The organism is Arthrobacter sp. CMU6 (genome assembly GCF_059090205.1).
The window spans coordinates 1-57,399 of the sequence record NZ_JBNHFL010000018.1 but is presented as its reverse complement, the minus strand read 5'-3'; the positions used below and the strand labels follow the sequence as shown (position 1 = coordinate 57,399).

General features: G+C 64.7%; 50 protein-coding genes, 1 tRNA gene and 1 other RNA gene (1 of these 52 only partly in view). 13 read left to right on the top strand and 39 right to left on the bottom strand.

Annotation, left to right across the window (positions count from 1 at the left end):
* Positions 1-1,574: the 3' portion of an AMP-dependent synthetase/ligase gene (locus AC5RWD_RS13910; protein ID WP_494020568.1), read on the top strand. 247 nt of this gene lie to the left of the window's left edge; only the last 1,574 of its 1,821 coding nucleotides appear in the window; its start codon lies beyond the left edge, outside the window; its stop codon occupies positions 1,572-1,574.
* Between the two features lie 21 nt (positions 1,575-1,595).
* Here the strand turns inward: AC5RWD_RS13910 and AC5RWD_RS13905 are convergent, their stop codons facing one another.
* Both AC5RWD_RS13905 and AC5RWD_RS13900 read right to left on the bottom strand, forming a co-directional pair.
* Positions 1,596-2,963 carry a MinD/ParA family ATP-binding protein gene (locus AC5RWD_RS13905; RefSeq protein ID WP_494020567.1) on the bottom strand — a complete coding sequence of 456 codons (1,368 nt, stop codon included), beginning with the start codon at positions 2,961-2,963 and terminating at the stop codon, positions 1,596-1,598.
* 209 nt (positions 2,964-3,172) lie between these two features.
* On the bottom strand, positions 3,173-6,568 hold the full coding sequence (locus AC5RWD_RS13900) for a pyruvate carboxylase (RefSeq protein WP_494020566.1): 3,396 nt from the start codon (positions 6,566-6,568) through the stop codon (positions 3,173-3,175).
* Between the two features lie 347 nt (positions 6,569-6,915).
* Here AC5RWD_RS13900 and AC5RWD_RS13895 point away from each other — a divergent pair, with 347 nt between their 5' ends.
* The gene (locus AC5RWD_RS13895; RefSeq protein WP_494020565.1) at positions 6,916-7,737 is read left to right on the top strand and encodes a ParA family protein; all 822 of its coding nucleotides are present in this window, start codon (positions 6,916-6,918) and stop codon (positions 7,735-7,737) included.
* Positions 7,738-7,827: 90 nt separating this feature from the next.
* On the opposite strand, the gene AC5RWD_RS13890 is transcribed toward AC5RWD_RS13895, so the two are convergent.
* The 5 genes from AC5RWD_RS13890 to gcvH form a co-directional block, all read right to left on the bottom strand.
* Positions 7,828-8,424, bottom strand: a complete 597-nt coding sequence (locus AC5RWD_RS13890; protein ID WP_494020564.1) for a MerR family transcriptional regulator — start codon at positions 8,422-8,424, stop codon at positions 7,828-7,830.
* 253 nt (positions 8,425-8,677) lie between these two features.
* Positions 8,678-9,181: a bifunctional nuclease family protein gene (locus tag AC5RWD_RS13885; RefSeq protein WP_003801809.1), complete on the bottom strand. Its 504-nt coding sequence runs from the start codon at positions 9,179-9,181 to the stop codon at positions 8,678-8,680.
* Positions 9,181-9,897, bottom strand: coding sequence for a transcriptional regulator FtsR (gene ftsR, locus AC5RWD_RS13880; protein WP_043418625.1), 717 nt, complete (start codon positions 9,895-9,897; stop codon positions 9,181-9,183). The genes AC5RWD_RS13885 and ftsR overlap by 1 nt, the downstream gene beginning before the upstream one ends.
* A 22-nt stretch (positions 9,898-9,919) precedes the next feature.
* Positions 9,920-10,396 carry an FHA domain-containing protein gene (locus AC5RWD_RS13875; RefSeq protein WP_307101238.1) on the bottom strand — a complete coding sequence of 159 codons (477 nt, stop codon included), beginning with the start codon at positions 10,394-10,396 and terminating at the stop codon, positions 9,920-9,922.
* Between the two features lie 146 nt (positions 10,397-10,542).
* Positions 10,543-10,929 (bottom strand): glycine cleavage system protein GcvH, encoded by a 387-nt coding sequence (gcvH, locus tag AC5RWD_RS13870; RefSeq protein WP_003801813.1) that lies wholly within the window; start codon positions 10,927-10,929, stop codon positions 10,543-10,545.
* Between the two features lie 155 nt (positions 10,930-11,084).
* On the opposite strand from gcvH, the gene AC5RWD_RS13865 reads away from it, so the two are divergent.
* Positions 11,085-11,957 carry an Fpg/Nei family DNA glycosylase gene (locus tag AC5RWD_RS13865; protein WP_494020563.1) on the top strand — a complete coding sequence of 291 codons (873 nt, stop codon included), beginning with the start codon at positions 11,085-11,087 and terminating at the stop codon, positions 11,955-11,957.
* A gap of 213 nt (positions 11,958-12,170) precedes the next feature.
* On the opposite strand, the gene AC5RWD_RS13860 is transcribed toward AC5RWD_RS13865, so the two are convergent.
* From AC5RWD_RS13860 to ffs, 7 genes are all read right to left on the bottom strand, one after another.
* The gene (locus tag AC5RWD_RS13860) at positions 12,171-12,626 is read right to left on the bottom strand and encodes a very short patch repair endonuclease (RefSeq protein WP_494020562.1); all 456 of its coding nucleotides are present in this window, start codon (positions 12,624-12,626) and stop codon (positions 12,171-12,173) included.
* 372 nt (positions 12,627-12,998) lie between these two features.
* Positions 12,999-13,538 carry a hypothetical protein gene (locus tag AC5RWD_RS13855; protein WP_494020561.1) on the bottom strand — a complete coding sequence of 180 codons (540 nt, stop codon included), beginning with the start codon at positions 13,536-13,538 and terminating at the stop codon, positions 12,999-13,001.
* A 25-nt stretch (positions 13,539-13,563) separates the two neighbouring features.
* Entirely contained in the window at positions 13,564-14,730 is a 1,167-nt protein-coding gene (locus AC5RWD_RS13850; protein WP_494020560.1) for a DNA cytosine methyltransferase, read from the bottom strand.
* Entirely contained in the window at positions 14,727-15,785 is a 1,059-nt protein-coding gene (locus tag AC5RWD_RS13845) for a DNA cytosine methyltransferase (RefSeq protein ID WP_494020559.1), read from the bottom strand. The genes AC5RWD_RS13850 and AC5RWD_RS13845 overlap by 4 nt, the downstream gene beginning before the upstream one ends.
* 266 nt (positions 15,786-16,051) lie before the next feature.
* Positions 16,052-16,897, bottom strand: coding sequence for a nuclease domain-containing protein (locus tag AC5RWD_RS13840; RefSeq protein ID WP_494020558.1), 846 nt, complete (start codon positions 16,895-16,897; stop codon positions 16,052-16,054).
* A 605-nt stretch (positions 16,898-17,502) separates the two neighbouring features.
* Positions 17,503-19,257, bottom strand: a complete 1,755-nt coding sequence (locus tag AC5RWD_RS13835) for a hypothetical protein (protein WP_494020557.1) — start codon at positions 19,255-19,257, stop codon at positions 17,503-17,505.
* An 818-nt stretch (positions 19,258-20,075) separates the two neighbouring features.
* An RNA gene (gene ffs, locus AC5RWD_RS13830) (signal recognition particle sRNA small type) lies at positions 20,076-20,172 on the bottom strand.
* A gap of 164 nt (positions 20,173-20,336) precedes the next feature.
* Between ffs and AC5RWD_RS13825 the strand changes: the two genes are divergently transcribed.
* Positions 20,337-20,981 (top strand): hypothetical protein, encoded by a 645-nt coding sequence (locus AC5RWD_RS13825; RefSeq protein ID WP_494020556.1) that lies wholly within the window; start codon positions 20,337-20,339, stop codon positions 20,979-20,981.
* Between the two features lie 657 nt (positions 20,982-21,638).
* Here AC5RWD_RS13825 and AC5RWD_RS13820 read toward each other — a convergent pair.
* Both AC5RWD_RS13820 and AC5RWD_RS13815 read right to left on the bottom strand, forming a co-directional pair.
* Positions 21,639-22,514, bottom strand: coding sequence for an AAA family ATPase (locus AC5RWD_RS13820; protein WP_494020611.1), 876 nt, complete (start codon positions 22,512-22,514; stop codon positions 21,639-21,641).
* 681 nt (positions 22,515-23,195) lie between these two features.
* Positions 23,196-23,420 carry a helix-turn-helix domain-containing protein gene (locus AC5RWD_RS13815; RefSeq protein ID WP_494020555.1) on the bottom strand — a complete coding sequence of 75 codons (225 nt, stop codon included), beginning with the start codon at positions 23,418-23,420 and terminating at the stop codon, positions 23,196-23,198.
* A 124-nt stretch (positions 23,421-23,544) separates the two neighbouring features.
* Between AC5RWD_RS13815 and AC5RWD_RS13810 the strand changes: the two genes are divergently transcribed.
* Both AC5RWD_RS13810 and AC5RWD_RS13805 read left to right on the top strand, forming a co-directional pair.
* A complete protein-coding gene (locus AC5RWD_RS13810) occupies positions 23,545-24,147 on the top strand; it encodes a hypothetical protein (RefSeq protein ID WP_494020554.1) in 603 nt (200 codons plus the stop codon).
* Positions 24,144-25,292, top strand: coding sequence for a tyrosine-type recombinase/integrase (locus AC5RWD_RS13805; RefSeq protein ID WP_494020553.1), 1,149 nt, complete (start codon positions 24,144-24,146; stop codon positions 25,290-25,292). The genes AC5RWD_RS13810 and AC5RWD_RS13805 overlap by 4 nt, the downstream gene beginning before the upstream one ends.
* Before the next feature lie 90 nt (positions 25,293-25,382).
* Here the strand turns inward: AC5RWD_RS13805 and AC5RWD_RS13800 are convergent.
* The 10 genes from AC5RWD_RS13800 to AC5RWD_RS13755 form a co-directional block, all read right to left on the bottom strand.
* Positions 25,383-25,459 (bottom strand) — tRNA-Pro (locus tag AC5RWD_RS13800).
* Positions 25,460-25,599: 140 nt separating this feature from the next.
* Positions 25,600-27,150, bottom strand: a complete 1,551-nt coding sequence (gene der / locus AC5RWD_RS13795) for a ribosome biogenesis GTPase Der (RefSeq protein WP_494020552.1) — start codon at positions 27,148-27,150, stop codon at positions 25,600-25,602.
* A gap of 10 nt (positions 27,151-27,160) precedes the next feature.
* Entirely contained in the window at positions 27,161-27,844 is a 684-nt protein-coding gene (locus AC5RWD_RS13790) for a lysophospholipid acyltransferase family protein (protein ID WP_494020610.1), read from the bottom strand.
* Between the two features lie 43 nt (positions 27,845-27,887).
* Positions 27,888-28,601, bottom strand: coding sequence for a (d)CMP kinase (gene cmk, locus AC5RWD_RS13785; protein WP_494020551.1), 714 nt, complete (start codon positions 28,599-28,601; stop codon positions 27,888-27,890).
* A complete protein-coding gene (locus tag AC5RWD_RS13780; protein WP_494020550.1) occupies positions 28,601-29,710 on the bottom strand; it encodes a prephenate dehydrogenase in 1,110 nt (369 codons plus the stop codon). Before AC5RWD_RS13780 ends, cmk begins: the two co-directional genes overlap by 1 nt.
* Positions 29,711-29,713: 3 nt before the next feature.
* Positions 29,714-30,952 carry a pseudouridine synthase gene (locus AC5RWD_RS13775; RefSeq protein ID WP_494020549.1) on the bottom strand — a complete coding sequence of 413 codons (1,239 nt, stop codon included), beginning with the start codon at positions 30,950-30,952 and terminating at the stop codon, positions 29,714-29,716.
* 106 nt (positions 30,953-31,058) lie between these two features.
* Positions 31,059-31,688, bottom strand: a complete 630-nt coding sequence (scpB, locus tag AC5RWD_RS13770; protein ID WP_494020548.1) for an SMC-Scp complex subunit ScpB — start codon at positions 31,686-31,688, stop codon at positions 31,059-31,061.
* A complete protein-coding gene (locus tag AC5RWD_RS13765; protein ID WP_494020547.1) occupies positions 31,685-32,524 on the bottom strand; it encodes a segregation and condensation protein A in 840 nt (279 codons plus the stop codon). The genes scpB and AC5RWD_RS13765 overlap by 4 nt, the downstream gene beginning before the upstream one ends.
* Positions 32,525-32,529: 5 nt before the next feature.
* A complete protein-coding gene (locus AC5RWD_RS13760) occupies positions 32,530-33,429 on the bottom strand; it encodes a ParA family protein (protein WP_494020546.1) in 900 nt (299 codons plus the stop codon).
* Between the two features lie 243 nt (positions 33,430-33,672).
* Positions 33,673-35,013 (bottom strand): cation:dicarboxylate symporter family transporter, encoded by a 1,341-nt coding sequence (locus tag AC5RWD_RS13755; protein WP_494020545.1) that lies wholly within the window; start codon positions 35,011-35,013, stop codon positions 33,673-33,675.
* Between the two features lie 139 nt (positions 35,014-35,152).
* Between AC5RWD_RS13755 and AC5RWD_RS13750 the strand changes: the two genes are divergently transcribed.
* Both AC5RWD_RS13750 and AC5RWD_RS13745 read left to right on the top strand, forming a co-directional pair.
* The gene (locus AC5RWD_RS13750) at positions 35,153-36,886 is read left to right on the top strand and encodes a sensor histidine kinase (protein WP_494020544.1); all 1,734 of its coding nucleotides are present in this window, start codon (positions 35,153-35,155) and stop codon (positions 36,884-36,886) included.
* Positions 36,883-37,596 (top strand): response regulator, encoded by a 714-nt coding sequence (locus AC5RWD_RS13745; RefSeq protein WP_494020543.1) that lies wholly within the window; start codon positions 36,883-36,885, stop codon positions 37,594-37,596. The genes AC5RWD_RS13750 and AC5RWD_RS13745 overlap by 4 nt, the downstream gene beginning before the upstream one ends.
* Before the next feature lie 120 nt (positions 37,597-37,716).
* On the opposite strand, the gene AC5RWD_RS13740 is transcribed toward AC5RWD_RS13745, so the two are convergent.
* The gene (locus tag AC5RWD_RS13740) at positions 37,717-39,417 is read right to left on the bottom strand and encodes an HNH endonuclease signature motif containing protein (protein WP_494020542.1); all 1,701 of its coding nucleotides are present in this window, start codon (positions 39,415-39,417) and stop codon (positions 37,717-37,719) included.
* An 855-nt stretch (positions 39,418-40,272) separates the two neighbouring features.
* Between AC5RWD_RS13740 and AC5RWD_RS13735 the strand changes: the two genes are divergently transcribed.
* The 4 genes from AC5RWD_RS13735 to AC5RWD_RS13720 all read left to right on the top strand — a co-directional run bounded on the left by AC5RWD_RS13735 (position 40,273) and on the right by AC5RWD_RS13720 (position 44,559).
* Positions 40,273-40,929 (top strand): GntR family transcriptional regulator, encoded by a 657-nt coding sequence (locus AC5RWD_RS13735; protein ID WP_494020541.1) that lies wholly within the window; start codon positions 40,273-40,275, stop codon positions 40,927-40,929.
* A complete protein-coding gene (locus tag AC5RWD_RS13730) occupies positions 40,922-42,442 on the top strand; it encodes an MmgE/PrpD family protein (protein ID WP_494020540.1) in 1,521 nt (506 codons plus the stop codon). Before AC5RWD_RS13735 ends, AC5RWD_RS13730 begins: the two co-directional genes overlap by 8 nt.
* The gene (gene prpB / locus AC5RWD_RS13725; protein ID WP_494020539.1) at positions 42,443-43,348 is read left to right on the top strand and encodes a methylisocitrate lyase; all 906 of its coding nucleotides are present in this window, start codon (positions 42,443-42,445) and stop codon (positions 43,346-43,348) included.
* Positions 43,349-43,419: 71 nt separating this feature from the next.
* Positions 43,420-44,559: a bifunctional 2-methylcitrate synthase/citrate synthase gene (locus tag AC5RWD_RS13720; RefSeq protein ID WP_494020538.1), complete on the top strand. Its 1,140-nt coding sequence runs from the start codon at positions 43,420-43,422 to the stop codon at positions 44,557-44,559.
* 106 nt (positions 44,560-44,665) lie between these two features.
* Here AC5RWD_RS13720 and AC5RWD_RS13715 read toward each other — a convergent pair whose 3' ends face one another.
* The 12 genes from AC5RWD_RS13715 to AC5RWD_RS13660 form a co-directional block, all read right to left on the bottom strand.
* Positions 44,666-46,186 carry a hypothetical protein gene (locus AC5RWD_RS13715; RefSeq protein ID WP_494020537.1) on the bottom strand — a complete coding sequence of 507 codons (1,521 nt, stop codon included), beginning with the start codon at positions 46,184-46,186 and terminating at the stop codon, positions 44,666-44,668.
* 1 nt (position 46,187) lies between these two features.
* Positions 46,188-46,712: an RNA polymerase sigma factor gene (locus AC5RWD_RS13710; RefSeq protein ID WP_494020536.1), complete on the bottom strand. Its 525-nt coding sequence runs from the start codon at positions 46,710-46,712 to the stop codon at positions 46,188-46,190.
* Positions 46,713-46,786: 74 nt separating this feature from the next.
* Positions 46,787-47,278 (bottom strand): 8-oxo-dGTP diphosphatase, encoded by a 492-nt coding sequence (locus tag AC5RWD_RS13705; protein WP_494020535.1) that lies wholly within the window; start codon positions 47,276-47,278, stop codon positions 46,787-46,789.
* Positions 47,279-47,331: 53 nt separating this feature from the next.
* Positions 47,332-48,360 carry a site-specific tyrosine recombinase XerD gene (gene xerD / locus AC5RWD_RS13700; RefSeq protein ID WP_494020534.1) on the bottom strand — a complete coding sequence of 343 codons (1,029 nt, stop codon included), beginning with the start codon at positions 48,358-48,360 and terminating at the stop codon, positions 47,332-47,334.
* Complete coding sequence (locus AC5RWD_RS13695) at positions 48,360-49,022, bottom strand: NUDIX domain-containing protein (RefSeq protein ID WP_494020533.1); 663 nt, start codon at positions 49,020-49,022, stop codon at positions 48,360-48,362. Before AC5RWD_RS13695 ends, xerD begins: the two co-directional genes overlap by 1 nt.
* A gap of 32 nt (positions 49,023-49,054) precedes the next feature.
* Positions 49,055-50,812 (bottom strand): CTP synthase, encoded by a 1,758-nt coding sequence (pyrG, locus tag AC5RWD_RS13690; protein ID WP_494020532.1) that lies wholly within the window; start codon positions 50,810-50,812, stop codon positions 49,055-49,057.
* 144 nt (positions 50,813-50,956) lie between these two features.
* On the bottom strand, positions 50,957-52,696 hold the full coding sequence (gene recN, locus AC5RWD_RS13685; protein ID WP_494020531.1) for a DNA repair protein RecN: 1,740 nt from the start codon (positions 52,694-52,696) through the stop codon (positions 50,957-50,959).
* Between the two features lie 3 nt (positions 52,697-52,699).
* Positions 52,700-53,725: an NAD kinase gene (locus AC5RWD_RS13680; protein WP_494020530.1), complete on the bottom strand. Its 1,026-nt coding sequence runs from the start codon at positions 53,723-53,725 to the stop codon at positions 52,700-52,702.
* Positions 53,726-53,738: 13 nt separating this feature from the next.
* Positions 53,739-54,551 carry a TlyA family RNA methyltransferase gene (locus AC5RWD_RS13675; RefSeq protein WP_494020529.1) on the bottom strand — a complete coding sequence of 271 codons (813 nt, stop codon included), beginning with the start codon at positions 54,549-54,551 and terminating at the stop codon, positions 53,739-53,741.
* Between the two features lie 2 nt (positions 54,552-54,553).
* Positions 54,554-54,856: a hypothetical protein gene (locus AC5RWD_RS13670; RefSeq protein WP_494020528.1), complete on the bottom strand. Its 303-nt coding sequence runs from the start codon at positions 54,854-54,856 to the stop codon at positions 54,554-54,556.
* Positions 54,857-54,865: 9 nt separating this feature from the next.
* On the bottom strand, positions 54,866-55,858 hold the full coding sequence (locus AC5RWD_RS13665; RefSeq protein WP_494020527.1) for an HAD-IIA family hydrolase: 993 nt from the start codon (positions 55,856-55,858) through the stop codon (positions 54,866-54,868).
* 6 nt (positions 55,859-55,864) lie between these two features.
* Positions 55,865-56,755, bottom strand: a complete 891-nt coding sequence (locus AC5RWD_RS13660; protein ID WP_494020526.1) for a hypothetical protein — start codon at positions 56,753-56,755, stop codon at positions 55,865-55,867.
* Here AC5RWD_RS13660 and AC5RWD_RS13655 point away from each other — a divergent pair.
* Positions 56,708-57,399, top strand: a 692-nt coding sequence (locus AC5RWD_RS13655) for a hypothetical protein (RefSeq protein ID WP_494020525.1), incomplete at its 3' end; no start/stop codon positions are given. The genes AC5RWD_RS13660 and AC5RWD_RS13655 overlap by 48 nt on opposite strands.

The following is a 57,399-nucleotide window of genomic DNA, read 5'->3' as shown; positions in this document are numbered from 1 at the left end:
AATGGGCACTCATCGACTTCGCCATCTGGTTCGCAGGTGGCGTTTCCGTTCCCATTTACGAAACGTCGTCGCCTTCCCAGGTTGCCTGGAACCTGGGCGACTCAGGTGCAGTAGCCGCCTTCGGTGAATCGGACCACCACGAGAACGTCATCCGGCAGGCAGCTGCCACCGAAGGGCTTACGGCGCTGGCCCACGTTTGGCAGCTGGAGGGGGACGGGCTGGACGCCGTGCGTGCGGCCGGCGCCGCCGTCAGCGACGACGAGCTGGAGGCGCGGCGGCGCTCCGCCGGGCTCACTGACCTCGCCACCATCATTTACACGTCCGGCACCACCGGCCGGCCCAAGGGCTGCGAACTCACCCATGGGAACTTCGTGGAGCTGTCCGAGAACGCCCTGGCCACCTCGCTGAGCGGCGTTGTCAACGAGCAGTCCCGAACCATCATGTTCCTGCCGCTGGCACACGTCTTCGCACGCTTCATCTCGGTCCTGGCTGTGGCCGCCGGCGTCAGCGTGGCACATACCCCCGACATCAAGCACCTGCTGCCCGATCTGCAGAGCTACAAGCCGACGTTCATCCTTGCCGTTCCGCGCGTGTTCGAGAAGGTGTACAACTCGGCCCTCACCAAGGCCGAGGACGGCGGCAAGGGTGCCATCTTCCACAAGGCCGCTGAAACCGCGATAGCCTACTCGCGGGCACGTCAGGCCGGCCGCGCCGGCCTGGGCCTGAAGCTCAAGCACGCGGTCTTCGACAAGCTCGTCTACGGCAAGCTCCGCGCCGCCATGGGCGGCGAGGTGGCCCATGCCGTGTCTGGCGGAGGCCCGCTGGGCGAGCGTCTGGGCCACTTCTTCCAGGGCATCGGCCTGCAGATCCTGGAAGGCTACGGCCTCACCGAGACCACGGCACCTGTGAGCGTCAACACGCCGGAGCGGATCAAGATCGGCACGGTCGGCGCCCCGATTCCCGGCAACAGCGTCCGGATCGCCGACGACGGCGAGATCCTCGTCAAGGGCAGCTGCGTCATGCGGGGGTACTACCAGCGCCCGGACCTGACGGAAGAATCGTTCGCTGATGGCTGGTTCCGCACTGGGGACATCGGTCAGCTCGACGAGGACGGCTACCTGCTCATTACCGGCCGGAAGAAGGAAATCATCGTCACGGCCGGCGGCAAGAACGTGGTTCCCGCACTGCTCGAGGACCAGATCCGGGCTGATGCACTGGTGTCCCAGGTACTTGTCGTGGGTGACAACCGCCCGTTCATCGGCGCCCTCGTGACCCTCGATGAGGAAGCCCTTCCGGGGTGGCTGCAGCGCCACGGCCTGCCCGCGGACACGCCCCTGGGCGAAGCAGCCGGCCATGCCGAGGTCAAGGCCGCCGTGCAGGAGCTCATCAACCAGGCCAACCAATCGGTGTCGCAGGCGGAGGCCATCAAGTCCTTCCGGATCGTGCCAAGCGACTTCACCGAAGCCTCCGGCCACCTGACCCCTTCCATGAAGGTCAAGCGCGCCCAGGTCATGAAGGACTTCGAAGCGGTGATCGAGGAAATGTACAAGTCTCCGAAGCCCACGCGCGCCTAGGCGGGAGTCTCAGCCGCTGGCTCAGGCCTTCTGCAGCTCGTCCACCACCAGCGCGGCCAGCTCCACGGCGGCGGCGCGGGTGGCCGGCTTCAGCTGGCCCAGGCGGATCCGTGAGCCTTCCGCCAGGTGCCGGTCGTGCGGAATCCGCACCACATTCTTGACCCGGGACAGGAAGTGCTGCTCGATCTCGTCGATGTTGACCAGAGTGCGGTTTCCGGCGGCCATGTTGATGACCACCGTGGCTTTGGCGACGAGATCCTGGCGGCCGTGGGCTTCGAGCCAGGACAGCGTTTCGGATGCCAGCCGGGCCTCATCCACGCTGCCGCCCGACACGAGCACCACGGCGTCGGCCTTTTCCAGCGTGCCCTTCATAACCGAGTGCACCATGCCGGTGCCTGAGTCGGTGAGCACGATCGAGTAGTACCGGCCCAGGACGTCGGTGACGGCGCGGTAGTCAGCGTCGTCGAAGGCGTGGGCCACCATGGGGTCTGTGTCCGAGGCAAGAACATCAAGGCGCGAACCGTCGCGCGCCGTGTAGTTGGACAGCTGTGCGAACGAGTCCACCGTGAACCTGTTTTTCACCAGCTGGCGCGCCGTGAAATCTGCCCTGCCCGGGGAGCGGTCCGAGAGCGTACCCCGGTCCGGATTCGCATCCATCGCAATGATTCGGTCCTCACGCAGCTCCGCCAGCACCATGCCGAGCAGCGTGGTGACGGTGGTCTTGCCCACTCCGCCCTTGCGCGAGAGCACCGGCACATACCGGGTCCGCTCCCCCAGCCGCAGGGCGATGCGGTGCTCCATTGCCCGCTGGATCCGGACCTGGTCCGAGTCGCCCAGGTTCACATAGCCCAGGGTTGCCTGGTACAGCCACCGGCGCCAGCCCGACACCGGTGCGGCAGCGGACCTGGTGAGGAGACGGTCGGCGGACAGGGCGGCAGCGGGCTCAGGCCCCTCAGGCCGTTCGCGGCGGCCGGGGAGCTCCCTGGCTTCCGCATCCGGCACCGGTTCGGCGACGGCAGCGTCTGACGGATCCGCTGGCTCCGTGCCAACGGCAATTGTGCCTGCTTCGTCTTTATCGCCCGCACTGACGTCCAGGGCATTGACGGCGCCGGGTCCCGCCGTCACGGCGGGCAAGACCACCGGCGCCACTTCATGCTGCACCACGCCACCGACGGCGGAGAGAGACCCGGCGGAGGTGCGGTCCTGGGCGTCGGAAACGGTCACCACGCTGATGTTCCCTGTCGGCGCCACACCGGCATCCGACGGAGGCACCCCCGCAGCGTCCCCCGGAGAGATACTGCCGGGACTGGTTCCGGCCTCCCCCGCCACGTTGACGACGGGGGGCCTGTCGGGGCGCGGCCCGGGCTTGGGCGTACTGGTCTGCGTCATGGCTTCCGCTCTGTCTCGTACCGGCTGCAGGCGAAGTTCCGGCTGCCGGTGTGGTTCGGAAATAGCTGTGGGGGCGGCTTGGCGCCGTCCCCACAACCTATTTCTGTTTTCCACCCTACCTGCGGGGCGGCCGCCGGCCGCCCCGCAGGCTATTCAGCGGTCATCTGCCTGCCAGCCATCCATTCGAAGGTCAGCTGCCCAACAGTCGTCTAATCGACGACGATCAGCAGGTCCCCGCCCTGCACCTGTTCCACAGCGGAAATGGCCAGCCGCGTCACTTTGCCGCCCACTGGCGTCGTGATGGATGCCTCCATCTTCATCGCCTCGATGGTGGCAATGGTGTCGCCCGCGTTGACGGTGTCTCCCGCCTTGACGGTGACCGTTACGGCGCCCGCGAAGGGAGCTGCGACGTGACCCGGCACGGACGGGTCGGCCTTCTCTGCCGTCTTCACATTGCTGACCACGGATTTGTCGCGCACCGAGACCGGGCGGGACTGCCCGTTCAGCGTGCACATGACAGTGCGCATGCCCTTCTCGTCCGGCTCCGAGACAGCTTCCAGGGACGCGATGAGGCGCACACCCTTCTCGAGCTGGATCACGTGCTCCTCGCCGCGCTGCAGGCCGTAGAGGTAGTCACGGGTGTCCAGGACTGAAACGTTGCCGTACGTCTCCCTGCTCTTGAGGTAGTCCTTGGTCGGCCCGGCGAAGAGCAGCCGGTTCAGCGTCTGCTGGCGGGTCTTGGAGTCTCCGCGGAGAGCAGCGCTGTCCTCGGCACTCAGTTCGGCGTCGCGCACCTTGATGCTGCGGCCTTGGAGGGCCTTGGTGCGGAACGGTTCCGGCCAGCCTCCCGGAGGATCGCCCAGCTCACCGGACAGGAATCCGATGACGGAGTCCGGGATGTCGTAGTTCTGCGGGTTCTCGTTGAAGTCGGCCGGGTCTGCGTTCAGGCCGACCAGGTGCAGGGCGAGGTCGCCCACCACCTTCGAGGACGGGGTCACCTTGACCAGGTGGCCCAGGATCCGGTCGGCGGCCGTGTACATGTCCTCGATCGCCTCGAAGCGCTCGCCCAGGCCGAGCGCGATCGCCTGCTGGCGGAGGTTGGACAGCTGCCCGCCCGGGATTTCGTGCTGGTACACGCGGCCGGTCGGACCCGGCAGGCCCGACTCGAAGGGGGCGTAGACCCTTCGCACGGCCTCCCAGTAAGGCTCGAGCGAGCTGACCGCGGCCAGGCTGAGCCCGGTGTCACGTTCCGTGTGCGCCAGGGCGGCAACCAGGGCCGACGCCGACGGCTGGCTCGTGGTGCCGGCGAGGGATGCCGAGGCGACATCCACAGCGTCGACGCCTGCATCGACAGCCGAAAGCAGCGTGGCGAGCTGGCCACCTGCGGTGTCGTGGGTGTGCAGGTGGACCGGGAGGTCAAAGCGCTCCCGCAGTGCCGAGACCAGCTTCGCGGCAGCTGCCGGACGGAGCAGGCCTGCCATGTCCTTGATCGCGAGGATGTGGGCGCCGGCTTCGACGATCCTGTCCGCCAGGGCGAGGTAATAGTCCAGCGTGTAGAGCTTCTCGTTCGGGTCCAGCATGTCGCCCGTGTAGCACAGTGCCACCTCGGCGACGGCGGTGCCGGTGGCCCGGACGGCGCGGATGGCAGGTGCCATCTGGCTGACGTCGTTGAGTGCATCGAAGATGCGGAAGATGTCGATGCCCGTGGCCGCTGCCTCGTTGACGAAGGCCTCGGTCACTTCCTCGGGGTACGGGGTGTAGCCCACGGTGTTCCGGCCGCGGAGCAGCATCTGCAGGCAGACGTTCGGCAGGGCCTTGCGCAGCGCTGCCAGCCTGTCCCAGGGATCCTCGCCAAGGAATCGCAGGGCGACGTCGTAGGTAGCGCCGCCCCAGGCCTCAACGGACAGCAGGTCCGGCAGGAGGGTGGAGACGGCGGGTCCGGCCGCCACCAGGTCCCGGGTGCGGACACGGGTCGCAAGCAGGGACTGGTGGGCGTCGCGGAACGTGGTGTCGGTGACGGCCACAGCCTTCTGTTCACGCAGGGCCTTGGCGAAGCCCTCAGGTCCGAGTTCGAGCAGCCGCTGGCGGGAGCCGGGGCGTGCCTCGGCGCCGGCGACGGACGGGAGCTTGTCTGCGGGGTCCGTACGGACCGGCAGCTCGCCGTTCGGCTTGTTCACTGTGACTTCGGCCAGCCACGTCAGCAGCTTGGTGCCGCGGTCTGCGGAGACACGCGCCTTCAGCAGTTCGGGCCGTTCGTCGATGAAGGACGTTGCCACGTTCCCGGCGATGAAGTCGGCGTCGTCAAGGACGGCCTGCAGGAAGGAGATGTTGGTGGAGACACCGCGGATGCGGAACTCCGCCAGCGCCCGGCGGGCCCTGGCAACAGCGGCGGGGTAGTCCCGGCCGCGGCAAGTGAGCTTCACCAGCATGGAGTCAAAGTGCGGGCTGATCTCGGCACCCGAGTAGACGGTACCGCCGTCGAGCCTTACGCCGGCACCGCCGGCGGAGCGGTAAGCGGTGATCTTTCCGACATCGGGCCGGAAGCCGTTGGCCGGGTCCTCTGTGGTGACGCGGCTCTGCAGCGCGGCGCCTCTGAGGAAGACAGTCTCCTGGGACAGGCCCAGGTCGGCCAGGGTCTCGCCGGCGGCGATACGCATCTGCGCCTGGACGAGGTCGACGTCGGTGACCTCTTCGGTGACGGTGTGCTCCACCTGGATGCGGGGGTTCATTTCGATGAAGACGTGCTGGCCGGCGCGTTCGCCCACGGTGTCCACCAGGAACTCGACCGTTCCGGCGTTGACGTAGTTCAGGGCCTTGGCGAACTTCACGGCGTCCCGGTAGAGGGCCTGGCGGATGCCTTCGTCCAGGTTGGGGGCCGGGGCGATCTCGATGACCTTCTGGTGGCGGCGCTGGATGGAACAGTCACGCTCGAAGAGGTGCATGACGTTGCCCTCGGCGTCGGCCAGGATCTGGACCTCGATGTGGCGCGGGCGCAGCACTGCCTGCTCGAGGAACATGGTGGGGTCACCGAAGGCCGCATCGGCTTCGCGCATGGCGGACTTCAGCGCCTCCGGCAAGGCCTCGCGGGTGTCGACGCGACGCATGCCGCGTCCGCCGCCGCCGGCGACAGCCTTGGCAAAGATGGGGAAACCGATCTCATCCGCAGCGGCGATAAGCTCGTCGAGGTCCTTCGACGGCGCGCTCGACTTCAGCACGGGGACGCCGGCCTTGCGGGCGGCCTCCAACGCGGCCACCTTGTTGCCGGCGAGCTCCAGGACCTCCGCAGGAGGACCCACGAAGGTAATGCCGGCATCCTTCGCGGCACGCGCAAGGTCGGGGTTCTCGGAGAGGAAGCCATAACCGGGGTAGATGGCATCTGCGCCGGACTCCTTGGCAACCCGAACCACCTCGTCAACGTCCAGGTAAGCGCGGACGGGGTGTCCCTCTTCGCCAATCAGATACGCCTCATCGGCCTTCTGGCGGTGGATCGAGTTACGGTCCTCATTGGGGAACACCGCGACTGTCTTGGCGCCCAGTTCGTAGCCAGCACGGAAAGCACGGATTGCGATTTCTCCGCGGTTGGCCACCAGAATCTTGGAAAACATACTTCTCCTGCATCATTGCGGGTGTATCGGTAAGTGGTCACAGTGTGTAAGACGGGCGCGATGAAACACAAATCATTGTGTCTACCATCACAGAATTATCCGTCATGTCCGGGCCATATTCACTGCCGGCCCCGTATTTACTGCAGCTGTACTGCCACCGCCGGGTTCGCTGCACTACCTAGGCCGGACCGTCCGGGCGGGAAGGCATGCCCGGGTCCCGATAAAAAGGGATTCGGGCCGAGGTCAACATATGATGAATGGGGCGGCGGAAGCCTGCCCCGGTTCCGGCAGTACCGGAACGGAACGTACCCCAACACGGCAACCGGCGTTAGGTATTGGTTTATCAAGTGCAAGTAGTCAGCATCAGCAGCCTCAAGGGCGGTGTCGGCAAGACATCCGTTACAACCGGACTGGCGTCTGCGGCACTGGCCGCAGGCATCCCAACCCTCGTAGTTGACCTCGATCCCCATGCCGACGCCAGCACAGCCCTCGGGGTGCAGCCCAGCGACAAGCTGGACATCGGCAGGATGCTGAAGAATCCGCGCAAGGCCAAGATCGCCAGGAACGTCGTGCCCAGCGGCTGGATCAGCCGGGTAACCGTTAAAGGTTCCGGTCCAGCGGTGCTCGATGTCGCCGTCGGATCCGCGTACACCGGCATCTACGACCGGCCCGACCTTGGCAAGCGCGATCTGCGCAGGTTGTCGGCAGTGCTCGCCGGCGCGGATGCCTATGGACTCATCCTGGTGGACTGCCCGCCGTCCCTGAACGGCCTGACCCGGATGGCCTGGTCCGCCAGCAACAAGGTGGCCCTGGTGGCCGAGCCTGGCCTCTTCTCCGTGGCCGGCACCGAACGCACCATGCGGGCCATCCAGCTGTTCCGGCAGGAATTCGCACCTAACCTCTCCCCCGCCGGCATCGTGGCCAACCGGGTCCGCTCCGGATCCTCCGAGCACGCTTTCCGGCTTGCCGAGATGCAGGCCATGTTCGGCGACCTCCTGCTGACTCCGCACATCCCGGAGCAGGCCAACTGGCAGCAGATCCAGGGCGCGGCACATTCGGTCCACCACTGGCCGGGCGACTCCGCCAAGGCCGCTGCCGGGCTCTACGACACGCTGCTGGGGAACCTCATGGCCACCAACAAGACCAGCCGCAGCCGGAGCGCCCGCTAACAGTGCGCTTTGCTCATCCAGGGCTGAATGTATGAAGGCCGCCTCCCGGACGGGAGGCGGCCTTATGCGTTCATCTGCTGGCTGGTGCCGCTAGCCGATCTTGCGGGCGGCGCGGCGCTTGCTGAGTTCGTCGTCCGGGAACGTCTGGTCGCTGGCGTGCTCGCTGGGCAGCAAGGCGAGGCTTCCCTCGACTTCGCGCCAGACGCGGCCCACGGCGATGCCGAACACGCCCTGGCCGCCCTGCACGAGGTCGATGACCTCGTCCGCGGAGGTACATTCGTAGACGCTGGCGCCATCGCTCATGAGGGTGATCTGGGCCAGGTCCTCGACGCCGCGTTCACGGAGGTGCTCCACGGCACTGCGGATCTGCTGCAGCGATACCCCGGTGTCCAGCAGCCGCTTGACCACCTTCAGGACCAGGATGTCGCGGAAGCCGTAGAGCCGCTGGGAACCGGAACCTGCTGCGCCGCGGACTGCAGGCTCCACGAGGCCGGTGCGGGCCCAGTAGTCGAGCTGCCGGTAAGTGATGCCGGCAGCCTTGCAGGCCGTGGGACCGCGGTACCCGGCGTCCTCGTCCAGAACCGGGAGATCCTCAGTGAAGAGAAGGCCCTGAGCACCGCTTGCGGGCACGGCAACGCCGGCCGTCGAGGGTCGCTTCAGCTCGCCTGCTTCGCCTTTCGGACTCACGTGGATCCTCCTTGTCATGAGCTCCCCTGAGGAAGTTGCCGCAACAGCTGCTACGCGCACGAAGTCCGGAATGAAATTCATGCTTGTAATTCGGCCGGAGTAGCACTTTCCAGTGTGACTTGCGCCGCTGTCGTATGCAATGGGAACTTGGTACCTTCGACGTTAGGCCTGCCGCGGCCCAAGGTCAAAGACGTTCGCATGATTAGTGGGGCGTGTCGAAAGTTTCAGCCTTAACTTTAACCTTAACGTGACCTTAGCCGTCGAAATCCTCGGGTTCGACGTCGTCAAGGAACTCCCGGAACCTGCGCAGCTCGCGCTCTTCCTCCACGGTGGGGCCGGGCTCCGTGTCCTCGCCCTCGTCATGCTCGGTGATGCGCACGCCGGCCTCGTCCATGACAGAGTCAGCGCACCAGATCCGGCACTTGGCGCGCAGCGCGATGGCCAGCGCGTCGGATGCCCTTGAGCTCACCGTCGCCCCGTTCTCGAACTGGAGCTGGCCATAAAAGATGTTGTCCTCCACGGCCACGATGTTCACGCTGACCACGGAATGGCCGAGCGTCTCGACGACGTCCACCAGGAGGTCGTGGGTCATGGGGCGCGGCGGCACCACGCCCTGCTGGGCCAGCGCGATGGCGCTTGCCTCCGGTGTCCCGATCCAGATGGGAACGTGCCGTTCGCCGTGCATCTCGCGGAGCAGCACCAGGGGCTGGTTTGAAGGCAGTTCGATGCGGACGCCCACAATCTCGACTTCGATCATCAGATTTCCATCCGCGAGATACGGTCCTGGACAAGGGCGCGGTGCAGGGTCAGGCAAAGGTCGCTGATCTCCCGGGCGGCTTCCGCTGCCCGGGCCTGCGACGCAGCGTCCCTGCGCGAGGTCAGGGTGGCCACGGCGCGTTCCACGAGTCCGAATTCACGCTCCGCGGCCGCCTGGAAGGGCCGGAGGTGCCGTGGCTCCAGTCCGTGGCTCTCCAGCTGGACGCAGGCGCGTGCCACCTGGAGGGCGTGCTCATCGAATTTGCCGTCGGTGTGCCCGATGAGGCCGAAGCTGAGCAGTGACTGCAGGAGCGGCACGCTGGCCCCCGACTCCGCACGCAGCTGCTCCTCGCTGAGCCTGCGTGCTTTGTTCTGCAGTTCCGCGGCGAGCTCGTCCGAGACGATCCGCGGGGAGACGGTAACGCCGGGCGGAAGGTTCTCGGGCCGTTCGCCCCGGTCGATGGCGTCAAGGTAGTCCTTGATGACCTTCAGCGGCAGGTACTGGTCACGCTGAAGCGACAGGACAAAACGCAGCCGTTCGACGTCGCTGTCCGAGTACTGCCGGTAGCCCGCGGGGGTACGGCGGGGATTGATGAGCCCTTTTTCCTCAAGGAACCTGATTTTCGACGCCGTCATGCTGGGAAAGTCATCGCTCAGCTGAGCGAGCACTTCCCCGATGTTCAGGACCAGTGGTCCCCGGCGCTCCGGTTGTGCCATTGCCACAGGCAGCCGCTCCGAATCAGACGCGTCCTGCTGCGCGGGCAGGGCTCAGGTAGAAGGTGAGACGGAACTTGCCAATCTGGACTTCGTTTCCGGACCTCAGTTCCACGCTGTCCACGCGGTCATGGTTGACATAGGTGCCGTTCAGGCTTCCGGTGTCCACCACCTCGAAGCTCCGCGGGGTGCGCCGGAACTCGACGTGGCGGCGGGAGACCGTCACGTCGTCGAGGAAAATGTCAGCATCCGGGTGCCGCCCGGCCGTGGTGACATCGGAGTCAAGAAGGAATCGGGCACCCGAGTTCGGCCCGCTGTGGGCCACGAGCAGCGCGGAGCCGGAGGGCAGTGCCTCGACGGCAGAGCGTTCCTCCGGGGAAAGCTTGGGTACGATCGTTGGCTCATCATGTACCGGAGTGAGGTTAATCGAGGTGGTTTCCGAGGCCCCGCCCGCACCTGTGCCGTAATCGCCGTTGGTGTGGTTCTGTTCGCCGCCAACCATGGATTCCTCCTCCTTCGTTGCAGATGTCCCCCTGCAATCAACGCGTACCGTCCGGAACTGCCGGGCAGCTCCGGTATGCCGCCCGCCGTCCGGCCGTTGGACTCCATTGCTGGACTCCCGTGGCCGGGCAGCGGGACCGGTTAGCTTTAGCCTACCTGTTGTTCGTACTCCGATGCACTGAGCAGGGAATCCACTGCATCAGGTTCAGCGAGCTTGACTTCGATCAGCCAGCCGTCGCCGTACGGATCGGAGTTGATGAGTGCTGAATCGCTGTCGAGTGCTTCGTTGCGGGCCACGATCTCGCCGGAGACGGGCGCGTAAATGTCGCTGACGCTCTTGGTGGATTCGACCTCGCCCACGACGTCGTTTGCCTTAACAGTTGTACCGACTTCCGGCATCTGGGCGTAGACGACATCCCCCAGTGCGTCCTGGGCGAAGTCGGTGATCCCCACGCGGACCACACCATCGGCATTCGGTGCGGTCACCCATTCGTGTTCGGCGGTGTAGGACAGATCAGAGGGAATGTTGCTCATCAGGGGCCTTTCATCGGGTCAATCACCAATGTCAACGGAGGCGTAGGGAACAGCCACCGGTTGAAAGTATATGCACAAGTCCCTGGCCGCCGGCTGTGCCATGATGCCCCTGCGGGAACCGCCCAAGCGGGCATTCCTTGTGGCAAAGTGGTGCCATGCCGGAACTACCCGAGGTGGCCGCACTGAGCACGTTCCTGGACGCGCGGCTGCGCGGCGCCGTGCTGGAGAAGCTGCAGATCCTGTCCGTGGCGGTACTCAAGACGGCGGATCCTCCCTACACGGCGCTGGCGGGCCGAACGATCACCGGCGTGGAGCGGTTCGGGAAGTTCGTCAGCATCGACGCCGGCGGCCTGTATTTTGTCTTCCACCTCGCCAGGGCGGGCTGGGTCCGTTACACCGAAAAACCCTCGCCCGATCCGCTCCGGCCCGGCAAGGGTCCCATCGCGGCCCGCCTGCACCTTGCCGGGGCGGACGGCACCAAGATGGGCATCGACCTGACCGAGGCGGGCACCAAGAAGGGCCTGGCGATCTACGTGGTGGCAAAGCCGGGCGACGTTCGCGGCATCGCCGAGCTCGGCCCGGATCCGCTGGCCCCCGCATTCACCCGGGAGATGTTCGCCGAGATCCTCGCCGGGCACCCGCACCAGATCAAGGGCGTGCTCCGGAGCCAGAGCGTCGTTGCCGGCATCGGTAATGCGTACAGCGACGAAATCCTGCACGCAGCGAAAATTTCGCCGTTCGCCATGGCCAATTCACTGGAGCCGGCGAAGGTCGCGATCCTGTTCGACGCCATCCACACCGTCCTGGGAGCCGCAGTGGCCCAGGCCCAGGGCAAGGCGCCCGCCGACCTCAAGGACGCGAAACGGAGCGGCATGAACGTGCATGGCCGTGCGGGCCAGCCCTGCCCGGTATGCGGTGACACCGTCCGGGAGGTGTCCTTCGCGGACACTGCCCTGCAGTACTGCCCCACATGCCAGACCAACGGCAAGATCCTGGCCGACCGCAGAACGTCCCGTTTCCTCAAGTAGCACGTGCCGCCGTCGTACGGGCAACAAAAAACCCCGCCAACCCAGTAGGGTTGGCGGGGTTTTGTTGTGGTCGGGCTGACAGGATTTGAACCTGCGACCCCTTGACCCCCAGACATCGGCGCAAGATCCAGACGCATCCGGGACTACACGGTCCGCGCCCAGGACTAGGGCTTCGAACGGTGCCGGACAGCCCCGGATGACAGGCAATGGTGGTCAGAATGGTGGTCGGGCCACGCCAACATCTTTGCCCTTCCCCCGCAAGCGTTCGACTGCGTGCTGAACGTCATCGGCCACAGATTCAGGATCTTCGTGACTCCAGTAACGGAGGACCGTCCAACCTGCGGTGCTCAGCTGCAGAGTCGTGTCCAGATCCCGGCGTATGTTCCCCTCTACCTTGCCCAACCAGAAACCTGCATTTGCCTTCGGGAGAGTGCGATGGACTGGGCATCCGTGCCAGAAGCAGCCGTCTACAAAGACGGCGATCTTTAATCGCGGAAACACTAGGTCTGCGGTCCTACGTAGATGAGGTATAGGCCTGCTGTTCACGAAGTAGCGCAGGCCGCGGGCATGGATCGCCCGCCGTACGGCAAGCTCAGGCTTAGTGTCTCGGGATCGATTGCCCTGCATGGACTTTCTGACCGCGGGAGTAGTCGCCCAGGAGTCCTCCATTCGGCCAATCTAAGCCGCTCGGTGCGGGGCCGCAAACGCCGCACACGTAGGTCTTAAGGAACGACGTGGCCTGATATGAATCATGCCTCTTCTCGACAGAGTGATCGACGGGGGCAGCGAGGGCTCCGTTGCGCCCGGCAATCTACTCCGACAGATGCTCACGATCGGGGTGGGATGCAATCCGACAAGCTCATTGAGTGGGCGAACCGCGAACTACGGGTATATAGGACAACAGGCGCGTTTAGCTTGGCAGCTACAGTGGTGACCATTCTTCAAGCGGAAACACTCGGGCCGATTTCGGGGCAACCTAACGCCGCCGGACGCCCAAGTCACCCTACCCCGGCTACCCGATCTGCGACAGCTGATGGCTCGCTAGTTGATCGTTCCCTTGGGATCAACGCTGCCATCGTTGCGGTTAGCGAAAGGCCTTGCGCCGCCATGAACGTCCTTGAATTCCATGATGAGATCCCGTTCCTCTTCCGTCGGGCGGACCGTCTCTTTCCAGGTCACTGTGAAGGAGTCTCTCGTGGGCACTCGACGAAGGTCTTCTCCCCCTCTGTGGTTAGTACCCGCCCGGTAAACGAAACCGCGCAGTTCCTTAATCCGTTGCCATAGCCCGTCCCTCTTCCCATCTGGATCAGCCTTGCGGAAAGGAGCTTTTCCTATATAGAGGACGGATGCGGCCGGAAGCCAACGCTCGGCGAGGCGTTCGTCGGAAGTGAACTTTCTGTACCGTGGATGATCTGGAGGTAGGAATATGGGCACTGCTGCGGGTTGGTGGAGCACGACGTATATGCCCTCGATGTCATTCGCTCCTCGAGATGCCAAGACGTCAGTTCGCTTAATGGGCTTCAACAGTATCGGTTCATGGAAGCCAGCGGCGATTAACCCCTCCACGGTAAATGTGGTCATGCCCACCACCCTCAGGAATGCTTCCTCAGGCGGCCAGACGCACTGAGATGTAGTCATCCAGCGAATCAAGGAAGCCGTCAGCAAATCGCAACGTCGTGCTCCTTGCGGCACGACTAGCAAAACCGGACGCAGCCCTAAATGAGAGCGGTTTGAGGTCGTGCAGTAGGAAATCGCTGATTTTGTATTCAGGGCGAAAAGGCCGAGTGCTGACGGGTGCGACATATACCTTGCCGCCGACCCCGTAACCCGCTGCGGGCCACTTCCCGCCGGTAGCCTCTTTCGACCAGTTACCTTCCACCAGGATCCCGGGAGACGCCAACCGCTTCCCGATCCACTCGCTCATCGGCACGCACACAGCGTTGCCGACCTGCTTCCAGCGCGCGCCTAAGCTTCGCGGCACGAAGTCTTGAAGTTCCGTCCAGCCAGCCGGAAAACCTTGCAGCCGTTCCCCATCTTCAATGGAAGGAGTTCCGAAGGTTCCGGTTTCGGGATCCCATATGGCTGGTGCGGAGGGGATTCCTAAGCCTGATCCGCCTTTAACGGTAGGCACAGCGTCCTTGGTCCATCCCAGTCCCCTAAATCCCTCGGTCCAATAAAACCCGTACATCGAACCGCGTTCCACAGAGCCCACTGAGTCGTCGTACTCCGGTCCGTCGTCGTTGTCGCTAAATAGAACGGTCCGAGGATCTTGTGAAAGGCTTGCGACGATGATGACCCTCTGACGCCTTTGCGGCACGCCAAACGCCCGAGCGTCAACCACACGGTAAGCCCACCGGTAACCAAGCGCCTCCAGGGCTTGGAGTACGAAGCCAAGCCCTTGTCCTCTGTTGAGCTTCAGCAGGTAGCTGACGTTTTCAAGCACGATCCACTCAGGCCGCTGCTTGGCCGTTTCGATAAGACGAAAGATCTCGCTGACGAGCCCCGACTGCTGCCCCTCAATGCCGACCTTGCGTCCTGCTTGACTGATATCCGTGCAGGGAAATCCTGCGGTTAGTACATCTACCTTTGGGAGCGCCCTGAGGTTGCGGACATCTTGAGTCAGGCGTACGGATGGGAAGCGCTCTAAAAGCACTGCCCTCGCAATGGGATCCACTTCGTTGAGAAGGACAGTACGATGACCTGCACGTTCCATGCCAATCTCCAGGCCGCCGATTCCAGCGAAAAGGCCGGCAACCTTGTAGGCGCGGGTCATCGGACAAGCTCCAAGGCGGCTGTGTAGGCGATCATCGTTGGTACAGCATTTCCTATCATTTGTTGCAGCGAGCGACGCCCCGGGAGGGGAGCAAAATTGAACCATCCCGGGAAGCCCTGGATACGAGCAGCCTCTTGTGGCGTCAGCGTCCGGGGTTCTAGTGGATGTACAAACCTGCCTTGACCGGTGCTCCCGAATCCGGCCGTAATAGTCGGGGCAGGTAGGTGAGGATACATGCGTCCATACACCGCCTGGTATCGGTGAGGCTTGAGACGGTGGCAGTCTGGTCGTTGGTCATCAGGAAGTTCGTATAGTTCGTGCTCGAACATGTACTTCATACGTCTTTCATTCTGGGCATAGTGCTTAGCACTCGTGTTCCATACGCTGCCGCCCTTGCTCTCACCCAGCCGAGCGATAGCATCGAGGACCGGCCGCGGGGCTTTTCTCATGTCATCCGCGAGCCGATCAACTGACACGTCGGAATGCACTCGGCTGGCCAGCAAGATATGCCTCCGACGGGCCTGCGCACCTCCGAGCTGAGAGGCGTTGAGGATCCCGTAGGAAACGTTGTATCCCATCTCCGTCAACGCTTTCTCGGCGATGTGCACTACGCCCTTCTGGGCATGCATCACACCGGGAACGTTCTCGATAAGGACGTGCTTAGGGCGGACGACTTCCGCAAACCGCACCATCTTCAAGTAGAGGAGATTCTTGGGGTCCGCACGTCTTGTGTGATTGTTCAAGTCGCTGTTGCCTTGGCAAGGGGGGCCTCCAATAAGGAGGTCCAACCCGGCAAATTTTCGGGCAAGCCTCCGTTCCTCAAGCCTCGGAGAATCACCTATGTCGCCAGGGACTAGGTCGTTAACGTCGGATTGCGATGCCTCGGCGTCGGCGAAATTGGTCCGAAACACCTCCAGCGCATCGAGATTATTGTCCAAGGCAAACACGTGCTTTGGTTTCTTTCCCGCCGCCCGAATAGCCTCTGACGCCCCCAAAGACAGGCCACCGCAGCCACTGAACAGGTCTACTACCGTCACATCAGGGCCAGCGGACATGGGAGCAGGTCCCTCTAGCCATTCGTCCCAAAAAGCCTCAGAAGGCGCAAGACCCTCCCGCCCGGGAGGCGTTATCCGCCTTCGCATGGTTTCGTGGAATGATCCGTCCCGAAGGAACACCCGCCGACGCACAACGCTGTCATCTGCTTCGTACTCTTCCTGCAACCTTTGTGGGACAAATTCTTCGGGAACGGGTTGCAGGCTCATGATGACTACCCTAAGGGAAGGCACCGACAGTTCATGACCGCGCCACGTTCAGGCCCGCCCTATGTAGTCAGAGACACAAGGACGTTCCTTACAGTGCGGCGGAAACTGTCAGGTACATCCTGGTAGAAGGGCAGCGTAGCACCACCAATGCGGGAAGATGCCTTGTGCATTCGGGGGGACGTGTCGTTAGACACCAACGTCACACTAATGATTCGGCGCCCAGGCTCGTCAGCGCTCGCACACTGTCCAATCTGCAAACCCCACATGTACTTGCTGCCGCCCGTGGCCGCGGCTTCCCTCGTCAGAGGCTCGAAGGCTCTGTATTTGGCATCGAAAACCGCTACCCGAGTAGGCCGCTGTGGTTTTGTGGCGAACAGAAGAACGTCCGGCCTGAGGTCTGAGGAACTAGAGGAAATTCCTTCCGGGAATTTGCTTGTGAAAGCCTGCGTCGAAGTGACAACCGCCTGTGCCAGCATGCCAACAACCGTGCCGTCGGACAACGTCCATGTATACCCCCAATCAGCACCCACCAATTCAAGTCGCTCAGATGCCACCACGTCTGTAAGTTCCTCATTGATTGTGCGCTTGGTGCATATACCAACCCACCCCTCATACAAGCGCCATATCTCGCTGAGCGGCGCCGAAGCCTGCGAGCCATTCCTTGTCGCGTCGAAAGCAGACACAACAAGCTGGAGAGATTCCCAAGCATGGATTAGTGAAACGGGCCATGAAGAGATCGGTGTCGGCTGGGAAGAGCCGCCCGCCTTGCCCGCAACGCGCAGAAATGGTGCGGCGATCCATGAAGCCTCTTCAGGTGACAAGCCTTCCGTCGTACGGACTATTTTTGCTACCGCCAAAGCGGCTGCAGCCAAGGCGGGGCAATCAAAATCCTCATACTCACTCATCAAACGCAGGCTGTGAGATGGAAGTATCCGGCCGTCAACGCAGATACCCGCGGCTCGTCGAGCTCCCGTCAAAGCTGTCTGACGTAGGTCTTCCCTGCCGCCAGGCAAGTCGATTGGCCGGACAGTCGAGACCGTCTCATGTCTTTGGGGCCAAGCAGCAAGAACCTCTTGGCATGAGGCGTGAGCGCGGTGGATTGCGGCTAAACGCAAGTGGTCCGATGGCTTTGCTCGTCCCGGCAGCCCACGCTGCTGGCCCAAGACGCTAGCCGGTGCATGACCGGTTTCATTAATAAGGTCCTCCCAGAGCGCCCCGAGCGCCTCCATCGTTACCGGGGCAGGCGGATCCAAGGTCAGCGTTTCTATCTTGGGGCTCCCGCCAACGCTTACAAGTACGTCGACGGATCCGCAACATATATCTGACCCGCTCATAGTTGATCTATCGACGTCCAGAAAAGTAGTCGTTCCCTCCTGAGTGACGCGAAGGCCCGCGGGCGCGAGAACGAACGTGCCGGCTGTCTTCAGAGCTGTGCTCCGAAACCGATCCCTTAGAACAATGGTCTGTGGCCGTGGATCCCAAACTGAAGATCGTCGCCAGGCTTCCGTTTTCACGAGAGGGAGGCCCAGAAATCCACCGATTCAGGAAAGACTTGGGCAGTTCTGGCACGTTCTAGGCGGACCAGCCTCGCCTGCAAAACACCGAGGTCTAGACCCCCACTGGTTGCCAGCAAATCCTTCGACGCAATCAATGTCGTCACGGCGGCATTAAATTCCTTCGGACCCATTTGCGGCAAAAAGACATGCAGAAAGGCGTTCTGCGCCGCCCATTTACCGACCTGCAGGGCATCAACGTTTTGGATCTTCTCGCAAAGGCGGACATACCAACACATATATAAGGCTGCGCGGTTAAGATCCCGCCGACTCGGTTGAAACCTGGATGACTCCTCTATCGTGTTTAGCAGTTCGTGTAGATGCCCCAGTAGGATGGCGAGGTCTTGTTCCGAGTATGTGTTCAAAACGGCGGACGGATTGCCCAGCACGTTCTCAGGGAAGCTTTCGAGTTCGTTTTCCGCCGCTCCGGCACTCGCCAATATAGAGGCAGCGGTATCGGCAATCACTTCCATCTCCCGGGGCTCCAAGAGCACCACCAGGCCTCTTCCCGTTACCTTCCGCGCCGGGGCGGGACTTGTCGAGTCAACATTGATGGTGGCAAACACCCGAGGCCACGGGCCAAACTGGAGCGCTTGAGGTATGGGTATATCGGTAACTCCGAACGTGTGCTCCTTGGCGCTGTTATGAAGCGTCCAATTTATAGTTGAAACTGATGTTGCGCTAAGACCATGAGTAACCGGCGCGAGGTAGGCCTCCACCACTGACATATTGGCCTCTTCTACCAAGAGGATAGGGCTAAAAACGGAGGCACCAGCACCCTCGCTGATGTTCAGGAGCCCTTGGCACTCCTCATGGAGCAGTAAAAAGGTTTCAGTATCAGCGGTCGCGGCGAACTCGGTAGTTAGCGCTGAGTAGTACCCCGCGACATCTTCTGGTCCGAGCCAACCGCGACGCGCTTCGATGACCGCGAAAGACTCTGGAGGTACAAAGAATTCCGCAAGCAGTCTGGCCAGCGCGCTCTTCCCGGTGCCGCTGGGGCCTGCAAACATCAAGAGGTGACTAGAGAGGGCGCATGCTAACACGTCGATTATTGTCGCCTGATCTAAGGTCAGGCCCCTCTGTGTAGCCAACTTGGCCAGCAAATCTGGAAGCTCGGGCACCTTTTCCATGGAACGTGTGACACCCTGAGCAAGATCGGCGAACCTGGTTTGGTCGACCATCACATCAGCAGGAGGCGTCGTTTCACCTTCACCTGAAGCCTGAACGGACACGAGCTTATCTTCTGTCAGGGTAGGGAAATGCTGCATCAACCTTACCGGCAAGGTTTGATCGGATCTATGAATTAGCTCCGCAATTGTCCAGAATGGATTATCAGCCGTCCCATTATTTGTGAAGACCGCAACGTTTACAACCTTCGGAAACCTTCGAATTCGATCTGCGGCAACCCGTCGGAATTTTTCGGAGTTGTATGTTCCTTTGCAGAATATGAGGTAAAGGTCTATATCCTTGTCGTTACTTTCGGTAAGGACGTTGGCAGCGCGCCCCGACCCGTTAGCTTTTTTGCATCTCGTGGTGACTGGCCCCTGGCCGTCCGCCTCTAACTCCTCGGCCACAATCTTGTCGACTTCTTGCCACGCATAGCCGGTTTTGGTACCCACTACCACCTTATTAGCGGCGTTGCTTAGTTTAACTTCGAATTCGTTTGGGGTGGTCGGATCGGCGCCCGTGTCAGGAAAATCGTCAACAGTCATTATTCAATCATCGCAGCCATGGAGCGGAAGTCAGGCGGCAGTAAATGCGTGTCGGGCTACAAAATTGCCCTCTACCCCTTCTTGGACCTACGCCTCCTCGACTCGCGCTCAAGCCGCGCTGCGTTAGGTCGGGCGTCCTCAGGTGCCAGTCAACGTGAGATTACCGGAGCGTAGTCGCCAAGTGGAAAAGTCGGGGGCCAGCGTCTGTCGAAAACCGCAACCAGGAAGCAGAAGACGTGATCGCTCAATCCGGGCGGAAACCGCTGGGTATCGGTGAGGCTTGATACGGTGGCCAGTCTGGTCGTTGGTTCGGACCACGTAGAAGTGCGCGACGTCTCAAACAGCTTGCCGGTGGTTCAAGGTCGCCGAGGACACGCGATTGGAGGCACCGTCCTCATCTGCACCTTCGGTTGAAGCCCATTTGTCCTTCTTAGTTCTCCTGGCCGGGGGCTCGTCCCTCAGGGAGACTTATAGACGCAATAAGGCAAACGCTGTGGCTGCTCTTCCTTGGTCAAAGTCCTGCCGATTTGTGGTCCTACAACGATTCTCCACGCATTCTTCACCCTTGACATGCATGCCACGGTTAGACGGTTTCGGCATAGTCATCGGCCGAACCCAAGGCTCAGTAGCAGGTACCCGCCGCATTTGGCAGCACTGTCGAGATGGGCCAAATCACCTTGCATCTCAGTCGCAGATACATCGGTGAAGGCTCAATCCAGTCCCCGGCTATCGGTAACGGCCATAGTCCTCCGGGCGGTCAAGGCAGCGCTCCACTGAGACCCTGGAACAAGCGAACATGCCACGCGCTCTAACCAGCACGCAAAGACCCCCCATGCACCCGCCAGAGCCCGTCTACCCTTGCTACCTTCCGGTCCTGGGGGAGTTCAACAGGATGACGCCACATGAGGGGCCGCCAATAACCTTACCCGAATCTCGCGCGCGTCCTAAATCTGCGGGAGCGGGTAAGACTACGGGAGGGGACGCTTTCACTACGACGTGCTATCCAACCAACGGCGACGACATTTTGGCCCTCTAGGATGAATCTGACCGTCCGCCGGCCCAGAGCAAGGAGAGCCCCAGTGGAAACTGCGATATGGATTGCGCTCATTTCCGCCCTTGGCGTCACTCTGTCGGCCTTCATTCAGTGGAGATCCAACAAGGCAACACTGACAGCGGCAGAGAGACGTGAAGTCGCTGAACGCGAGGACCGCAACAAGCAAATAGCCGCAGATAGAGAACATCAGCGGTTGATGGCGGCTGCGTCAGATGAAAGAGCCCTCGCCCTGAAGAAGTGGGAAGCTGACAAGGCCCTTGCCGAGACTTGGCGACCCAAACGTGCTCAGGCTCATGAAGAGGCATTGCGGGCCATTGAGGCGTATCGGCAGGCAACGAATAGCGAGAAGATCGATTTCGTCATGTCGAGCATACGAAAAGCGGCCGTGCAGGGAAAAGGTAAGCAATTTGGGAGTATAGCGATGGAGCTCGACGCGGCAAGTATAGACGTCCACACCTACGGCTCGGAGAACGCGTCCAGTCGTTTTCAAGAGGTGAGGACAACATTGATCAGCCTTCAGAGTGCATTCATGACGAAGAGACTCCTGTCGCCCGATACGCCGGTCAGCAGCGATGAAATGAAAAGCCTTGACTCCCTTATGCAAAAGCTGGACGGTGACATTGCCGCGTATCGAAGAGCCGCGAAAGCCGACCTTGGAACAGAAAGTTAGGCGGATGCTGGCCAACAGCTCGGTTGGCGGCCGCGCGTCCTAATTATTGACCAAGGTGCCGGGGAATTGCGCTGGCCTACCTAGACCCTCTTGTAGAGAGGGGCCTTCCATTCCATGCCGGCCTGCGCGGTGCGGAAAGTGTGTGTGGCGCCGAAACCTGATCTTCAAGGGGGCTCTGCGGATTTGAGCCATTATGAGAAACAAGACCCCGGCGGGGCCACGGACCGAATTTTTGCAAACTCATACCCCCCTCCCCATTGGCCGATACGTCTTGCGACCACGGCGTGCCGAGGGCTTCGTCGAACCTTGTGAATCATCGTTGAATGAGCATAGGATCGTCCTGCCAGATTGCCCAAGGCAGGCAACAGTCGCGTAACCTCTGCATCGCTTTTGACCTATGTCGTCTTCCTGCTGGTGCCCCGAGCTAGCGCCCCCGCGGCTGGTCGGCCAGTGATCCCCGCGAGTCGCATCATGGACTCCCTTGCCGGTACTGGGCGTTGCCCAGCTGTTATTCACATATGGTCTGTGGCCTCATGAGCAGAAGTCGGAGAGTGCCTTTGTTCCTCGTTCCCGACACATAGGCCGGAGGAACGAGGAACATCGCCACCGGCGCGTTCCTCGTTCCTAAGGAACGTCAAGGGAACCAGGAACGGGGGATCAAAAACTCGCCAGCGACCCGAACTGCTGGCGGTAGGCCCTCCATCCCCTGGCCGCCCGGTCCGTCCCCCATTTCAGGCGATCCTTGATGTCCCGGACGGAGTCCGGTGCCGGATCGAGTGCCTTCAACGCGGCCAAGTCCGGTCCCGGCACAGCCTCAGGCACAACGTCCCCGGACGTCGGCGCCCAAACCGACCACGTACCGTCCGCGTCTATCCGGAACGTACCTGCCAGCGGTTCCCGCTGACCGCCCGGGCACGTGGCCCTCAAACCTCCATGCCGGTCCTTTTGCAGGACCAAGCGGCAGGAGCCGCCCCTCCCCGGTGCGAAAGGCTCATCGATCCGGACACGCAGCGATGTTCCCCCGATTGCCCGCATCTTCGCTGCCGTCCCCGTCGGCCCCTTGGTCTCCGGGTTCTTCGCCACGTGATCGATGACGATGAGGCAGCATCCGGCCCGAGCCAGCGGCTTCAGCGCCCCTGCATGGGCGATGGTGAAGTCGTCAGGGCTGTTGGAGTTGAGGTTCATCACAGGGAGTAGTTCTCCGATGCTGTCCATCACCACTACAGACGGCACCCACTCCCCCAGATCCGCAACCGTTGCCATGAGGTCTGGTCGGTCTTCCGGTTCCTTGTACCGGAAGCGGGCAAGATCTGACAATGCCGGTCTTGGCGCTCCCAGTTCCAAGAGTCTGGCGACCGTGGAGGCCATGCCGTTGTGGTCCAGATCCACCACGGCGGCGGAACCTCCGTCTGCCAAGGCTTCCGCTACAGCAGCCAGGGCCACCCAGGTCTTACCAGACTCGGGTTCACCGAACAGCATGTTGACCTGACCCTGATAGAAGAGCGCCGCGTCGTCGCTGCGCGCAAAACTGATGGTTGCGGAGGCTTGGCCAACGTACCGGCGAGCAGGCCTGCCACATCCCCGTACACGACACCTGATGGGGCGTTCCTCGTTCCCGCCCCCTCTGTGTGAGGTACAGGGAACGGTTCAGATGCAGATGCGGGTATCGTCTGGATTGTGTCGTGTTTCCCGCAAATTGAAGTTGAATTTGTCAGGGCGATGTAGGGGTTCGTCACGGCCTGCCACTCTCCGCGGTCGGCTCCCAAGTGAAACGCCGGGAGTCCGGATGATTCAGGTTCGCCTGCCGGGTCTTTTCCCGGGCAATCTGGACATCGATGAAACGTGCCGCCCAGCGGACAGTGGTCCTGATATCCGCCATATCCGCCAGTCCCGCGGCTGGGATGTCCCCACGCCGTTTGTCTGCCCTGTCTTTGCCGTCCCGCCAGTCCGCGCCTAGCCTTACGGCCAGCTCCCATGGGCGCCAGCCCAGCTGCTCCAAGCGTCGGCCCTCTGCGGCCCGCTCCCATGGTTCAAGACCCTCTACCGTGGGCGCCACATTGAACGCTGGAGGGCACGGGTCTAGGGGATCACGGCGGCCGTCCGCAAACGGTGTGCAACGGTGGGACGCATGGCGGCGGCGAATTAGACTAGTGGCGATATCAAGGTTTGCGGCCCCCGATGTTTCCAGGCGTCGGGGGCTTTCTTGTGACCTCATCAGGCACCACCGCCCCTATCTGTTTCTTCCAGGTCGTTCAGCCGGTTCCTGTGTTCAGCCAAGCCTCGGACGTATCGCTCCAGCTCGTCATGGGAGATATACGTGCGGCGACCGACTTTGATCACGGCTATATCGCCAGCCTTAATCACTTCGTAGAGGGTGGATCGGCCCATCCCTCCAAGGACCTCCTGAGCCTCAGGGAGCGGGTGCAGCAGGCGGACCATCGCAAAGTCTCCTTCCGGTAGTGTCCCCGCGTATCCACGAGGACATTGACTACTGTGGCAGGGAAATATCACACTTTGGAGTGTCAGTCGCCTGCCACTTACCGACACAGGAAGGATGTACCAGATGGAATCGAGAAAAAACATGAAGATCAGGAAGCGGATAAACCTCGATATTGGTTGGGCAGAAGCCGATCTAGCAGGGAAGACCGTGGAGGTTGGGGACCGCACCGTACCCGCGCTCATCTTCGTGACCTTCCCCGGCGCCGAAGGGCAGCCCAAGCTGGAGCTGACTCTCGACTCGTCCTCAGGAATCCCCAGATGCACGGACGCCCGGCTGTCAGGGCCTAATCTGCGCTCACACGACTTCCGGCAAATCGACCTCGCGACATGGATAGAACAAATCGTTCCGCTCTTCATGGACGAAATCGTTGAACGCCAGATATCAGACGACGGCCGGGTCCAGATGAAAATTGTTCAGCGCGTTGCCGACGTTGATGCCGCCCATACGAAGGAGGCTAAGAAGGAGCTCCGAGAGTCGATTCGGGCGGGCCGTCGAAAGGTAACCCCGGAGTTACTGAAGCGGGTTGCGGACACTTACAGGTCAGATGAAGCCACGCCTGCGCAAGCCGTACAAAGGGCGTTCTTCGTGTCCCCGCGGACGGCGTATCGATACATTCGTGAGGCCAGAAAGTTGGGCTTCCTTGAGCCAATTGAGGACGGGCTTTGAGCACGTCAAAGAGGCGCGGCAACCACGAGGGTTCCAACCCTGTCCAGAGAAGCGATGGCCGGTGGCAAGTCCATATCCGCCATACTGACGACAACGGCGTCGCGAAGCGGACAACGGTTTACGGGAAGACGCCCAAGGAAGCCCGGGATAAGGCGGACGATGTCCGTGACAGGCTGAGGGCCCACCTGCCTGCAAGGGACCGAAGGGTGACCGTCGGCGTGTTCACGGCTGAGTGGATGTCCTCGACGCTTGCGGCCTCCGACCGCAAGTCAACCACGAAGGAGATGTACGCCGCCGTGGCTAGGAACCACATCATAAACGCGGGTATCGGGCGGATATCCCTAGACAAGCTGAAGCCCTCTCACGTGGAGGCATGGAAGGTGGAGCTCCAGCGGCGCGGACTTGCAGAATCAACGGTGCGATCCGCCTACACTATTCTGCGCGCGATCTTGGACACTGCCGTTCGGGACGAGGCACTCGCTAGAAATCCTGCCGCCGCCGTGGCCCGTCCCAAGGTGGGCAAGAAGGAGGCCATGCACCTGACTCCGGCACAAGTCCGAGTTCTCCTTGAAAAGGCAGGGTCGAGCCGGTACGCGGCCGTTTTCGAGCTGTTGGTAAACACAGGTCTCCGGCGCGGTGAAGCGTTGGCGCTGACCTGGTCCGATGTCGATTTCGATAAAAAGCTGATCCGGGTACGCGGGACGCTTGCTCGGGTGAATGGACAGCTCATGGTAACGGAGCCCAAGACGGAGAAGTCCAGACGTGTGATCCGAATGTCTCCGTCATCAGAGCGAATTCTCAAAGCTGTTCGGCTGAGACAGAAGGAGGAACGCCTCAAGGCTGGCTCCGTGTGGGTGCAGACGCACTATGTCTTCACAACAGAAACCGGGGAGCCCTGTGACCCCAGGAATGCCCTGCGGGCGTTGAAATCTGCCGCAGCCAAGACCGACCTGCCCGGCATCGGCCTACACACCCTCCGCCACTCGGCGGCGACGGTGCTGATCGAGAACGGCGTCCCGCTAAAGGTGGTCTCGGAGATTCTCGGCCATTTCTCAGTCAGCATCACGGGTGATATCTACGGTCATGTCTCCCCAGACGTTTCCGCCGGGGCCTTGGACGCTCTGGGCACGGCGCTAAGCGGCTAATGGTGGTCACAAAAGGTGGTCACGACGTGATGAGAAACAACAGAGGCCGTCTCCGGTTTCCCGGAAACGGCCTCTGATCAGTACTTTCTTTGGTCGGGCTGACAGGATTTGAACCTGCGACCCCTTGACCCCCAGTCAAGTGCGCTACCAAGCTGCGCTACAGCCCGTCAGTTCCGCCGTTCTCCGCTTTGGTGACTGTTCCGAAGAATTTCACCTCAGCAGTCCGGCCGAACCACCTAGAAGAGCTTACACGATTCCGGAGGGTGCCAGTGACACTTTCCGGCATTCGCCGCCCGGTGTGTCGTAATTAACGCTTCTTGCCCCGCTTTTCACGCACACGCATGCTGACTTCGATGGGCGTTCCCTCGAAGCCAAAGGTTTCCCGCAGGCGGCGGGTGATGAACCGGCGGTAGCCCGGGTCCAGGAATCCCGTGGTGAACAGGACGAACTTCGGGGGGCGGCTGGAGGCCTGCGTGCCGAAGAGGATGCGGGGCTGCTTGCCCCCGCGGACAGGGTGCGGGTGGGCTGCAACCAGTTCACCCAGGAAGGCGTTGAGCCGTCCGGTCGGAATGCGCCGGTCCCAGTTTTCCAGCGCCAGTTCCAGCGCCGGCACCAGGCGGTCCTTGTGCCAGCCCGTCTTGGCGGAGATGTTAACGCGCGGTGCCCACTCCACGTGCGCCAGGTCCTGCTCGATTTCGCGTTCCAGGTACCGGCGGCGTTCGTCGTCCAGCAGGTCCCACTTGTTGAACGCGAGCACCAGGGCACGCCCCGATTCGATGGCCAGCTGCAGGATGCGGACGTCCTGTTCGCTGAGCACCTCGTCAACGGCAAGAAGAACGACGGCGACCTCCGCTTTTTCCAGCGCACTCTGGGTCCGGAGGGAGGCATAGAAATCGGCGCCCTGCGCCATGTGCTGGCGCCGGCGGATGCCAGCGGTGTCCACGAAGCGCCAGGTCTGGCCGCCGAGTTCAATGAATTCGTCGACAGGGTCGCGCGTGGTGCCGGCGGTGTTGTCCACCACCACACGCTCGGAGCCGGCCAGCTTGTTCAGCAGGGAGGACTTGCCGACGTTGGGGCGTCCGATCAGGGCGATCCGTCGCGGGCCGCCGGAGCGTTCAACACCCTCGACGGTGGAGAACTCTGGCAGGGTGTCCATGACGTGGTCCAGCAGGTCGGCGACGCCACGTCCGTGCAGGGCAGAGACAGGGTACGGCTCGCCGAAGCCCAGGCCCCACAGGACTGCCGAATCGGCTTCCTGTGCGAAGTCGTCCACCTTGTTGGCCACGAGGATGACAGGCTTCTTGCTCCGGCGGAGCATCTTCACGACGGCCTCGTCGGTGGCGGTGGCTCCAACGGCCGAGTCGACGACGAACAGCACGGCGTCAGCCAGCTCCACGGCCATTTCGGCCTGCTCTGCCACCCGGGCATGGATGCCGCGGGCATCGTGCTCCCAGCCGCCGGTGTCCACCAGGGTGAAGTTCCGGCCGTTCCAGTTCGCCGAGTACATCACGCGGTCGCGCGTCACGCCGGGAGTGTCCTCCACGACCGCCTCGCGGCGGCCGAGGATGCGGTTGACGAGGGTTGACTTGCCGACGTTCGGGCGGCCGATGATGGCGAGCACGGGGTCCAGCTTGAGCGGGCCCTCGAGCTCGTCCTCGTCGTGCAGGCCGCTGAGGAGCGCGGCGTCTTCCTCGTCGAGTTCGTAGTCGTCCAGTCCGGCGCGGAGGGAAGCGGCGCGAAGCTCCGCCTCCTGGTCGTCCAAGGCTGCCAGATGTTCTGCCACCTGGTCCGTGCCGGTGGGCGTGTATTCGTCTTCGCCGGCGCCGGAGTGGCCGGAAGTTTGAGTCGTATCGCTCATTGCACTTTCCTTAATGGTGGTCTGCCGGCGGTCCGGCTACTGCGGTGGAACGTTGGTGCGGATGATCCGCGGAGGGCAGGGACAGCCCGCTGAGCCGGACAGTGTCGCGGACGTGTGCGGCCAGAAGGTCACGGATTTCCGTGGCCGCCCTGTCCATTGAAGCACGCCCGGTTTCATCCGGTTTCCGGCCGAGCGCGAGGGGTTGGCCAAAGCTGACGTGCAGCCGGCGGCCCGGTTTCGGGATGCTGTCCAGGTGTTCGCCGCCCTGCCGCGTGCCCAGGATGGCCACGGGCACCACGACGGCGTCGGAATTCAGGGCGAGCCACGCCACTCCGTTGCTGATGCCGGCTGCGGTGCCGCTCCCCCGGGTTCCCTCGGGCAGGATGCCGACGCAGCGGCCGGCGTCGAGCACGTCCTTGCTGAGCTGGAGAACCGCACGGTCCCCCGCCCGGTCGACCGGAAGCTGGCCAGACGCCTTCAGCACGCGGCCAAGGATGCCCTTGAACATCTCCTTCTTGACGAGGATGTGCATGGGCCGGGGCGAGGCACCGAACATGACGGGACCGTCGAGGAAGCTGATGTGGTTTCCTGCGAAAATCACCGGCCCCGCGGCCGGAACGTTGGAGCGCCCGGTCACGGATGTGCGGTAGACGATGTTGTTCAGGAACCGGCCGACGGGCCGGCTCCAGGCCATAGTCCAGCTCCCGGGAACTCCAGTCCCCGGCATCCTGGCCGATTCACTCATGGTTGATGACCTTGGTGACGATGCGGAGCGCGGCGGACACGGTTTCCTCGAAATCCAGCTCCGACGAATCCAGTGTCACGACGCCGTCCGCCGCCTGGGTGAAGTTCACCACTGTGGAGTCCTTCGCGTCCCGCTGGGTCACCTGGGCAGCCAGCTGCTCGGCACTTTGCGTTCCGCCGAGCTGGAGGCCGCGGCGGCGGAGGCGCGCCTCCTCGCTGGCGGTCAGAAGCATGCGCACCTGGGCAGCGGGCGCGACGACGGTGGTGATGTCCCGGCCTTCCACCACCATGCGGCGGTTGTGCTTTTCGATCAGCGCGCGCTGGCGGCGGATGAGTTCCGTCCGGGCACCGAGCGTGGTGGCAACGGCGCTGACGGCCGAGGAGATTGCCGGTTCCCTGATGGCGTCGGTAACGTCCGTGCCGTCGACCCGCACATACTCGGTGTGCGGGCTGGTGCTGATGTCCAGCGGCAGCTCTTCGGCGGCCAGCTCGACGGCGGAGGCATCAGAAAGGTCTGTTCCGCGGTCGAGGCAGTACCACGTGAGGGCCCTGTACATGGCGCCCGTGTCCAGGTAGGCAAGGCTGAGGCGGCGAGCCACTTCCTTGCTGACGCTGGATTTTCCGGAGCCGGACGGCCCGTCGATGGCCACCACCAGCGGCCGGCCCAGCCGGAGGGCAGGCAAAGTTTCGGTCAGTTCCTGTGTCATTACTGCAGTACCCGCCATCCACGGTCGCTTAGTGCTTCTACAAGGAGGTCATGCGCGCTCGGCAGCACGGAGATCTCCACCATGCCCACATTCTGCCCTGAGGAGTGGTCCAGGCGGAGATCTTCGAGGTTGACGCCAATCTCACCGATCTCGGTCAGCAGCCTGGCGATCTGCCCGGGCCGGTCGTCCACGAGCACCGTCAGCCAGGAATATGCCTGCGGCGGTCCGCCGTGCTTACCCGGAATCCGTGCCTGCCCGGCATTGCCTTCGCTCATCAGCTGGGCCAGGTCGAGACGGGCCCCGGCGGCCGCAGGGTCTTCCAGAGTTCCGATCAGCCGGTTGAGGTCTTCGCGCACACCGTAAAGGATCTCCACCACCTTGCGGGCATTCGCCCCCAGGATCTGGACCCACAGTGTGGGGTCGCTGGCTGCGATGCGGGTGGTGTCGCGGAGCCCGTTCCCTGCCAGGGAAAGGGCGTGCAGCGGCGTGTCCTGCAGACGGGTCGCCAGCAGCGAGGACATCACCTGCGGCAGATGGGACACCAGCGCCACGGCCCCGTCGTGTTCCTCGGCCGTGAACTGCGACACGAGGGCCCCGAGGTCGGTGGCCAGCGTCCGCGCAGCCTGGACCGCCCCGGCCGAGGATTCCTCGGTGGGGCAGACAACCCACGGCATGGAGGTGAAGAGCTCGCCCCTGGCGGCGACGGGCCCGGATTTCTCGCGCCCGGCCATGGGATGGGTACCGACGTAACGGCTGAGGTCAGCGCCGCGGCTGCGCAGGTCCTCCAGGATCGCCGCCTTGACGCTGGCGATGTCGACGACGGTGGCGTCCGGATAGTCTGCCAGCGCACGGTCCACAACTTCCGCGGTGACATCCGGCGGCGAGGCGACAACCACCAGTTCAGGGCTTTCATCCCCCATGGCGGCCAACGGCAGGCCGGCGCCGATGTCGACGGCGACCGCCTGGTTGGTGGGCGAGGGGTCGGACAGGTAGACGGCAACGCCACGGCCGCGCAGGCCGAGACCGATGCTGGCGCCGAGCAGACCCGTGCCAATAACGACGACCGGCCCGTTCAGATGTCCGCGGCCGTGCGTACGGAAAGCCGACATGCCCTACAGCCCCACGGATGCCAGCAGGTGGCCGACTTCCTGCTTGCCGAGGTTGCGGATGCTTCCCTGGCGCTGGTCGCCCAGGCCGATGGGCCCGACCTTGACGCGCACCAGGCGCAGCACCGGGAATCCGACGGCGTCGAACAGGCGCCGGACAATGCGGTTCTTGCCGGAGTGCAGCACCACTTCGATGAGCACGTGGCCGGGAGTTGAGTCGACCAACCGGAAGGAGTCGACCGACGCGAAGCCGTCCTCGAGTTCGATGCCCTCCTTGAGCTGTGCGCCGATGCCCTGCGGGAACGGCCCGCGGACCTGGACCAGGTAGGTCTTGGGGACCTCGTAGGACGGGTGGGTCAGCCGGTTGGCCAGCTCGCCGTCGTTGGTCAGCAGGAGCAGGCCTTCGGTGGCGACGTCCAGGCGTCCGACGTGGAAGAGCCGTTCGCCCTGGTTGTTGCGGACGTAGTCGCTGATACACGGCCGGCCTTCGGGGTCCTCCATGGTGGACACCACGCCCTTGGGCTTGTTGAACACCATGTAGACCAGGGTGTCATCGAGCTGGATGCGCAGGCCGTCCACGTGGATGACGGCGGTCTTGGGGTCGACGCGTACGCCGAGCTCGGTGACAACCTTGCCGTCGACCTCCACGCGGCCCTCGGCGATCATCTCTTCACAGACGCGGCGCGAGGCAACGCCGGCGGAGGCCATTACCTTCTGCAGGCGGACGCCATCGGCATCGTGGACTTCCGACTGCGGTACCTCGGCGCGGGGACCGCGCGTCCGGGAGGGCCGGCGGACCGGACCCAGGCTCTGGCCGAAGCGTTCGCTGCCGAAGGCGCGCGAGCCACCTGCCCTGGGAGCACCCGATTTGGGCTTCAGCGCGCCCGGGGTGCCGGGGGCCTTGTTCGCTCCGGGCTTCCGGGCAGCGGCCGCCTTGCGTGCACCGGCCTTGGGTGCGCCAGTCCTGGGTGCGGGGGCCTTGGCGCCCGGCTTCCAGTCGCCTGCCGGCCGGCGGCCGGCGGGTGCCTCATCGGGATCGACGAAGCGCTCCTCGCGCGGCTTAGTCTTGTAGGTGCGGTCGCCGAAGGGGCGTTCACCGCCCTTGGGGAAGTCGCGCTTCCCGGCGCCCGCGCCGCGGCCTTGTACCGCCCCGCGGCCTTGCGCCGCGCCGCGCGCGGCGTTGCTGTCCGGACCTTTGCGTCCGGAGCTGTTACGTGGTGAACCCTGGCGTCCCGCCTGTGTCATGACCCGTCCTCTGTGATTTTGACCGGCAAAGGTTGTCCAAAGACAACACTAGCCAGCCGTGCAGATTAAATCTGCCCTGGTAAAAACTGCTTCGCAGGCATGCCGCCTACATTCTTCCGGCGTCGTAGAATTCTTCAATTCCTTCAAGCCCCGGAAGGTGCGGTGAAAGCTGAGGCAACTCAGCCACCGAGCCGATTCCCATGCGCTCAAGGAAATACGACGTCGTGCGGTACAGGAGAGCGCCCGATTCCGGATCTGTTCCGGCCTCTTCGATCAGCCCGCGCTGGGTCAGCGTCCGCACAACAGAGTCAACGTTGACTCCACGAATTGCAGACACCCTTGCCCTGGACACCGGCTGCCGGTAAGCGATGACGGCGAGTGTCTCGAGCGCCGCCTGGGTCAGCCTGGCTGTCTGCCCTTCCAGGACGAAAGTACCGACGACGTCGGCGAATTCAGCCCGCGAGTAGATGCGCCAGCCGCCAGCGACATTCCGCAATTCAAAGCCCCGGGGGCTGGAAGGGACCTCATGCTCAGGTCCATAACTGCCAGTTTCCATATCCGGGGCTTTAACAGTATAGCCGTCATAGTCGCGCTGCAGGTCCAGCAGCAGAGCCTCGACGGCGTCCACGGTCAGGTTGAGCCCTGCCGCAAGGTCGGTGGCAGAGGTGGGCTGATCCAGCACCATCAGCACCGCCTCAAGCGCGGCGCGTTCCCGGCCTGCAATTGCGTCCGTCATTGCTGCTCCTCGTACTCCTCGCTCAGGTGCTCCGCGGTCCATCCGCTGCCCGCCGCTGTCCAGCGCACGGTCAGGTCCCCAAGCGGCGCCACCTGGTCGAAGGCCACCGCCTGGTCCCTGAACAGTTCCAGGAGCGCCAGGAAGCGCGCCACCACAACCAGGGTGGACTCGGCGTCGGCAATCAGGGCCCGGAATGTCAGGGGCCGGCCGGCCTGCAGCCGCAGGCCGATCAGCTCCGCCTGCTCGCGAACGCTCACGGTGCCGCCGTGCAGGTGGGCCACTCCGACCTCCGTCGGCGCCGGGGCTTTAGGCCTGAGCGCTGTCTCGGCTAACGCCGCGAACTGCGCGGGGCTGTGCTTCCAGACGAGCTCCGGCAGCATCGCGGCGAAATGTTCCTCAAGGGCGACCTGCCGTGGATAGCGCTGGGACTCCAGTTCCAGTGTGGCGTCCATCAGCGCGGCGACCTGCTTGAAGGCTTTGTATTGCAGCAGCCGGGCGAAGAGCAGGTCACGTGCCTCGAGGAGGGCGATGTCGTCGTCGTCCTCCACCTCGCCTGCGGGCAGCAGGCGCGCTGCCTTCAGGTCCAGCAGCGTTGCCGCGATGACGAGGAACTCACTTGCCTCGTCGAGGGCCCACTCCTCCCCCAGTTCCTGGAGATTCCGGATGTACCGGATGAACTCGTCGGTGACCGTGGCAAGCGCCACCTCGGTGATGTCCAGCTGGTGTTTGGAGATCAGCCCCAGCAGGAGGTCGAAGGGGCCGCTGAAGTTTGCCAGGCGTACTTCGAAGCCGGACCGCCTGGCCTCGGCGGGGCGCGTTGCCGGCTCTGCGGTCATCCGGGTTAGGGCGCGCCGCCGCGCGAAATCAATTCCTTGGCGAGGCGGCGGTAGGCGTCGGCACCCACATGGTTTCCGGCGTAGCTCATGATGGGCTCGGCGGCCACGGTGGCGTCGGCGAACTTGATGGAGCGCTTGATGACGGTTTCGAAGACCTTGTCCCCGAAGGCTTCCACCAGGCGGCTGATCACCTCGCGGCTGTGCAGTGTGCGGGCGTCGTACATCGTGGCCAGCACGCCGTCCACCTGCAGCCGCGGGTTAAGGCGGTCCTGGACCTTGTCGATGGTTTCGACCAGGAGGGCCACAGCGCGCAGGGCAAAGAATTCGCAGATGAGCGGAATGATCACGCCATGCGCCGCGGTCAGCGCGTTGACCGTGAGGAGGCCGAGGGAAGGCTGGCAGTCGATGAGCACGACGTCGTACTCGTCCTCGACCTTCTTCAGCGCACGGTCAAGGACCTGCTCGCGGGCGACCTCGTTGACCAGCTGGACTTCGGCCGCGGAGAGGTCGATGTTGGCCGGCAGCAGGTCCACGTTCTCCACGCCGGTCTGGTGGATGGCTTCGCGGATGTCGATCTTGCGGTCCATCAGGACGTTGTAGACGGTGAGATCGAGTTCATGGGGGTTGACGCCGAGCCCGGCGGACAGTGCGCCCTGCGGGTCGAAGTCCACCAGGAGCACGCGTCGGCCATATTCGGCCAGCGCTGCGGCAAGGTTGATGGTGGAGGTGGTCTTGCCCACCCCGCCCTTCTGGTTAACCATGGCTATGACGCGGGCCGGTCCATGGGAGGACAGCGGCGCGGGCTCCGGAAATTCGCGGTGGGGGCGGCCTGTGGGACCCATGACGGCGTCTTCCAGGTCGAGTTCCGTGCCTTCCAGAGTTGCTGAACCCTGTTCGCTGCTCACGTATCAATCCACACTTTCGATGACGGTGATTTTCTGCCGCTGTCTGCCAGCGCCCCTGCTTCTTCCACCCCAAGGTTACAGCGCCCGACACGGCATTCCTTGGACCTTGACTTTTGATGGCGCTTGAGCCTTTACCTTGTACCTGAGGTATAAGGTTGATGTCCGGCAGCAAATGAAACCGCCCGCGCAGGCTGGGCCTGCACGGGCGGATTCGCTTTAGTTGTATGGCGCGGGGCCGCGGCCTTAGGCCTTGGCCGGTACGGCGCTCTCCGGCGTTTCCGCCACACCGTGATGATGCGCCACCATCGTCTGCTCGTCGAAGGGGTCCTCGCCGGACAGCACCAGGTTCACCTGCTCGCCGTCGACCTCCTTGACCCACGTGCCGATCAGCAGCGTGGCGACGGCGTTGCCGGTGAAGTTGGTCAGCGCCCGGGCCTCGGACATGAAGCGGTCGATGCCCACGATCATGCCGACGCCGCCGAGGAGTTCGGGCTTGTGTGCCTGCAGGCCGGCAGCGAGGGTGGCCAGTCCGGCGCCGGTGACACCGGCGGCACCCTTGGAGGCGATGATCATGAAGATCAGCAGGGAGATCTGGGCGCCGAGGTCCAACGGGGTTCCCATGGCGTTGGCCACGAAGAGCGACGCCATGGTCAGGTAGATGGCTGTGCCGTCCAGGTTGAAGGAGTAGCCCGTCGGCACCGTCACACCGACCACCGGTTTGGAGACGCCCAGGTGCTCCATCTTGGCGATGAGGCGGGGCAGTGCGGCTTCGGAAGACGACGTCGAGAAGATCAGCAGGTATTCGCGGGCCAGGTACCTCATCAGCTTGAAGATGTTCACGCCGGTGACAACCTGCAGCAGGCCGCCGAGGATGACGACGATGAACACGGCGCAGGTGATGTAGAACGCGATCATCAGGGTGAACATGCTCACGATGGCCGCGAAGCCGGTGGCGCCGACCACGGCGGCGATGGCCCCGAAAGCGCCCAGCGGGGCAAGCCACATGATCATGATCAGGATGCGGAAGACGAGGGCCTGGCCGTAGCCGATGGCCTTGAGGATCGGCGCGCCCTGCGGGCCCATCCGCTGCAGCGCGAAGCCGACGAGGATGGCGGCGAGCAGGGTGGGAAGCACCGGAATGTCCCCGGGAATGATGCCCAGCAGGAAGTCAACTGTGCTGTCCGTGGACGCCTTCTTGTTGGGGTCGTACGGCGCGAGTTCCAGCCCTTCACCCGGGTGGATGATGTTGCCGACGACAAGGCCGATCGCCAGGGCGAAGGTGGACATGACCACGAAGTAGCCCAGGGCCAGTCCGCCGACCTTGCCGACCGTGGCTGCCTTGGCGATGGAGCCGATGCCCAGCACGATGGTGCAGAAGATCACCGGGGCGATCATCATCTTGATCAGCTTGATAAAGCCGTCGCCGAGGGGCTTGAGCGATTTTCCTACTTCGGGGAACAGCAGCCCCACCAGTGCACCGAGAATCACCGCGGCGATAACCGCAATGTAGAGGTAGTGAGACTTGTCCAGTCCCTTGCGCTCGGCTTTGGCCGGCGCTGCCGACTCTCCTCGTTGAGAAGCCATCTTTCTCTCCTTATGGATAATCTGGAAGACGCTTCGGCACAATCTCTGGGCTCCGCGCGTCGCTCCTTTGTGATTTCCATCATTCGCCACGGAGTGACTTGGCTCACCGTTGCGTTCATATTGGTCGTGGGAGGTGTTGATGATCCACCGCTGGAGCATCGCGAGGCGGCTGTTCGTGGCGAACCTGCTGTTCATGCTGGCCCTCACGGCCATCGTCGGGACGGCCGTATTCGTGGACGCCCGGGACCATGCCTACGAGGAGGCCGGCCGCCGGATGGGCGCCCTGGCGACGTCCATCGCCGATAACCCGCTGGTGCTGCAGGCCGCCGGCACGGAAAACCCTTCAGCGCAGTTGCAGCCCTACGCACTGAAGGTCATGGCCGACTCCGGAGCCGATTTCATCACCATCATGGCGCCGGACCGGACGCGGTGGACGCACCCTTTGGACGAGGAGTTGGGCCGCCCCTACATCGGTTCGATCCGGGAGGCTCTCGAAGGCCGCGTGTTCACCGAGATCACCGCCGGAACGCTCGGGCCGTCGGTGCGGACGATTGCCCCCGTCAAAGATGCCCGCGGTTCTGTCCGCGCGCTCGTGGCGGCCGGCGTCACCGTCAATACGGTGGACGTGGCCGTGTCCGGCAGGCTGCCTGCGCTGTTGGCCGTATCCGGCTCCCTTCTGGCCGGCGGATCGCTCGCGTCGTGGTTTCTTGGCCGCTACCTGCGGCGGGTGACGAGGGGGTGGGGCCCCGAGCAGCTGGCCCAGCTCTTCGCCTACTACGAATCGGTGCTCCACTCCGTCCGGGAAGGGGTTGTCCTGATCGATCCGGCCGGAAGGGTTGTCATCTACAACGACCAGGCGGCGGAACTGCTGGGGCTGGAGCCGCGGGAAGCCGAGGACGACCATGCGGCCTCGCCGCTGCTCGCGGACCTGCCCCTCGCACCCAGCCTGAAGGACCTCTTTGAATCAGGGCGGACGGCCCACGACGAAATCCATCTCACCCATGCCGGCGTCCTCGTGGTAAACCAGCGGCCGGCCGTGGGGCCGGGGGCCGCTGCAAGCCGGCAGCGCGGCACGGTTTTCGGCACTGTTGCCACCATCCGCGACCGCACCGAGATCGAATCCCTGGGCACGGAGCTGGAAAGCATGCGGACACTCTCCGATGCCCTCCGTGCCCAGACCCACGAGCATGCAAACCGGCTGCACACGATGGTCTCCCTGCTGGAGCTGGGCAGGACGGATGAGGCGCTGGACTTCGCCACGAAGGACCTGGAGCTGAGCCAGCAGCTGGCGGACGACGTGATCGGTTCGGTCCAGGAGCCGGTACTGAGCGCCCTCGTCATGGGCAAGGCCGCTGAGGCCCATGAGCGCGGCGTGGAACTCGTGGTCGAGGCGTCCGGGCCGGCCCTCGGCGGAGAGCTGGCGGTACAGGACCTCGTCACGGTGCTCGGCAATCTGCTGGACAATGCCATCGACGCCGCCGCCGACGCCCCCGCACCGAGGCGGGTGGAGCTGCTGGTGGACACTTCGGGCGGCGGCCTGGACATTACCGTGCAGGACTCTGGCAAGGGCATTGACCCAACAGCTGTGGACGATGTGTTCCGCTACGGTTTCAGCACCAAGACCGCCGGGCCGTTCGGGCGGGGCCTTGGCCTTGCGCTGGTGAAGCAGGCCGTCCAGCGCCTGGCCGGTACCATGGCCATCAGCAACTCGAGCACCGGCGGGGCGCGCTTCCACGTCACGCTTCCGGCAAACGGTCCAGACACGCCTTCCCCGGACACTTTCCCGCCTAGCACTGTCCCGCCGAGCACATTGCCGCCCAGCACATTTCCGTCAAGCACGGCCACATCGAGTCTCCCGGAGGAGCACACGTGACAGACATCCGAGTCCTCGTCGTCGAGGACGAGCCCGTCGCCGCTGCGGCACACGCCGCCTACGTGGGCAGGGTGGACGGCTTCACGCTGGCAGGAACGGCCCCGGACGGCCAGTCGGCACTTCGGATGCTCACCGAGTTCTCCGCCGCCGGCAGCCCGGTGGAGCTGGTTCTCCTGGATATGAACCTGCCGGACCTGCATGGGCTCGACATCGCCCGGCGGATGCGTTCCGCCGGGCACTTCGCCGACATCATTGCCATTACAGCTGTTCGGGAACTGGCGATTGTCCGCAGCGCAGTCTCCATCGGCGTCGTGCAGTACCTCATCAAACCGTTCACTTACGCGACGTTCGCGGACAAACTGGAGAGCTACCGGCAGTTCCGCGAACAGCTGGCAGGACCAGAGTCGGGATCGGCGAAGGCAGCGGCGTCGCAGAGCGATGTGGACCAGGCCTTCGCCAGCCTGCGGGCGCCGTCCGAGCTGCCGCTGCCGAAGGGCCTGGCTGCTTCAACGCTCGACGCCGTCCGCGACTTTATTAAGGAGCAGCCCGGTGCCGTCTCGGCCACCGAAGTCATGACTGCCCTGGGCATGTCGAGGGTGACCGCGCGGCGGTATCTCGAGTACCTGGCCGACGCTGGGACGGTGTCCCGGACGGCGCGGTACGGGGCTCCAGGCCGTCCCGAGAACGAATACCGCTGGTCCCGCGCCTGACTTACTGGGACCCCTGTACATGGGCACCCTGCAATCCTGCCCGCCCATGATCATCCAGACCCCTTGGGCGGGACGCGCCTTCAGGCATGCCGCTGAGCAGGCACTGGCATGGGAGACGCCTTATGCGGCCGCGGGTGAGGACCAGTGGGGCCAGGGATCCTCAGGCTGTGGTGGTCGGAGTCTGTCGAGGACCCCGAGGCCCTCGACATCGTCAACGTCGCCGAACACGTCGAAGTCATCGGGCTCGTCTGGCTCATCCGGCGGTTCCGGCCAGTGGGGCGGCTCTGGTGGGATCAGTGGATCCTGCCATTCTCGGTTGCGCAGCGATTCGGGCCAGTGTGGTGGTTCCCAGTCGCGGACAGATGGTGGCTCGGGCCAGTGTGGTGGTTCCCAGTCCTGCTGTTCGCTGGGGTAGGACCGGCCCGATGGTGAGATCCAGCCGGGCGGGGTGTCCCGCGTGGCTCCGACCGGTTTCCAGGCTGTGGTGTGTTTGAGGCGGTGGTGCTTCGGACAGGGCTGGCCAAGGTTGGTGACGCCGGTGGTTCCGCCATGGGCCCAGGCGAGGATGTGGTCGGCGTCGTTGTCCAGGGAGTGGTTGTTGCAGGCCGGGAAGGTGCACCGCGCGTCCCTGAGCCGGAGCCATTGGCGCATTGGCTTGGTGAGCCGGTAGCTGGTGCGCCCGATCTCCAGCGGAGCTCCGTCCCGCGGATCGGTCAGGACCCGAAAAAATGATGAAGCGCCGTCGGCGACGAGCCGGCTGGCCATGGATGGCGGGATCGGCCCGTACCCGTCGAGTGTGGCTGGTTCCTCGGTCAGGCCGAGCAGCGAGAACACCGGAACCGTGACCAGGACCTGCGCCGCCGGAGACGGGCTTCGTTCAGCCACCCCGCGCATCAACCAGGCGGCCGCAACGTCCACGCGCAACTGGGTCAGGGTCCGGGACTCGGCGGGGCCCTGCAGGGCGCGGGCGGCGGTGGTGGCGCGGTCCCAGATCGCGGCAGCCTGGTCCGCGGGCAGGTACGCGGAGAGCCAGGCCATGCCGTCCCGGTCCGGCAGGTACTCCAGCCGGCGGTCCTTGGCACTGTTCCGGTGCCGGGCCTCGATGGTGACCGGATGATGCCGCTCCCGCCAGTACCGCGCCTTGGCCCGGAACCTGGACGCTGTCAGTTCCCCGGCCGGGCAACCCCGCGCGGCATGCGGCGCGTCAGCGTCCAGGAAATGCGCCTCAAAAGCCGCTGCAGCGGCCCGGTCCAGCCCGTCCGTTTCATCGCACATCACCCGGGCGTGCTGCCAGGACAGGGTCCCCGCCCCGAGCGCGGCCAGCGTCAAGGGCAGGTACCTGCCCAGCGTGGCGGATTCAGCCAGGAACCGTGCCGCCGACCCTTCACTCACCGTCAGCGCACAGGCCACCTGCGCAGTCACAGACATCTGCGTGGCGGCCCGTTCCCGCGCGGACGCGTCCGGCAGCGCCGCGGCCGCAACAGTACCGGCGAAGCCGGCCGCGGCGTGCGCTTTCAGCGCGGCCACCCGCCCCTCCAACCTTGTTGCCTCGGCCAGTACGTCCAGCCATGCATCGGCCCGATCCTGCAAAGGATCCGCGACCGACCCGGCACCTGCACCGGCAAGTGAACCAGCGCCGGTCAGATGGTCAGCGCCCGTCCCAGAACCTGCCTCGGTAGCACCAGCACCGGCCAGGGGATCAGCGCCAGCCAAACCCGCAGAACTAGCCTCGGTCCCGGCGGCCCGACGCACAACAACAGCCAACCCAGCGACGTCGGACTCGATGCCCTCCATCGTCTCCACTGCCGTCTTGCCATCCATACCCACAGCATGACAGGGGGCACTGACATTGATGCCTACCTAACGAGACACACGCCATGGGAAGCAGGGACGTCAAAGGGCCGCCCGCGCTGACTAGCGGCCGAGACAGCCTAAGACGCGCTTTAGGGGACTCTGTCGCGGCGCCACTGCCAGAACCTTCTCACTGCCATTACGGTGCAAATTATCGGAATGAGCGGAATCAGCGGGCGGCTAGTTGAGATGGCCAGCCACGCTACCCCCGCCCACAAGAGAAGCGTTGCCGATACCCAGCCGAGCACCGAATTCCCCCTGACCGGAGCCGCCTGAGGTTCCTCGCCGCTCGCGCGGCGCTGCTCCATTTCCTGCCAGGCAGCCCGCCCAAGTGGTATCAGGATCAGCAAAAACAGCCCAAGGACGACGATGTCCGTGACAGCGGCGGACAATCCAGCCGTCTCCAGCGGCCATCGCGCAAGCGGGCCGGCGAAGAGCAGCAGAAAAAGCCAAAAGTAAAAGCGCCGGCGCTTCGGCGGCAATTCATCCCAGGAGATGCTCCGCCGGGCGGGGCGGGAGCCGGCGTCTTCATTCACAAGTGCTGCCCAGGGCTACCCTGCGCCTCGAGTGTCTCGTCCTGATTGCAACAAGTGTCACAGGTGACCCTTCCCCGTTTCGTCCCAGACCGGCGCCACGCGTCCTGCCGCCACGATACAAGGACCGTGACGACATATCCATGGTCCGGCGTGGATGACCACCGGAAGCAACTCGACGGCGACCTGTATACAGTGGTCGCGGTTTCAGTACGGTTTGCCGCGGAATACTAGGCAAGAAGCCGATGGATGTATACACTCAGGGCTAAACGGGAGATCGGAAGGAGGCGGCATGCGCGCGAGCGACAGGGCTTACGCGGCACTGCGCGATGACATCATCGAGTGGCGCCTCCTCCCCGGCACGGTACTCGCCGAAGTGGAGCAGTCCGCCAGGCTGGGAATCTCCCGGACGCCCTTGCGCGAGGCCCTGAGCCGCCTGACGGCTGAGGGGCTGACGACGCCGGGCGGCCGCGGCGTCGTCGTCACGGATATCTCGCTGGACAATATCGATGAACTGTTTGAGCTGCGCGAAACCCTCGAGGGGAAAGCCGCCGCACTGGCAGCCCAGCGGGGCGATGCCGACGTCTTCCGCCGGCTCCAGCACGAACTGCTGGACGCGCCCGCCCTGCTGAACTCCCCGGATCCCGCCCGGCACGACTACTACGAACTTGTCGGCCGACTGGATGCGGCCATCGACGCTGCGATCTCCAACTCCTACCTCGCGCAGGCCATGCGGAGCCTCCGCGTCCACCTGGTCCGCGTCCGCCGGCTGGCCGCCGACGACCAGGCCCGGCTCACGGAGGCCGCAGCAGAACATGCTGCAATCGCCGAAGCGATAGCGGCCGGCAACCCCCGGCTGGCCGAAGCAACCACCACCGTTCATCTGCACCGCAGTCTTTCCCACGTCAAAGCCGTCCACGCATCCGCCCAGAAGGAGTCCCATGGTTAAGGAACACCACGTCCGCGTATACAAGAGCGAGGAGAACCTCCCGCGCGAACAACAACTCGCCCACAAGATCGCCGTGGTGGCAGCAGATCCCGTCGAAGTGACGACTGACGTCACGGACATGGTCATCAACCGGATCATCGACAACGCCTCCGTGGCCGTCGCCTCGCTGAACCGCGCCCCCATCGTCGCGGCCCGGGCGCAGGCCCTCACCCACGGCCCGTCCAGCGGCGGCAAAGGCTCCAAGGTCTTCGGCATCGGTGAGCGCGTCTCCCCCGAGTGGGCGGCGTGGGCGAACGGTGTGGCGGTCCGCGAACTGGACTACCACGACACCTTCCTCGCCGCGGACTATTCACACCCGGGCGACAACATCCCGCCGATCCTCGCTGTTGCCCAGCATGTGGGCTCCAGCGGCAAGGACCTGATCCGCGGCATCGCCACCGGCTACGAGATTCAGGTGAACCTGGTGAAGGCGATCTGCCTGCACAAGCACAAGATCGACCACGTGGCCCACCTTGGCCCGTCGGCGGCTGCAGGCATCGGCACACTGCTGGGACTCGATGTGGAGACGATCTTCCAGTCCGTGGGCCAGGCCCTGCACACCACAACAGCCACCCGCCAGTCCCGCAAGGGCGAGATCTCCACCTGGAAAGCGCACGCGCCGGCCTTCGCAGGCAAGATGGCGGTCGAAGCGGTGGACAGGTCCATGCGCGGACAGACCTCCCCGGTGCCCATCTATGAAGGCGAGGACGGCGTCATCGCCTGGCTACTGGACGGCCAGGACGCCTCCTACATGGTTCCGCTGCCGACACCCGGTGAGGCCAAGCGGGCCATCCTGGACACCTACACCAAGGAACACTCCGCCGAATACCAGGCCCAGGCCTGGATCGACCTCGCACGCAAACTGAACAAAGAACACCCCGAGGCCACCGACCCGGCGAACGTGAAATCCGTCCTGATCAAAACGAGCCACCACACCCACTACGTGATCGGCTCCGGCGCCAACGACCCGCAGAAGTACAGCCCCACCGCGAGCCGGGAAACCCTGGACCACTCCATTCCGTACATCTTCACCGTCGCATTGCAGGACGGGTCCTGGCACCACGTGGACTCCTACTCCCCCGAACGCGCCGCCCGCCCGGACACCGTGGAGCTGTGGCAGAAGGTCTCCACGGTGGAGGACCCGGAATGGACCCGCCGGTACCACTCCCTGGACATCTCCGAGAAGGCCTTCGGCGGCTCCGTGGAAATCACCCTCACCGACGGCACCGTCATCCGGGACCAGATCGCCGTGGCCGACGCCCACCCCCTCGGCGCCCGCCCGTTCACCCGCGAACAGTACATCAACAAATTCCGCACACTCGCCGCCGGGCTCGTGGAGGAGGCCGAAATCGAACGGTTCCTTGCCGCCGTCGAACGCCTCCCCGAACTCGCCGCCGGCGAACTGGACCAGCTCAACATCGCAGCGGCGCCCGGCGTCATTGATTTCAATGCAGCCCCCAAGGGACTGTTCTAAATGCTCTATTCCAAAACCACTCCCGAGCAGAAGCGGCTCCGCTTCCGTGAACTCCTGACGTCCGGAACCATCCAGCAGTTCCCGGGAGCGTTCAACCCGCTCTCCGCCCGGCTGATCGAGGAGAAGGGCTTCGCCGGGGTCTACATCTCCGGCGCCGTCCTCGCCAACGACCTCGGCCTGCCGGACATCGGCCTGACCACCCTCACCGAAGTGGCCACAAGGGCCGGGCAGATCGCGCGGATGACCGACCTGCCCTCCATCGTCGACGCAGACACCGGCTTCGGCGAACCCATGAACGTGGCCCGCAGCGTCCAGGAACTCGAGAACGCCGGGCTCGCCGGCTGCCACATCGAGGACCAGTTCAACCCCAAACGCTGCGGCCACCTCGACGGCAAAAACGTCGTGGACCTGGAGACCGCCACCAAACGGATCCGCGCCGCGGCCGACGCGAGGAGGGATCCGAACTTCCTCATCATGGCCCGCACCGACATCCGCGCGGTGGAAGGGCTGGACGCGGCGAAGGACCGGGCAAAGGCCCTCGTCGAGGCCGGCGCCGACGCCATCTTCCCGGAGGCGATGAAGGATCTGGAGGAATTCCGTGCCATCCGCGACGCTGTCGACGTGCCGATCCTGGCCAACATGACCGAGTTCGGCAAGAGCGACCTCTTCACCGTGGACCAGCTGCAGGATGTTGGCGTGAACATGGTGATATATCCGGTCACCCTGCTCCGTAGTGCCATGGGGGCAGCTGAGCGTACGCTGGACTCAATTAAGGCCGACGGAACGCAGGAGGCACAGGTAGGGAGCATGCTGACGCGCGCGCGGTTGTATGACCTGGTGGATTACGAGGCCTACAACCGATTTGACACCGGCGTCTTCAACTTCCGGATCCCCGGAACCGACTGACGCCCACATCCCCGCAGGACCACCGGCCCTTTTCGGCCGGTAATCGGACGCAAGGAACGAAGGAGTTCAGCATGGCTGAAGAAGAGATCAAGAAGGGCCTCGATGGCGTGGTGGTGGACTACACCGCCGTCTCCAAGGTCAATCCCGACACCAACTCACTGCTGTACCGCGGCTACCCCGTCCAGGAGCTCGCCGCCACGCGCAGCTTCGAAGAGGTCGCTTACCTCCTGTGGAACGGCGAGTTGCCGTCCTCCGGCGAGCTGGCTGAGTTTACGGCCCGCGAGCGCGCGGGACGGCCCCTGGATCCCGTGGTCAAGCAGGTGATTGATGCCCTCCCGACGACGGCGCACCCCATGGACGTCTGCCGTACTGCAGCGTCGGTGATGGGCGCCCGCCACGAGCTCGCGGAGGACTCCTCCCGTGAGGCCAACATGGCCAAAGCCCTGGACCTGTTTGCCGCCATGCCGGCCGTGGTGGCATACGACCAGCGGCGCCGGCGCGGGCAGGACCCCGTGGAGCCCAGGGATGACCTCGGCTACTCGGCCAACTTCCTGTGGATGACGTTCGGCGAGGAGGCCGTTGCCGAAGTGGTGGAGGCCTTCAACGTTTCCATGATTCTCTACGCGGAGCACTCCTTCAACGCCTCCACCTTCGCCGGGCGCGTCATCATGTCCACGCTCTCGGACCTCCATTCAGCGGTGACCGGTGCCATCGGCGCACTCAAAGGACCGCTGCACGGCGGAGCCAACGAAGCCGTCATGCACACGTTCGACGAGATCGGCATCCGGCCGGAGGAGTCCCTCGAGGAAGCCGCCGACCGGGCCAAGGCCTGGATGGAGAACGCCCTGACCCAGAAGAAGAAGGTCATGGGATTCGGCCACCGGGTCTACAAGCACGGTGATTCGCGCGTGCCCACCATGAAGGCAGCCCTCGACAAGATGATCGCCCACTTCGGCCGGCCTGAACTGTTGGGCCTGTACAACGGGCTCGAAACCGCCATGGACGAGGCCAAGGGCATCAAGCCGAATCTCGACTACCCGGCCGGCCCCACGTACCACCTCATGGGCTTCGACACGAACATGTTCACGCCGCTCTTCGTCGCCAGCCGGATCACCGGCTGGACGGCCCACTTTATGGAGCAACTGAACGCGAACTCGCTCATCCGGCCGCTAAGTGCGTACAACGGTCCGGACGAACGGCACGTGCCGTAGTGACCCGCCTATAGCGCGTACGACGCCGGGAAAGCACGACGCCGGGCCGGTCACCTTTGGGGTGGCCGGCCCGACGTTGTTACTGCCGGGTCCTTATACGGCACCGTCAGGAGGTGACCTCCAGGCTCTGGATCATGACCTTCAGCTTTTTGTATTCCGGAGTCTCCATGTAGGCCCTGGCCTCGGCCACGCTGGCAAAGGTCGGCTCGGCAACCTCCTGCACAGCCCGGTCAGCGAAGGACAGGATCCCCCGCGGGGTTCCGGTGACCAGCGTGTACATGAGGCAGCTGTCGCTAACGGAACCGCTGTCCTTGTCCACCAGTCCCAACTGATAGCTGAATCCCTTGCCGAGCGGGGAGTTGTCCATCACCCGGTAAGAGAACCGCACCCCGCGCGCCACAGCCCAATTGGCTTTGAGCGAAGAAGCACCGCTATCCAGTTCCGTTATCTTGTACGTTCCAGCCGTGCAGGCCCCGCCGAGGCCACCCGCAGCAGCGTGCTGGAAACTGGCCACGGCTTTGCCTGACTCGTCTGACACGGTGATACCCGAACCCGGGTGGTCCGGCGTTCCAACCGGGACATCCTTCGTCGTCCAGCCCTCGGGGAGGACGAAGCTGGCTTTCCCGTCCCCGCTGGTGAAGCGCTTGCTTGTTGCGGCCGCCGGTTTCGCCGGCTGCAGCGCCAGGGAGATCAGCATGCGTTTGACGTCCTGGTACTCCTGCGTGCCCATGTACGCCTTCGCCTCGGCAAGGGATCCAAACCTGAGGGGGGCGTCCTTTCCATCGGCCGTGAGCCACGTCGTGTCGCCAAACTGGGCGAAGGGAACGTTGTCCGGGCCAAGGATGCCGTTGTACAAGCCGCACGTTGTGGTCTGGGGAGCCAGATCTCCGTCTGCCAGTGCGACTGAGCCATAGACTTTGTCCCCCTGGATCACCCGGAAGACAAAGGCGGAGGGACCCTGGGGGTGTTCCCTGAGCTTGGCCGCCTTCTGCGGAATGTCGATGACAACGGAGTCGAGGGTCTGGTACGGCTTCGGGTCGGAGCACACGGGCCCGCCGGCGGCGTCGTAGACCAACCGCAGGGTGGCCATGGTCCTGCCGGCGGTATTCTTCACCTCGACGATGTTGTAGGCGCCGCCATCGATTGTTTGCGGGGTTTGCGACACCCTCCAGCCCAGGGGGTGTTCGAAGGTGGCCTGGCCGGTGGCGTCCGTGAAGGTGGTCCACGTGACGGGCGCGGCAGTAGGGGTTGGAGCCGGCGTCGGCGTTGCTGTCGCCGTCCGTGACGCCGAGGGCGTTGCCGTCGCCGTCGGCGTTGCCGGCCCGGCCGTTTCCGAGGTCGACGACGCAACGGTGCCCGCCGGAGAGGGAGCCGATACCAGCGATCCGAGGTTCGTCGCCACCAGCACACCGGCGGTCACCGCCGCCGCGGCCAAGGTCAGCACACCGGCAACGCGCGCCCGCCGCTGTTTGCGGTCCTCGAACCGCAGCACGTCCGGCGGCAGGCTGTCCGTGAACATCGGGGCCCCGGTGGTTGCCCGCCGAAGGGCATCGTCGGCGTCCGGCAGCGCGGCAGGATCGTTGCGGAGCGGGTCTGACCCGGCAATCAGGTTTTTGATCGGATCCATCTCATGCACCCATCTTCTGTGTGACCGAGTTCTGTCTGCCCGGCCTTGCGGTCACCGGCATTTGCTTGCGGAAGGCGGCCCTGGCACGGTGCAGGCGGACCTTGGCGGCAGCTTCGCTGCACTGCAGAACGCGGGCGATCTCCGCCACGCTCAGCCCGTCCCAGTAGGCCATTTGCAGGATGTCGCGCTCACTGTCGCGCAGCGCGGCCATGGCGTCGTGGACTACCAGGTCCTCGGACTCGGCACCGGAGCGGAGCTCGGCGGACGCCCGGAGTTTTGCCTGCAGGGCCACGTGCCGGTCACGGCTGCGGTAGGCGTTCCCAATCAGGTTCCGCGCCACCGTCAGCAGCCAGGCGATGTCCGCGTGCGGCTGGTCGTGCCATTTTTGCCATGCGATGCGGAACACGTCCGCTGCGAGCTCTTCTGCGAGCTCGGGCGATTCCACCCGTCGGCGCACGTATCTGTAAACCCGCGGATAGCTGTCCCTGTGAACGGCGGTGAACGCCAGTTCGCGTTCCGAATCCACGTATCCCCCAAACGTAAGAAGTAGTGTCCTGACCAGGCAGGCTAACCGTTTAGTTTCCGGCAGGGAACGGGCGGTTACACGGCCCGGAAAGAATATTCGGCGGACGCCACGGTCTCGTTGTCCTCGTTCAGGGTGATGACGGCGTCGACCACATTCCCGGCCAGCGCCAGCGGCAGCCAGTGCTCCGCATCCTGCCACATGCGTTCCAGCGGAAGGCCGGAAACCAGGAACCACTCCGGAATGATCTCGGGGCTCTCGACTGGCTCGCCGGCCCACCGGCGGGACGTGAACAGGCGGGTGGACATGTTCCACTCAGGACGTGCGGGAAAGACAAACTCCACTTTTCCGGCGTCGAACAGGTCCTCCTCGAGGACGACGACGCCCGCTTCTTCCAGCACCTCCCGGCATGCCGCCTGGGCGTCGGTTTCGCCAGCCTCCACGTGCCCGCCCAGTCCAACGATCTTGCCCGTTCCGAAGCCGGTCCGCTTCAGGCCCAGGAGCACCTCAGGCCCTGACTTCGGGCGTTCCCGTAGCAGGAAGCAGAGGGTGACGGGCACGGAAGTCATGCAGACCAGCCTAGCGGTGGTGGGGCCGTCCGCATGCCGGTCCCAGGGCTGGATTATCCCAGGGCCCGGGGATGCGCAGCGGCATAAACTTCCCGCAGAGTGTCAGCCGTAACCAGGGTGTACACCTGCGTGGTGGTCACCGAGGCATGCCCAAGCAGTTCCTGGACCACGCGGACATCCGCTCCGCCTTCAAGCAGGTGGGTGGCGAAGGAGTGGCGGAGCGTGTGGGGGGAGACGTCCTTGGTTATGTTGGCCTTGTCCGCGGCGGCCTTCAGGATGGTCCAGGCGCTCTGCCGGCTGATGCGCCCGCCCCTGGCGTTGAGGAACAGCGCAGGGGTGCCCTTGCCCTTCCCGGAGAGCAGGGGGCGGCCCCGCACCAGGTAAGCATCGAGGGCACGGGCCGCGAATGAGCCGAGCGGCACGAGGCGTTCCTTGGAGCCCTTTCCAAACAGCCGAACGATGGCCGGGCCGGATTCGGCCGCCGGCACCGAAAGATCGTCGACGTCCAGGCCTACGGCTTCACTGATCCGGGCACCGGTTGAATACAGGAATTCGAGCAGCGCCCGGTCCCGGAGGCCGGTTGCGGTGTCCGTACCGGCAGCTTCCAGGATCCTGGCCACTTCGTCCACGGTGATGGCTTTGGGCAGCCGCTTGCCGGGCATTGGCGGGTGGACATCGCTGGCGGGGTCCGCCGTCGTCGTCCCTTCCAGGGCCCAGAAGCGGTGCAGTCCGCGGACGGCAACGACGGTCCGCGCCGCGGACCGCACCCCCAGCGGCGTGCCGCCGTCGGCGCCGTCGGAGAGTGCCTGGGCAAATCCGGTCACGTGGTGGCGGGTGATGTCCGCCGGTCGGCTGAGGCCCTGCCCGGCGAGGTAGGCCGTGTAGCGGGCGAGGTCGCGGCGGTATGCGGACAGGGTGTTTGCTGCGAGGCCCCGTTCGACGCCCATGTGCTGGAGGTAGTCGGTCACGCCGCGGTCAATCGCGGTGCGGGGCCGTTCCGGCGGCGGCGTTTCCGTACCGGCTCCGGGCTTGGGTACCGCCGTGGCCGGAGATTCCTCCGGTGCCGCCGTGTCCGTGGACATCAGCGCTGGCTGGGGTGCGCCGGCCAGAGGGCATCGCCCGGCCGTAGTCCGCTGAAGCCGTCCGCCTTCGCGGCCGCGGCAGCAAGAATTCCGACGACGGCGGACGGATTGTGCAGTCGTCCCTCCAGCACCCCCGCAACGGCATCCTCCAGCGGGATCCAATGCAGCTCTATTTCCGCTTCTTCGTCCGTGCGGACGTGCAGTTCGTGATGGGGGACCTCGGTGAGGCCGCGGGCCAGGTAGATGCGGATCGCCTCGCTGGAGGATCCGGGTGAATTGAAAAAATCCACCAGGACGTTCCAGTCGCTGGCGATCAGGTCCGCTTCCTCGGCGAGCTCCCGCGCGGCGCCCACCACGAAGTCCTCGCCCTCGATGTCGAGCAGGCCTGCGGGAATCTCCCACAGGTCCATACCCACCGGGTGGCGGTACTGCTTGATCAGCAGCACCTCGCCGGCGTCGTTCATGGGGAGCACGGCGACGGCTCCGGGGTGCTCGATGTAGTCCCGCACCAGGGGGTCACCGTCGGCGGTGAGCTTGAAGCTGTCACTGACAACGTCCCAGATCCGGCCGTTGTAGACCCGCTCCCGGGAGAGCAGACGGCGCGGGCTCGGCGCATCCGAAACCTGCCGGTCAGCAGGGGTGTTTTCAGATTTACCGGGCATCGCGCCGTCCTTACTCTATGGGAGCTGTGAGATTACTCTGCGGTGGCTTCGCCGGAGCCGGTCGCGGCGGGTTCGAAACCGCTTCGGTCCCCGCCACTCTGGTGGTCCAGGGCGGCCTTCACCAGGCCGGCAAAGAGCGGGTGCGGCCGGGTGGGCCGTGAGCTCAGTTCTGGGTGCGCCTGCGTAGCCACGTAGTAGGGGTGAACCTCGCGGGGCAGCTCCACGTATTCCACCAGCTTGCCGTCCGGCGACGTACCGGAGAACACCAGGCCCTCGGCGGCAATCTGGTCGCGGTACTTGTTGTTCACCTCGTACCGGTGGCGGTGGCGTTCGCTGACCGTGGTGGTGCCGTAGGTCTCGGCGATGACCGATCCCTCGTCGAGCTTGGCCTCGTACAGGCCGAGGCGCATGGTGCCGCCGAGGTCTCCGCGGCCCTCGACGAATTCCAGCTGCTCTTCCATCGTGGCGATGACCGGGTACTTGGAGTCCGGCTCGAATTCGCTCGAGGAGGCACCCTCCAGCCCGACCACGTTGCGGGCGTACTCGATGACCATGCACTGCAGGCCGAGGCAAAGACCCAGCACGGGCAGCCGCGATTCGCGCGCAAACTTGAGGGCGCCCAGCTTGCCTTCGAGGCCGCGGATGCCGAAGCCGCCGGGAACGCAGATGGCGTCCACGCCCTCCAGGGAGCGCACCGCGCCTTCGTGGCTTTCGCATTCGTCGGAGGGCACCCAGCGGATCCTGACCTTGGCATTGTTGGCGAATCCGCCGGCGCGCAGGGCCTCCGTGACAGAGAGGTACGCGTCCGGGAGGTCGATGTACTTGCCCACCAGGGCAACCTCAACCTCGTGCTTGGGGTTGTGGACGGCTTCGAGGAGCTTGTCCCAGCTGGTCCAGTCGACGTCCTTGAACGGCAGGTCCAGTGCCCGGACGATGTACGAATCCAGGCCTTGGGTGTGCAGGGTCTTGGGGATGTCGTAGATGCTGGGGGCGTCAGCGGCGTTGACCACGGCGTCGATGTCGACGTCGCACATGCGCCCGATCTTCTCACGCATGGCGTCGGGAACTTCGCGGTCCGAACGGATCACGATGGCTTCCGGTTGGATGCCGATGGAGCGGAGGGCGGCCACGGAGTGCTGCGTGGGCTTGGTCTTCAGTTCCTGCGAAGGACCGATGTACGGGACCAGCGAAACGTGGAGGAAGAAGACGTTGGTCCGGCCGATGTCCTGGCGGACCTGGCGGGCGGACTCGAGGAAGGGCTGCGACTCGATGTCGCCGACGGTGCCGCCGATCTCCGTGATGATGACGTCCGGCGCGTTCTTGCCCTCGGAGGGAAGCCGCATCCGGCGCTTGATCTCATCGGTGATGTGCGGGATGACCTGGACGGTGTCCCCGAGGTACTCGCCGCGGCGTTCCTTGGCGATGACCGTGGAGTAAACCTGGCCGGTGGTCACGTTGGCTGAACCCTCGAGGTTTTCGTCGAGGAAGCGCTCGTAGTGTCCGATGTCGAGGTCGGTTTCAGCACCGTCGTCTGTGACGAAAACCTCGCCGTGCTGGAAGGGGTTCATCGTGCCCGGATCCACGTTCAGATAGGGATCGAGCTTCTGCATAGTTACTGACAAGCCGCGTGCCCGCAGCAGGTGGCCGAGGCTGGAGGCCGTCAGTCCCTTGCCTAGCGAGGACGCCACACCGCCGGTGACGAAGATGTGTTTGGTCGTCTTGGACGAGCCCGGGAACCGGGAATTTACACGGGAATTTGATCGCTGCACCACGGAATTCGAGCCTATCATCAATTGAGCCTTCCACGGATCGGGTATGCGTCCCCAAAGGCTTCAGTTTTCCCTGTCCGTGCGCTCCCGGCAAGGGCTACCCATGCGCTTCCGGCAAGGTCTGCCCGTGCGCTTCGGCAAGGTCTGCCGGGACCTGAGCCGTACTCAGGCCTGCTGGGGCAGGAGCTTGGCGTCGTCCAGTAGCTCCTGGGCGTGCGCCTGGGCGGTTTCGGAGTCCTCCTGGCCTGCCAACATTCGGGCCAGTTCCCTGACGCGTTCGCCCTCGTCCAGGAGTTGGACGTCGCTGGAGGTGAAGCCCTTGGCGGTGGAGCCGTCGGCGCCGCGCACCGAGGTCTTGGTCACACGGATGTGCTGGTCGGCAAACGCTGCCACCTGCGGCAGGTGCGTCACCACCAGGACCTGGACATGGCGGGCCAGCATGGCCAGCCGCCGGCCAATCTCCACTGCGGCGCGCCCGCCCACTCCGGCGTCGACTTCGTCGAAGACGAACGTGGGCACAGGGTCCACCGCCGCCAGCACCACCTCGATGGCCAGCATGACCCTGGAGAGCTCACCGCCGGACGCGCCCTTGCCCAGCGGCCTGGCGGGTGCGCCGGAGTGCGGCTGGAGCAGGAAGGAGATCTCGTCCGCGCCGTGGGGCCCCAGCTGCGCTGCGGCCTCGATGGTGATCACCAGGGTGGCGTCTGCCATGGCGAGGGCCTTCAGTTCGGCGCTTACCCGGGATGAAAGGTCCTTGGCGGCTTTGGCGCGGACTTTGCTGATGGCCGCGGCCTGCTTCTTCAGCTCGGCCGCTGCCCTGGCCACCTCGGCTTCCAGGTTCTCGATCCGGGTAGAGTCCCCCTGCAGTTCGTCATAGCGCGCCCGGGCGTTCTCCGCCCATTCGAGGACCTCGTCGATGCTCGGCGCGTACTTCCGGACCAGCTTGGCCAGGGACGCCCGGCGTTCTTCGATTTCAGCCAGCCGCTCCGGTCCCTCCGAGTCCAGTCCGGCCTGGTAACTGGCCAGCTCGGTGGCGATGTCGTTGAGCAGGAATCCGACTTCGGCGAGGCGGGCGGCAGCCGATCCGAGTTCCTCGTCGTGCTCGGCCACGTGCTCCAGGGTGCGTTTGGCCGCGTCCACCAGCGTTGTGGCGTCGCCGGCCTCGCTGAAGTCCTCGGCGATGAGGGCCTGGTGCGCGGTGGTGGCGGCGATGCGGAGTTCCTCGACGTTGGCCAGCTTCACGGCCTCGGCCTTCAGTGCCTCGTCCTCCCCCGGCTGCGGGTCCACGGCGTCGATCTCGGCCAGCGCGGCTTCCAGGGACTCTGCCTCGCGGAGCCGCTCGCGCTCAGCGCTGCGGAGCGAGTCCAGCTCGGCCTGGCTGGACTTCCAGGAGCTGTAGAGGTCCTGGAATCCGGCGATCGTCGAGGCGAGCCCGTCCCCTGCGAACTTGTCGAGGGCCTCCCGCTGCGCGGCGGCCCCTTTGAGCCGGATCTGGTCCGTCTGCCCGTGCACCACTACCAGCGACTCGCCGATTTCGGCGAGCACCCCCACCGGGGCGGCCCGGCCGCCGAGGAAGGCCCGGCTGCGTCCGTCGGCACCCAGGCGACGCGACAGCAGCAGTTCCGCGCCGCCGTCGAACTCCTCAACCTCAGCACCGGCCTCCCTGGCGCGTTCCAGGGCGAGGTGTCCGGATTGCAACTGCACCACCGCTTCCGCAGAGGCGCTCTTCGCGCCGCTGCGCACGGCACCGGCGTCCGACCGGGCTCCCAGCAGCAGCCCTACGGCGGTGACGACCATGGTCTTGCCGGCACCGGTCTCGCCGGTAACCACGCTGAGCCCCGGGCCCAGCGGCAGGGTGGCGTCGGTGATGACGCCGAGATCGCGGATTCTCAGTTCTTCAAGCATGGTTCACTTTTCAGTCGGAGGATCGGATTCTGAACCGGGTTCGTACGGCCGAAGTCCCGAGGGCGGTGCCATGGTCCGGGGCGTGCGCACGATCGGCACGGGACCGGTATGGACCTGCTCGGCCTGTGGCACCGGGCCGCGCCAGCCATGGATGGGAAGTTCGAACTTGCGGACGAGCCGCGCCGAAAACGGCGTCTGGTGCGTGCGGGCGAGCCGGACCGGGGTGGTGGACCGGGTTACCTCCACCCGGGCCCCGGGAGGCAGATCCACGGAGCGCCTGCCGTCACACCACAGTACGCCCAGGGCGTCCGTCCGGTTGAGCACTTCGACGGCCAGCCGGGACCGCGGCGAAACCACCAGCGGCTTGGCGAAAAGCGCATGGGCACTGATGGGCACGATCAGGAGGGCTTCGACCTCCGGCCACACAACAGGGCCGCCGGCCGAGAACGCGTACGCGGTGGATCCGGTGGGCGTGGCCAGCACGACGCCATCGCAGCCGAAGGAGGTCAGCGGGCGCTCATCCACCTCGGTGACCAGCTCGAGCATGCGCTCCCGGTCGCCTTTTTCGATGGCGGCCTCGTTCAGGGCCCAGGTGTGCCAGATCTTCTGGCCGCGGACCCAGACCTGGACGTCGATGGTCATGCGCTCCTCCACCGTGTACTCACGGCTGGCGATCCATTCGACTGTCTGGGCAAGGTCAGCCCGCTCGCTCTCGGCGAGGAAGCCGACATGGCCGAGGTTCACGCCCAGCAGCGGCACGTCTTCTTCGCGGACCAGTTCGGCCGCCCGCAGGATGGTCCCGTCCCCGCCCAGCACCATGACCAGTTCCACGTCCGGAAGCTGGATATGGTCATGGAGGATTTCGACCGGCTGGTCCATGGCGCCGAAGAAGCCCTCCATGTCGCCCAGTTCGGACTTCTGCATGACGGGGATGATGCCGGAGGCGTGCAGCTGGGCGCACGCCTCCCAGGCCGCCTTTAGGGATTCCTCGCGGCCGGTATGGGCAAGTACCAATACACGCCTGCTCATCGGGTTCCGCTCTCTAGTGGTTCGGCCAGATCTTTCCCAACAACGCAGCCACCGCTGCGTCCCGCTCTTCGATCTTAGGCAAGTCTTCGGACATTCTTTGCGTTATCCACAGGAAGTATTCGACATTTCCGTCCTGGCCTGGCAGCGGGCTGGTGGCCAGCCCCCGCAGTTCCAGGCCGACATCGAGCGCCGCCCCCGCCACTTTACCGACAGCCATGCGCCGTTCGCGCTCCGAAGTGACCACTCCTGTGCGGGCGAGCCGCTCCTTGCCGATCTCGAACTGCGGCTTGACCATGAGCACCAGGTCTCCGCCGGGAGCGGTACAGGCCGCGAGCGGGGCCAGCACCAGCGTCAGGGAGATGAAGGACAGGTCGGCAACTGTGAGCTCGGCCGGGCCGCCGATCTGGCCGGGACTCATGTAGCGGACATTCAGCCCCTCATGCACGCTCACGCGCGGATCGCCGCGGAGCTGCGGCACCAGCTGGCCGTGCCCGACGTCGGCCGCCACCACGTGCGCGGCTCCCCGCCTTAGCAGGACATCGGTAAAGCCGCCCGTGGATGCTCCGGCGTCAAGGCACCGTTTGCCGCCGACGACGACCCCGGGGAAGGCGTCCAGCGCGCCGGCCAGTTTGTGGCCGGCCCTGCTGACGTACGCGTCCGTCGCGTCTTCCGCAACACTTAGCTCCCGGTCGTCGCCCACTTGTAGCGATGCTTTGGCGAGGACGTCGCCTTCGGAGGACACCTTGCCTTCGGCGATAAGCCGGGCGGCGTGCGTGCGGGACCGCGCCAGTCCCCTGCTGACGAGCAGTTGGTCGAGTCTGGGCATGGTCAGGCGGCACCCGGACCGTGCTGTGGCACTTGGTGCTGCGGGGCTTCGTTCGGCGGCTCTTCGTTCAGGGCTTCCAGCAGGGCGTCGTGCATTTCTGTGTAGGCGGCGGGGTGCTCCGAAACCGGCAGCCCGGGAACAGCACGGACCCGGTCCAGGATGGCCAGCACCGCGGGATCGATACCGGCTTCAGGATCGCGGCCTGGCACGGTCAACTCCGGCCAGGCGGCGCCTGGCACTTCGGAGTCCGGCAATGCGGTGTCGGGCACCGCAGCCTCCGGCGCGTCGTTGTTCAACTCGGGCATGGCACCAGTCTATTGATCCAGCCACTCGAGTTCGGGAGCCGTGGGGACCTCAGCGTCGGGGTGGGCCGCCCACCAGGCGGCGCAGGCCGCCCGCCACGAATCAAGGTCGTCCTTGGACCCGGCGATGCGGATGGTGCCTCCGGCCACGGTCGCCCTGGCGTTCCCGCAACGGAACGTCCCGCCGTCGTTATCAATGTCCGGATAGGGCTCATAGAGGCCGGCCAGGTCCCGGATGATGTAGCGGGGCCGCTCCTCGGCGCGGGCCGCCAACATGGTTTCCAGGGTGTCGACGCCGGTCAGCACGGCCACCGTGGCGAAGCCTGCACGGTTGCCACCCAGGATGTCGGTGTCCAGCCGGTCGCCGACGACCAGTGGCCTGTCTGACGACAGCCTCTTCGCCGCGGCATGGAACAGCGGAGCCTCCGGCTTGCCGGCCACGAGCGGCCGCCGGCCGGTGGCCGCGGCCACCGCGCCCACGAGGGTTCCGTTGCCGGGCGCCATTCCGCGGGCCTGCGGGATGGACATGTCCGTGTTCGTGGCAACCCACAGCACGTCCGCGTCGGCCAGGACGAAGGACGCCTCGGCGAGCTCCTTCCAGCCGATCGCAGGGTTGAAGCCCTGCACCACGGCCACGGGCTTGTCCTCTGCGCCGTGGACCGGCTTCAGCCCAACAAGCTCAACCTCGTGGGCCAGCGCCGGGCTTCCGGTAATCAGGACGGGAGAGCCCGGGGACAGCAGGGACGCCAGCAGGTCGGCCCCGGCCTGGGACGAGCTCACCACCTGCTGGTCCTCTGCAGGGGCGCCAAGCTCGCGCAGGTGGGCGGCCACCTGCGCCGGCGTGCGGGAGGCGTTGTTGGTCACGTACCCGAGGCCGACGCCGATCCCCGCCAGCCGCTGGAGGGACTCCACGGCTCCGGGGATGGCGTGCGGGCCTGCGTAGACCACTCCGTCCAGGTCGGACAGCAGGGCGTCGAACCGTGAAATCAGTTGGGCATCACTCATGCGCGACTAGTCCTCCGAGCCGTTCTGGCGGCGGTCAGCATCCTGCTGTTCGGTGTATTCGGGTTCGGTGTACCCGGCTTCGGCGTCCTCGGCGTCCTCATCCGGCTCGGCGGAATCCTCGTCCGATTCGGCGTCGTCGGATTCGAAGTAGTCCGCCTCGGCGTCGTCCAGGTTTTCTGCCGCTGCGTCCGCTGAAGGCCGCTGCGCAGCAGCTTCCTCCTCGGCGCTGATGCCGGGTGCCGCCTGGCTGTCGGAAGACCCGGTTCCGTCCTGCGCCGGCGTGCCGGCAGCGTGGGCGATGCGCTTCCGGCGTTCGGCTTCTTCCCGGGCCTCCTCTTCCTCGTCCCAGCCGAGGTCGATGATGTCGGGTTCCTCGGCCATGCCCAGACCCAAAGCTTCTTCCGCTACGACCGCCTGCCGCTGCCACTTTCCGGCCTCGGTTTCGCGGCCAACGGCTGTCAGGGCGTCGGCATAAGCGCGGAACAGGCGCGGGCTGTAGGAAAACGCCCGGTTGATGTCCAGCTGCGGGATCTCCAGCTCCGCAACGGCGGCGTCCAGCTGGCCAAGGTCGGCGCGGGCACCGGAGGCGACAATCGCCAACTCCACCTTGCCGGGGGCGTCAAGGTCCTGGGCTTCCTCGGAACGGACAACGTCCAGGGCGCGGTCAGGCCGGCCCAGGCCACGTTCACAGTCGGCCATCACAGGCAGGTGGACGTTGGAACCGCTGATCCGGCGGTACGTGCGGAACTCGCGCAGGGCCTCGCCGTAGTGTCCGGCGGCATAAGCCGTAAGGCCCACTGCCTCACGGACAGCGGCAAGGCGTCCGCCGCGGCGGCTGGCGGCCAGGGCATGCTGGAACGCCAGTTCAGGCTCGTCGTCGATAAGCCGTCCGGCCATTACGAGGTGGCGGGCAACCCATTCAGCGCTGTTGGACTCCAGGGTCTTGATCTGGTGCTGCGTGGCGCGATCGAGTTCCTTGCCCGTGACGTCGTCGTCGATTTCGGGCGAACGCTCACGGTCCGGACGGTTGGCGCTGCGGAGGTCACGGGCGTTGGGAACGCGGGCGGGGCGGTCCTCAGCCCGGTCGCGGCCGAACTGGCGAGGGCCGGAGTCGCCTCGGTCAAAGCTGCGGGGTGCGCGGTCCTGCCGGTCACCGCGGTCCTGCCAACCGCCACGGTCCTCGCGGGGTGCGCGGTCCTGCCGGTCGCCGAACGGCCGGCGGTTCTCTCCGCCACCAAAGCTGCGGCGGTCGCCGTCGCCCTCGCGGCGCGGACGGTCACCAAACGGCTTACGGTCACGATCACCAAACGGCTTACGCTCACCGCCACCAAAACCACGGCGGTCACCCTCACCCTCGCGGCGCGGACGGTCACCAAACGGCTTACGCTCACCGCCACCAAAACCACGGCGGTCACCCTCACCCTCACGGCGCGGACGATCCGAGAACGGCTTACGCTCACCGCCACCAAAACCACGGCGGTCACCCTCACCCTCACGGCGCGGACGATCCGAGAACGGCTTACGCTCACCGCCACCAAAAC

Coding starts and splice junctions, on each gene's coding strand:
- scpB (WP_494020548.1), bottom strand. CDS start 31,688: ATGACGGACGCAATTGCAGGCCGGGAACGCGCCGCGCTTGAGGCGGTG.
- AC5RWD_RS13675 (WP_494020529.1), bottom strand. CDS start 54,551: ATGCCCAGACTCGACCAACTGCTCGTCAGCAGGGGACTGGCGCGGTCC.
- AC5RWD_RS13750 (WP_494020544.1), top strand. CDS start 35,153: ATGATCCACCGCTGGAGCATCGCGAGGCGGCTGTTCGTGGCGAACCTG.
- AC5RWD_RS13695 (WP_494020533.1), bottom strand. CDS start 49,022: ATGCCCGGTAAATCTGAAAACACCCCTGCTGACCGGCAGGTTTCGGAT.
- recN (WP_494020531.1), bottom strand. CDS start 52,696: ATGCTTGAAGAACTGAGAATCCGCGATCTCGGCGTCATCACCGACGCC.
- AC5RWD_RS13850 (WP_494020560.1), bottom strand. CDS start 14,730: ATGACCCGCGCCTACAAGGTTGCCGGCCTTTTCGCTGGAATCGGCGGC.
- AC5RWD_RS13660 (WP_494020526.1), bottom strand. CDS start 56,755: ATGGCCGGACGGCTTATCGACGACGAGCCTGAACTGGCGTTCCAGCAT.
- AC5RWD_RS13855 (WP_494020561.1), bottom strand. CDS start 13,538: ATGACCACATTTACCGTGGAGGGGTTAATCGCCGCTGGCTTCCATGAA.
- der (WP_494020552.1), bottom strand. CDS start 27,150: ATGAGCGATACGACTCAAACTTCCGGCCACTCCGGCGCCGGCGAAGAC.
- AC5RWD_RS13740 (WP_494020542.1), bottom strand. CDS start 39,417: ATGGATGGCAAGACGGCAGTGGAGACGATGGAGGGCATCGAGTCCGAC.
- AC5RWD_RS13665 (WP_494020527.1), bottom strand. CDS start 55,858: ATGAGTGATGCCCAACTGATTTCACGGTTCGACGCCCTGCTGTCCGAC.
- AC5RWD_RS13900 (WP_494020566.1), bottom strand. CDS start 6,568: ATGTTTTCCAAGATTCTGGTGGCCAACCGCGGAGAAATCGCAATCCGT.
- cmk (WP_494020551.1), bottom strand. CDS start 28,601: ATGACACAGGAACTGACCGAAACTTTGCCTGCCCTCCGGCTGGGCCGG.
- AC5RWD_RS13680 (WP_494020530.1), bottom strand. CDS start 53,725: ATGAGCAGGCGTGTATTGGTACTTGCCCATACCGGCCGCGAGGAATCC.
- AC5RWD_RS13720 (WP_494020538.1), top strand. CDS start 43,420: ATGGCTGAAGAAGAGATCAAGAAGGGCCTCGATGGCGTGGTGGTGGAC.
- AC5RWD_RS13810 (WP_494020554.1), top strand. CDS start 23,545: ATGGAATCGAGAAAAAACATGAAGATCAGGAAGCGGATAAACCTCGAT.
- gcvH (WP_003801813.1), bottom strand. CDS start 10,929: ATGAGCAACATTCCCTCTGATCTGTCCTACACCGCCGAACACGAATGG.
- AC5RWD_RS13905 (WP_494020567.1), bottom strand. CDS start 2,963: ATGACGCAGACCAGTACGCCCAAGCCCGGGCCGCGCCCCGACAGGCCC.
- pyrG (WP_494020532.1), bottom strand. CDS start 50,812: ATGATAGGCTCGAATTCCGTGGTGCAGCGATCAAATTCCCGTGTAAAT.
- AC5RWD_RS13775 (WP_494020549.1), bottom strand. CDS start 30,952: ATGACACAGGCGGGACGCCAGGGTTCACCACGTAACAGCTCCGGACGC.
- AC5RWD_RS13670 (WP_494020528.1), bottom strand. CDS start 54,856: ATGCCCGAGTTGAACAACGACGCGCCGGAGGCTGCGGTGCCCGACACC.
- AC5RWD_RS13715 (WP_494020537.1), bottom strand. CDS start 46,186: ATGGATCCGATCAAAAACCTGATTGCCGGGTCAGACCCGCTCCGCAAC.
- AC5RWD_RS13865 (WP_494020563.1), top strand. CDS start 11,085: ATGCCGGAACTACCCGAGGTGGCCGCACTGAGCACGTTCCTGGACGCG.
- AC5RWD_RS13875 (WP_307101238.1), bottom strand. CDS start 10,396: ATGGTTGGCGGCGAACAGAACCACACCAACGGCGATTACGGCACAGGT.
- AC5RWD_RS13840 (WP_494020558.1), bottom strand. CDS start 16,897: ATGAGTGAGTATGAGGATTTTGATTGCCCCGCCTTGGCTGCAGCCGCT.
- AC5RWD_RS13815 (WP_494020555.1), bottom strand. CDS start 23,420: ATGGTCCGCCTGCTGCACCCGCTCCCTGAGGCTCAGGAGGTCCTTGGA.
- AC5RWD_RS13735 (WP_494020541.1), top strand. CDS start 40,273: ATGCGCGCGAGCGACAGGGCTTACGCGGCACTGCGCGATGACATCATC.
- AC5RWD_RS13860 (WP_494020562.1), bottom strand. CDS start 12,626: ATGGAGGACTCCTGGGCGACTACTCCCGCGGTCAGAAAGTCCATGCAG.
- AC5RWD_RS13730 (WP_494020540.1), top strand. CDS start 40,922: ATGGTTAAGGAACACCACGTCCGCGTATACAAGAGCGAGGAGAACCTC.
- ftsR (WP_043418625.1), bottom strand. CDS start 9,897: ATGGCACAACCGGAGCGCCGGGGACCACTGGTCCTGAACATCGGGGAA.
- AC5RWD_RS13885 (WP_003801809.1), bottom strand. CDS start 9,181: ATGATCGAAGTCGAGATTGTGGGCGTCCGCATCGAACTGCCTTCAAAC.
- AC5RWD_RS13780 (WP_494020550.1), bottom strand. CDS start 29,710: ATGTCGGCTTTCCGTACGCACGGCCGCGGACATCTGAACGGGCCGGTC.
- AC5RWD_RS13705 (WP_494020535.1), bottom strand. CDS start 47,278: ATGACTTCCGTGCCCGTCACCCTCTGCTTCCTGCTACGGGAACGCCCG.
- AC5RWD_RS13835 (WP_494020557.1), bottom strand. CDS start 19,257: ATGACTGTTGACGATTTTCCTGACACGGGCGCCGATCCGACCACCCCA.
- AC5RWD_RS13790 (WP_494020610.1), bottom strand. CDS start 27,844: ATGGCCTGGAGCCGGCCCGTCGGCCGGTTCCTGAACAACATCGTCTAC.
- xerD (WP_494020534.1), bottom strand. CDS start 48,360: ATGTCCACGGACACGGCGGCACCGGAGGAATCTCCGGCCACGGCGGTA.
- AC5RWD_RS13765 (WP_494020547.1), bottom strand. CDS start 32,524: ATGACCGCAGAGCCGGCAACGCGCCCCGCCGAGGCCAGGCGGTCCGGC.
- prpB (WP_494020539.1), top strand. CDS start 42,443: ATGCTCTATTCCAAAACCACTCCCGAGCAGAAGCGGCTCCGCTTCCGT.
- AC5RWD_RS13755 (WP_494020545.1), bottom strand. CDS start 35,013: ATGGCTTCTCAACGAGGAGAGTCGGCAGCGCCGGCCAAAGCCGAGCGC.
- AC5RWD_RS13845 (WP_494020559.1), bottom strand. CDS start 15,785: ATGTCCGCTGGCCCTGATGTGACGGTAGTAGACCTGTTCAGTGGCTGC.